The organism is Streptococcus sp. oral taxon 056 str. F0418 (genome assembly GCF_000220065.1).
GTDB lineage: Bacteria > Bacillota > Bacilli > Lactobacillales > Streptococcaceae > Streptococcus.
On sequence record NZ_AFQU01000001.1, the window covers coordinates 1,779,045 to 1,836,138 of the forward strand.

The 57,094-nt window shown below is 40.9% G+C and carries 51 protein-coding genes, 9 tRNA genes, 3 rRNA genes and 7 pseudogenes (2 of these 70 only partly in view); 63 read left to right on the forward strand and 7 right to left on the reverse strand.

What is annotated here, in order from left to right; all coding sequences use genetic code 11:
• From HMPREF9182_RS08815 to HMPREF9182_RS08955, 31 genes and pseudogenes are all read left to right on the forward strand, one after another.
• Positions 1-183: the 3' end of an ABC transporter permease gene (locus HMPREF9182_RS08815; protein ID WP_009754212.1), read on the forward strand. It extends 684 nt beyond the left edge of the window; only the last 183 of its 867 coding nucleotides appear in the window; its start codon lies off the left edge, out of view; it ends in the stop codon at positions 181-183.
• A 27-nt stretch (positions 184-210) separates the two neighbouring features.
• Positions 211-666: a LytTR family DNA-binding domain-containing protein gene (locus HMPREF9182_RS08820; protein WP_009443534.1), complete on the forward strand. Its 456-nt coding sequence runs from the start codon at positions 211-213 to the stop codon at positions 664-666.
• A gap of 10 nt (positions 667-676) precedes the next feature.
• Positions 677-1,093, forward strand: coding sequence for a DUF3021 domain-containing protein (locus HMPREF9182_RS08825; protein WP_009754523.1), 417 nt, complete (start codon positions 677-679; stop codon positions 1,091-1,093).
• 103 nt (positions 1,094-1,196) lie between these two features.
• Positions 1,197-1,763 carry a TetR/AcrR family transcriptional regulator gene (locus HMPREF9182_RS08830; protein ID WP_009754617.1) on the forward strand — a complete coding sequence of 189 codons (567 nt, stop codon included), beginning with the start codon at positions 1,197-1,199 and terminating at the stop codon, positions 1,761-1,763.
• A 180-nt stretch (positions 1,764-1,943) separates the two neighbouring features.
• Positions 1,944-2,294 (forward strand): hypothetical protein, encoded by a 351-nt coding sequence (locus tag HMPREF9182_RS08835; protein ID WP_037602853.1) that lies wholly within the window; start codon positions 1,944-1,946, stop codon positions 2,292-2,294.
• Positions 2,295-2,303: 9 nt separating this feature from the next.
• Entirely contained in the window at positions 2,304-2,651 is a 348-nt protein-coding gene (locus tag HMPREF9182_RS08840) for a class Ib ribonucleoside-diphosphate reductase assembly flavoprotein NrdI (RefSeq protein WP_009754899.1), read from the forward strand.
• 292 nt (positions 2,652-2,943) lie between these two features.
• Positions 2,944-3,072 (forward strand): hypothetical protein, encoded by a 129-nt coding sequence (locus HMPREF9182_RS11005; protein WP_009443878.1) that lies wholly within the window; start codon positions 2,944-2,946, stop codon positions 3,070-3,072.
• A gap of 12 nt (positions 3,073-3,084) precedes the next feature.
• Positions 3,085-3,861: an ABC transporter ATP-binding protein gene (locus tag HMPREF9182_RS08845; RefSeq protein WP_009443642.1), complete on the forward strand. Its 777-nt coding sequence runs from the start codon at positions 3,085-3,087 to the stop codon at positions 3,859-3,861.
• Positions 3,845-5,833 (forward strand): ABC transporter permease, encoded by a 1,989-nt coding sequence (locus HMPREF9182_RS08850; RefSeq protein ID WP_009754883.1) that lies wholly within the window; start codon positions 3,845-3,847, stop codon positions 5,831-5,833. Before HMPREF9182_RS08845 ends, HMPREF9182_RS08850 begins: the two co-directional genes overlap by 17 nt.
• Before the next feature lie 358 nt (positions 5,834-6,191).
• Entirely contained in the window at positions 6,192-6,521 is a 330-nt protein-coding gene (locus HMPREF9182_RS08855) for a PadR family transcriptional regulator (protein WP_009443604.1), read from the forward strand.
• Positions 6,511-7,332: a hypothetical protein gene (locus tag HMPREF9182_RS08860; protein ID WP_009754623.1), complete on the forward strand. Its 822-nt coding sequence runs from the start codon at positions 6,511-6,513 to the stop codon at positions 7,330-7,332. Before HMPREF9182_RS08855 ends, HMPREF9182_RS08860 begins: the two co-directional genes overlap by 11 nt.
• Positions 7,333-7,396: 64 nt before the next feature.
• Complete coding sequence (locus HMPREF9182_RS08865) at positions 7,397-8,791, forward strand: APC family permease (RefSeq protein ID WP_009443384.1); 1,395 nt, start codon at positions 7,397-7,399, stop codon at positions 8,789-8,791.
• Positions 8,792-8,891: 100 nt separating this feature from the next.
• A complete protein-coding gene (locus tag HMPREF9182_RS11010; protein ID WP_009754409.1) occupies positions 8,892-9,224 on the forward strand; it encodes a hypothetical protein in 333 nt (110 codons plus the stop codon).
• Complete coding sequence (locus tag HMPREF9182_RS08875) at positions 9,221-9,856, forward strand: S41 family peptidase (RefSeq protein WP_009443156.1); 636 nt, start codon at positions 9,221-9,223, stop codon at positions 9,854-9,856. The genes HMPREF9182_RS11010 and HMPREF9182_RS08875 overlap by 4 nt, the downstream gene beginning before the upstream one ends.
• Positions 9,857-9,914: 58 nt before the next feature.
• Entirely contained in the window at positions 9,915-10,340 is a 426-nt protein-coding gene (locus HMPREF9182_RS08880; protein ID WP_009443903.1) for a GNAT family N-acetyltransferase, read from the forward strand.
• A 10-nt stretch (positions 10,341-10,350) separates the two neighbouring features.
• Positions 10,351-10,809 (forward strand): GNAT family N-acetyltransferase, encoded by a 459-nt coding sequence (locus HMPREF9182_RS08885; RefSeq protein WP_009443922.1) that lies wholly within the window; start codon positions 10,351-10,353, stop codon positions 10,807-10,809.
• Positions 10,810-10,901: 92 nt separating this feature from the next.
• On the forward strand, positions 10,902-11,138 hold the full coding sequence (locus tag HMPREF9182_RS08890; protein WP_009754726.1) for a DUF2829 domain-containing protein: 237 nt from the start codon (positions 10,902-10,904) through the stop codon (positions 11,136-11,138).
• Positions 11,131-11,829 carry a 3-oxoacyl-ACP reductase gene (locus HMPREF9182_RS08895; protein WP_037602854.1) on the forward strand — a complete coding sequence of 233 codons (699 nt, stop codon included), beginning with the start codon at positions 11,131-11,133 and terminating at the stop codon, positions 11,827-11,829. Before HMPREF9182_RS08890 ends, HMPREF9182_RS08895 begins: the two co-directional genes overlap by 8 nt.
• Before the next feature lie 19 nt (positions 11,830-11,848).
• Positions 11,849-12,595: a GNAT family N-acetyltransferase gene (locus tag HMPREF9182_RS08900; protein WP_009443740.1), complete on the forward strand. Its 747-nt coding sequence runs from the start codon at positions 11,849-11,851 to the stop codon at positions 12,593-12,595.
• A 4-nt stretch (positions 12,596-12,599) separates the two neighbouring features.
• Positions 12,600-13,043, forward strand: a complete 444-nt coding sequence (locus HMPREF9182_RS08905; RefSeq protein WP_009754695.1) for an ASCH domain-containing protein — start codon at positions 12,600-12,602, stop codon at positions 13,041-13,043.
• Positions 13,044-13,139: 96 nt separating this feature from the next.
• Complete coding sequence (locus HMPREF9182_RS08910; RefSeq protein WP_009443660.1) at positions 13,140-13,766, forward strand: PadR family transcriptional regulator; 627 nt, start codon at positions 13,140-13,142, stop codon at positions 13,764-13,766.
• A 1-nt stretch (position 13,767) separates the two neighbouring features.
• Complete coding sequence (locus HMPREF9182_RS09650; protein WP_009755010.1) at positions 13,768-14,349, forward strand: GNAT family N-acetyltransferase; 582 nt, start codon at positions 13,768-13,770, stop codon at positions 14,347-14,349.
• 341 nt (positions 14,350-14,690) lie between these two features.
• Entirely contained in the window at positions 14,691-16,070 is a 1,380-nt protein-coding gene (gene glmU, locus HMPREF9182_RS08920; protein ID WP_009443985.1) for a bifunctional UDP-N-acetylglucosamine diphosphorylase/glucosamine-1-phosphate N-acetyltransferase GlmU, read from the forward strand.
• An 8-nt stretch (positions 16,071-16,078) separates the two neighbouring features.
• Positions 16,079-16,630, forward strand: a complete 552-nt coding sequence (locus HMPREF9182_RS08925; RefSeq protein ID WP_009754266.1) for an NUDIX hydrolase — start codon at positions 16,079-16,081, stop codon at positions 16,628-16,630.
• A gap of 11 nt (positions 16,631-16,641) precedes the next feature.
• Entirely contained in the window at positions 16,642-16,950 is a 309-nt protein-coding gene (gene macP, locus HMPREF9182_RS08930) for a cell wall synthase accessory phosphoprotein MacP (protein ID WP_009443246.1), read from the forward strand.
• A 52-nt stretch (positions 16,951-17,002) separates the two neighbouring features.
• Complete coding sequence (locus HMPREF9182_RS08935; protein ID WP_037603142.1) at positions 17,003-17,695, forward strand: 5'-methylthioadenosine/adenosylhomocysteine nucleosidase; 693 nt, start codon at positions 17,003-17,005, stop codon at positions 17,693-17,695.
• A gap of 96 nt (positions 17,696-17,791) precedes the next feature.
• Positions 17,792-19,336 (forward strand): ABC-F family ATP-binding cassette domain-containing protein, encoded by a 1,545-nt coding sequence (locus HMPREF9182_RS08940; RefSeq protein ID WP_009443515.1) that lies wholly within the window; start codon positions 17,792-17,794, stop codon positions 19,334-19,336.
• A 265-nt stretch (positions 19,337-19,601) separates the two neighbouring features.
• Positions 19,602-20,279 (forward strand): annotated as a pseudogene (locus tag HMPREF9182_RS11095) (Sgo0707 family adhesin); the annotation flags it as partial.
• A 3-nt stretch (positions 20,280-20,282) separates the two neighbouring features.
• Positions 20,283-21,518 carry an Sgo0707 family adhesin gene (locus HMPREF9182_RS11100; RefSeq protein ID WP_369665120.1) on the forward strand — a complete coding sequence of 412 codons (1,236 nt, stop codon included), beginning with the start codon at positions 20,283-20,285 and terminating at the stop codon, positions 21,516-21,518.
• Between the two features lie 109 nt (positions 21,519-21,627).
• Positions 21,628-23,082, forward strand: a complete 1,455-nt coding sequence (locus HMPREF9182_RS08950) for an isopeptide-forming domain-containing fimbrial protein (RefSeq protein ID WP_009754919.1) — start codon at positions 21,628-21,630, stop codon at positions 23,080-23,082.
• A gap of 68 nt (positions 23,083-23,150) precedes the next feature.
• Positions 23,151-24,052 (forward strand): annotated as a pseudogene (locus HMPREF9182_RS08955) (class C sortase).
• 152 nt (positions 24,053-24,204) lie between these two features.
• Here the strand turns inward: HMPREF9182_RS08955 and HMPREF9182_RS08960 are convergent.
• The gene (locus tag HMPREF9182_RS08960; protein ID WP_009443510.1) at positions 24,205-25,005 is read right to left on the reverse strand and encodes a peptidylprolyl isomerase; all 801 of its coding nucleotides are present in this window, start codon (positions 25,003-25,005) and stop codon (positions 24,205-24,207) included.
• A gap of 27 nt (positions 25,006-25,032) precedes the next feature.
• Complete coding sequence (locus HMPREF9182_RS08965; protein ID WP_009754552.1) at positions 25,033-25,473, reverse strand: NUDIX domain-containing protein; 441 nt, start codon at positions 25,471-25,473, stop codon at positions 25,033-25,035.
• Between the two features lie 603 nt (positions 25,474-26,076).
• On the opposite strand from HMPREF9182_RS08965, the gene HMPREF9182_RS08970 reads away from it, so the two are divergent.
• The 4 genes from HMPREF9182_RS08970 to HMPREF9182_RS08985 all read left to right on the forward strand — a co-directional run bounded on the left by HMPREF9182_RS08970 (position 26,077) and on the right by HMPREF9182_RS08985 (position 31,628).
• Positions 26,077-26,280, forward strand: a complete 204-nt coding sequence (locus HMPREF9182_RS08970; protein ID WP_009443665.1) for a PspC domain-containing protein — start codon at positions 26,077-26,079, stop codon at positions 26,278-26,280.
• Positions 26,281-26,394: 114 nt separating this feature from the next.
• Positions 26,395-28,692 carry a DNA translocase FtsK gene (locus HMPREF9182_RS08975; protein ID WP_009754674.1) on the forward strand — a complete coding sequence of 766 codons (2,298 nt, stop codon included), beginning with the start codon at positions 26,395-26,397 and terminating at the stop codon, positions 28,690-28,692.
• A 105-nt stretch (positions 28,693-28,797) separates the two neighbouring features.
• Positions 28,798-29,184, forward strand: coding sequence for an SMU1112c/YaeR family gloxylase I-like metalloprotein (gene gloA2, locus HMPREF9182_RS08980; RefSeq protein WP_009443185.1), 387 nt, complete (start codon positions 28,798-28,800; stop codon positions 29,182-29,184).
• A gap of 107 nt (positions 29,185-29,291) precedes the next feature.
• Entirely contained in the window at positions 29,292-31,628 is a 2,337-nt protein-coding gene (locus HMPREF9182_RS08985; protein WP_009754644.1) for an HAD-IC family P-type ATPase, read from the forward strand.
• Between the two features lie 85 nt (positions 31,629-31,713).
• On the opposite strand, the gene HMPREF9182_RS08990 is transcribed toward HMPREF9182_RS08985, so the two are convergent.
• The gene (locus HMPREF9182_RS08990; protein ID WP_037602860.1) at positions 31,714-32,067 is read right to left on the reverse strand and encodes a DUF3397 domain-containing protein; all 354 of its coding nucleotides are present in this window, start codon (positions 32,065-32,067) and stop codon (positions 31,714-31,716) included.
• 160 nt (positions 32,068-32,227) lie between these two features.
• Here HMPREF9182_RS08990 and rplK point away from each other — a divergent pair, with 160 nt between their 5' ends.
• From rplK to recR, 7 genes are all read left to right on the forward strand, one after another.
• Positions 32,228-32,653: a 50S ribosomal protein L11 gene (rplK, locus tag HMPREF9182_RS08995; protein WP_008809395.1), complete on the forward strand. Its 426-nt coding sequence runs from the start codon at positions 32,228-32,230 to the stop codon at positions 32,651-32,653.
• 97 nt (positions 32,654-32,750) lie between these two features.
• On the forward strand, positions 32,751-33,440 hold the full coding sequence (gene rplA, locus HMPREF9182_RS09000) for a 50S ribosomal protein L1 (RefSeq protein WP_009754685.1): 690 nt from the start codon (positions 32,751-32,753) through the stop codon (positions 33,438-33,440).
• A 290-nt stretch (positions 33,441-33,730) separates the two neighbouring features.
• Entirely contained in the window at positions 33,731-34,456 is a 726-nt protein-coding gene (gene pyrH / locus HMPREF9182_RS09005; protein ID WP_009754279.1) for a UMP kinase, read from the forward strand.
• Between the two features lie 18 nt (positions 34,457-34,474).
• Complete coding sequence (gene frr / locus HMPREF9182_RS09010; protein ID WP_009443261.1) at positions 34,475-35,032, forward strand: ribosome recycling factor; 558 nt, start codon at positions 34,475-34,477, stop codon at positions 35,030-35,032.
• A 186-nt stretch (positions 35,033-35,218) separates the two neighbouring features.
• Positions 35,219-36,073, forward strand: coding sequence for an RNA-binding virulence regulatory protein CvfB (gene cvfB / locus HMPREF9182_RS09015; RefSeq protein WP_009443866.1), 855 nt, complete (start codon positions 35,219-35,221; stop codon positions 36,071-36,073).
• Between the two features lie 243 nt (positions 36,074-36,316).
• A complete protein-coding gene (gene pbp2b / locus HMPREF9182_RS09020; RefSeq protein ID WP_037602863.1) occupies positions 36,317-38,383 on the forward strand; it encodes a penicillin-binding protein PBP2B in 2,067 nt (688 codons plus the stop codon).
• A 10-nt stretch (positions 38,384-38,393) separates the two neighbouring features.
• Positions 38,394-38,990, forward strand: a complete 597-nt coding sequence (gene recR / locus HMPREF9182_RS09025) for a recombination mediator RecR (RefSeq protein WP_009443574.1) — start codon at positions 38,394-38,396, stop codon at positions 38,988-38,990.
• A 424-nt stretch (positions 38,991-39,414) separates the two neighbouring features.
• Here recR and HMPREF9182_RS11190 read toward each other — a convergent pair.
• Both HMPREF9182_RS11190 and HMPREF9182_RS09660 read right to left on the reverse strand, forming a co-directional pair.
• A pseudogene (locus HMPREF9182_RS11190) lies at positions 39,415-39,685 on the reverse strand (IS30 family transposase); the annotation flags it as partial.
• Positions 39,686-40,229: 544 nt separating this feature from the next.
• A pseudogene (locus tag HMPREF9182_RS09660) lies at positions 40,230-40,478 on the reverse strand (transposase family protein); the annotation flags it as partial.
• Positions 40,479-40,749: 271 nt separating this feature from the next.
• Here HMPREF9182_RS09660 and HMPREF9182_RS09040 point away from each other — a divergent pair.
• The 13 genes from HMPREF9182_RS09040 to HMPREF9182_RS09105 all read left to right on the forward strand — a co-directional run bounded on the left by HMPREF9182_RS09040 (position 40,750) and on the right by HMPREF9182_RS09105 (position 47,233).
• A complete protein-coding gene (locus HMPREF9182_RS09040; RefSeq protein WP_009443860.1) occupies positions 40,750-41,232 on the forward strand; it encodes a sigma-70 family RNA polymerase sigma factor in 483 nt (160 codons plus the stop codon).
• Between the two features lie 278 nt (positions 41,233-41,510).
• Positions 41,511-43,057 (forward strand): 16S ribosomal RNA (locus HMPREF9182_RS09045).
• A gap of 53 nt (positions 43,058-43,110) precedes the next feature.
• Positions 43,111-43,183, forward strand: a tRNA-Ala gene (locus tag HMPREF9182_RS09050).
• A gap of 120 nt (positions 43,184-43,303) precedes the next feature.
• Positions 43,304-46,202: ribosomal RNA gene (locus HMPREF9182_RS09055) — 23S ribosomal RNA — on the forward strand.
• Positions 46,203-46,281: 79 nt separating this feature from the next.
• Positions 46,282-46,397: ribosomal RNA gene (gene rrf, locus HMPREF9182_RS09060) — 5S ribosomal RNA — on the forward strand.
• Together the 16S, 23S and 5S rRNA genes with 9 tRNA genes alongside form the textbook arrangement of a ribosomal RNA operon.
• Before the next feature lie 32 nt (positions 46,398-46,429).
• Positions 46,430-46,502: transfer RNA gene (locus tag HMPREF9182_RS09065), tRNA-Val, on the forward strand.
• A 4-nt stretch (positions 46,503-46,506) separates the two neighbouring features.
• A tRNA-Asp gene (locus HMPREF9182_RS09070) sits at positions 46,507-46,579 on the forward strand.
• A gap of 34 nt (positions 46,580-46,613) precedes the next feature.
• Positions 46,614-46,686, forward strand: a tRNA-Lys gene (locus HMPREF9182_RS09075).
• 5 nt (positions 46,687-46,691) lie between these two features.
• Positions 46,692-46,773 (forward strand) — tRNA-Leu (locus HMPREF9182_RS09080).
• A 9-nt stretch (positions 46,774-46,782) separates the two neighbouring features.
• Positions 46,783-46,855, forward strand: a tRNA-Thr gene (locus HMPREF9182_RS09085).
• Positions 46,856-46,955: 100 nt separating this feature from the next.
• Positions 46,956-47,042: transfer RNA gene (locus HMPREF9182_RS09095), tRNA-Leu, on the forward strand.
• A 16-nt stretch (positions 47,043-47,058) separates the two neighbouring features.
• A tRNA-Arg gene (locus HMPREF9182_RS09100) sits at positions 47,059-47,132 on the forward strand.
• 28 nt (positions 47,133-47,160) lie between these two features.
• A tRNA-Pro gene (locus HMPREF9182_RS09105) sits at positions 47,161-47,233 on the forward strand.
• A gap of 40 nt (positions 47,234-47,273) precedes the next feature.
• Here the strand turns inward: HMPREF9182_RS09105 and HMPREF9182_RS10130 are convergent.
• Positions 47,274-48,578: pseudogene (locus tag HMPREF9182_RS10130) on the reverse strand (transposase).
• A 286-nt stretch (positions 48,579-48,864) separates the two neighbouring features.
• On the opposite strand from HMPREF9182_RS10130, the pseudogene tnpA reads away from it, so the two are divergent.
• The 5 genes and pseudogenes from tnpA (at position 48,865) to HMPREF9182_RS09140 (ending at position 53,399) form a co-directional block, all read left to right on the forward strand.
• Positions 48,865-49,327: pseudogene (gene tnpA / locus HMPREF9182_RS09120) on the forward strand (IS200/IS605 family transposase).
• A 230-nt stretch (positions 49,328-49,557) separates the two neighbouring features.
• On the forward strand, positions 49,558-50,604 hold the full coding sequence (locus HMPREF9182_RS09125; protein WP_009754484.1) for a D-alanine--D-alanine ligase: 1,047 nt from the start codon (positions 49,558-49,560) through the stop codon (positions 50,602-50,604).
• Between the two features lie 75 nt (positions 50,605-50,679).
• Positions 50,680-52,050, forward strand: a complete 1,371-nt coding sequence (locus HMPREF9182_RS09130; protein WP_009754491.1) for a UDP-N-acetylmuramoyl-tripeptide--D-alanyl-D-alanine ligase — start codon at positions 50,680-50,682, stop codon at positions 52,048-52,050.
• Positions 52,040-52,650, forward strand: a pseudogene (locus HMPREF9182_RS09135) (NUDIX hydrolase N-terminal domain-containing protein). Before HMPREF9182_RS09130 ends, HMPREF9182_RS09135 begins: the two are co-directional and overlap by 11 nt.
• Before the next feature lie 38 nt (positions 52,651-52,688).
• Positions 52,689-53,399: a YwaF family protein gene (locus HMPREF9182_RS09140; protein WP_037602869.1), complete on the forward strand. Its 711-nt coding sequence runs from the start codon at positions 52,689-52,691 to the stop codon at positions 53,397-53,399.
• A gap of 85 nt (positions 53,400-53,484) precedes the next feature.
• On the opposite strand, the gene HMPREF9182_RS09145 is transcribed toward HMPREF9182_RS09140, so the two are convergent.
• Positions 53,485-54,348 (reverse strand): metallophosphoesterase, encoded by an 864-nt coding sequence (locus tag HMPREF9182_RS09145; RefSeq protein WP_009754202.1) that lies wholly within the window; start codon positions 54,346-54,348, stop codon positions 53,485-53,487.
• Between the two features lie 289 nt (positions 54,349-54,637).
• On the opposite strand from HMPREF9182_RS09145, the gene prfB reads away from it, so the two are divergent.
• The 3 genes from prfB to ftsX all read left to right on the forward strand — a co-directional run.
• A protein-coding gene (gene prfB / locus HMPREF9182_RS09150; protein WP_128080255.1) for a peptide chain release factor 2 occupies positions 54,638-55,733 on the forward strand; the annotation gives its coding sequence in 2 pieces (ribosomal slippage) (positions 54,638-54,709 and positions 54,711-55,733; 1,095 coding nt in all).
• A 22-nt stretch (positions 55,734-55,755) separates the two neighbouring features.
• Positions 55,756-56,448, forward strand: a complete 693-nt coding sequence (gene ftsE / locus HMPREF9182_RS09155; protein WP_009443944.1) for a cell division ATP-binding protein FtsE — start codon at positions 55,756-55,758, stop codon at positions 56,446-56,448.
• Positions 56,441-57,094, forward strand: partial view of a permease-like cell division protein FtsX gene (gene ftsX, locus HMPREF9182_RS09160; protein WP_037602872.1) — the 5' portion only. 273 nt of this gene lie beyond the right edge of the window; the window shows 654 of its 927 coding nt (coding positions 1-654); the start codon lies at positions 56,441-56,443; its stop codon lies beyond the right edge, outside the window. The genes ftsE and ftsX overlap by 8 nt, the downstream gene beginning before the upstream one ends.

Sequence of the window (57,094 nt, forward strand, 5' to 3'; positions counted from 1 at the left end):
TTTAGAGGAAATTCTCTTGCTCAAGAACAATTTGAGAAGTCTATGGGTGTTCGTTTAGAATGGCAGGAACTCTTGACAAGGCAAGAAACTTACTATATAGTGGGAGTGATTATAGTAGTTGTTGCTATCCTATGGTTTTTACAAAACATGACTAGCCATCGCAAATTGAATGTAAAAGCTTAGTATCAATGAACAAAAGGAGCCATCACTTTGCAGACCAAATTCGAACCAGTTCCAGGTATTTCTGCCAATGATCCGTTGGTTATTATTCAAGCAGAACAGTTAGAAGCAGAAGCTAAGGATATTCTTGATTATTTACATCAATACAAATCTCTCCCAAGTGGAGTCCTCCCTATCAAGTCAGATGATAAACTCATTATGTTGAAGACAGACGATATTATCCTAGCAGATATTAATCAGACGACTCTGATGGTCTATAGTACAGATGGTATCTATACAACGACAGAGACATTGACTCGTTTTCAACAACGTCTCAATAGTCGGAATTTTATTCAGGTGTCGCGACATGCGGTCATTAATATCGACCATTTAGAGTCTTTATCTGATAGTTTTTCGGGCAATATGACTGCCAAGCTGACTCATAAAATCAAAACAGATGTCAGTCGTCGCTATGTCAAATCGTTGATGGATTATCTAGGAATTTAGGAGGTAAGCTATGAACCTAAAAAAATGGTTGCACCACATATTGTCTGGTATCCGAACGGGTAGTACAGTCTATCTGATTGTCCTTGCCCTTTCTATTCAAAAATCAGCACCAACGATCGGAAATATTATTAGTGTCTTTTTTCTGAGTGGCTTAATTGGGATGCTTGGCCCACTATTTGATATTTTTGATGAACGTTTTGCTCATTCTACTTTATTACTGTTTCACTTTTTAGCAGTTACAGGTTTGGTTTGCGTTTTTATGCTATATAATTCCTGGGGCATTTTACTTATCAAATGGCAATTTTGGCTGAATTTTATCTTAATTTATCTTTTTGTCTGGTTGTTTATCTATCTAGATACAAATGTAAAAACTAAAAAGATTAACAAAGTTTTGGACAAGCGTCGCTTAAAAAAGAATCTGAAATAATATCAGGTTCTTTTTTCTTGACAAATGATTTATAAATGATAAAATATGAATGAATATAAAATAATATTCACTCATTTATTCTTGATAGAAAGAGGAATTCTTGATGGATAAAAAATCGGCTTTATTGACAGCTGCTAGAGAAGTCTTTGCAGAAAAAGGATACAAAAAGACGAATATCTCAGATATTACAAGCCGTGCTTTGATGGCGGTCGGATCTTTTTACAACTATTATCCTTCTAAGGAAGCTATTTTCCTAGATGTCTATGTGGCGGAAAACAGTCGCGTACGTGAGGCAATTATGCAGCGTGTGGATTGGCAGGGAGATCCTGAGGCAGTCGTTGAAGAGCTATTTGCCATGACTTTTGAGCTAGTTTCACCTAATAAAATCTTGGCTGAATGGAACAAACCAGGAATTTCTCAACTCTTGCGAGACTACTATTATCAAGATGCTGGCCAAGAAGTCAATGCTTTTCATCAGTTTCTGATAAAGACTTTCAGTCAGCGCTTGCAGGAAGAAGGTTTTTCAGAGGAGAAAATTACGGAGATTATGAAGGTCTATGATCTGATTTATTACATCGACATGCATGTAACAGATCAAGAATTTTCAGGCTATTTTGACAGCCTCGAAACTCTGGTAAAATATTTTGTTAGAGGAATTTTTTCAAAATAATAAAAGTTCCTTTTCTTGAAGATTGATATGAATGAATATATAAAACTATTCATTCATTCCAAAAAAGGAGGTGATTAACATGTCAGACACTTTAAAAATAGAAGGGAGATCAATCCGATTATACAAGGAAAAAGAAATTAATTTTCTAAAATGAATGAAGAATAGGAAGTGAGGAAAATAATGAGTAAACAAGGAGGACATAGCATGAGTGGGATGACAATTTTAGGCATCTGTATGATAGCGATAGGTATTTTGATTGTTGCCTATGGCGGAGTGACGGTCGGTTTTAATTTTAGTTTGGACTTTCAGAGCTTTTTATTGGGAGGGTTGATTGTTGCCTTTCTTGGAATGGCTTTGATTCCGCTTCTTCCGATTGCTTGTAAAGTAGGTGGCTTGGCTTTAGTAAGCTTGTTATCTATTGTCTATATTCATAGTATGCCAAATGATTTTGAGTTGATGATGAAGCTCGTTGCGGATGTAGCAATCTTAGGGTTTTCAGCTTGGATTATGCTGTTGTTTTTGAGAAAGTAGGAGAAAGATATGATTATTGTCTATGATTCTAATACAGGAGTTGGCAAACGGTTTGCAGAATCCCTAGGGTATCCGACTCAGTCTATCAAAGAGAAGTTGGATGCTCCTTGTATCTTGATTACCCGCAATGCAGGTGCTGGGAAAATACCGTGGTCGACCAAGAGTTTTATCAAGAAACACCAAGGTTTGATTAAAGGATTTGTCAATAATGGTGATTCTATCAAGCATGGAAAGACCTATTGTGGAGCCACACCTTTGATAATTGAAAAATACGGTTTAGTGCATATTCGCAATATTGACCAAGGTGGCAATGACGAGGATATTCAAGCGGTACAAGAGTTTTTAGAAAGCTGTTAGTGAAAAATATAGTGTAAAAATCTCGTTCAATTTTTGACGACTCATGATAACAGGAGGATGCTTCTTTTCTTCCTACTAAAAACGAAAGGAAGAAGTTGCTGTCGATTTGAATGCTTCAGTGAGGGCTTGCTCTAGCTACTATATGATAAAATAAAATCAAGGGTGTAAAAATCTCTTGATTTTTCTTATCTTACAAAACTGTAAGGTTAATCTTCAAAATGAAAGGTTATGTTATGGAAGTTGAGCTTTTAATTCGATAGAATAGATGTATCAAATGAAGGAAGTGATACAAATGAAATTATTCAAAATCTTAAAACATAAAGAAAAACAGATGTTTCATCCTAGTCGCAAAGAAATCGAATTGACAAAGTTTGGCTATGAAGTTAGTCAATCCGCTCAACAGCTATACGTAGGATTTTAAAAAGGAGAAAAGATGACACTACTAGATGTACAACATGTGAAAAAAGTTTATAAAACACGCTTCCAAGGCAATCAAGTCGAAGCGCTTAAAGATATCCATTTTACAGTGGATGAGGGCGACTATGTAGCCATCATGGGTGAGTCAGGCTCAGGAAAGTCGACACTCCTCAATATCTTGGCTATGCTAGATAAGCCAACAGAAGGGCAAGTTTACCTGAACGGAACCGATACAGCGACCATCAAAAATAGCCAAGCTTCAAGCTTTCGTCGTGAAAAGCTGGGCTTTGTCTTCCAGGATTTCAACTTGCTGGATACCTTGTCTGTAAAAGATAATATCCTCTTGCCATTGGTCTTGTCCCGTCGCCCCATCACAGAAATGATGAAAAAGTTGGTCGTGACATGTAACGATTTGGGGATTAATAGTCTGCAAGAGAAGTATCCATACGAGATTTCAGGAGGACAGAAGCAACGGGTAGCGGTTGCGCGTGCCATCACCACAGATCCAGAGATTTTGTTAGCGGATGAGCCAACAGGAGCGTTAGATTCTAAATCTTCCGCCGCTCTTTTAGATGTTTTTGATGACATCAATGACCGAGGACAAACCATTCTCATGGTGACCCACTCAACGTCAGCAGCAAGCAGAGCAAAGCGTGTACTCTTTATCAAGGATGGAATTCTTTATAATCAGATTTTCCGAGGAGATAAGACGGAACGCCAGATGTTCCAAGAGATTTCAGATACTTTGACCGTTATGGCAAGTGAGGTGGGTGACTATGTTCAAACTAACTAGTAAGCTAGCTCTTTCAAATCTTATTAAGAATCGCAGTCTTTATTATCCCTTTGCTTTAGCAACTTGCCTTTCTGTTGCTATATCTTATATCTTTTTCTCACTGACATTTAATCCTCATTTGTCTAAGATGGTAGGAGCAAGTGCCATTTACATGGTGCTCTCTTTAGGGGTGTTTGTTGTCAGTATTACAACGACCATCATTGTTTTTTATGCCAATAGCTTTGTCATGAAAAACCGTTCCAAAGAGCTGGGACTTTATGGAATGCTCGGTTTAAATAAGCGCCATTTATTTTTAATGGTAATCATTGAGCTACTAATTTTTGCTGTGGTCTCTACGGGTATAGGTGTGGGAATCGGTCTGTTGTTTGATCAGTTGATTTATGCCTTTTTGCTGAAATTAATGGGATTACAAGTCGTCCTAGTCTCGACTTTTCAGCCATTTGTTCTGATTTTAGTTGTTCTTTTGTATGTGTTTGTCTTTTTCTGTATGATGATCAGCAACGGTTTGCATCTTCGGAAATTTGATGCCCTCCAGATGGTTAAAGAAAAGAATAGTGGAGAGAAAAAAAGTCGTTTTCTGATTTTGCAAACTCTAGTTGGTTTGGCTTCGCTTATTTATGGTTATTATTTGGCTTTGGGAGTGACTAATCCTATGGCTGCTATATTGATCTTTTTTGTAGCAGTACTCTTTGTGATTTTGGGGACCTATTTACTCTTTAATGCTGGAGTGACAGTATTCTTACAACTTCTTAGAAAGAAAAAGAGTTACTATTACAAGCCAAATAATATGATTTCCGTGTCTAACTTGATTTTCCGCATGAAAAAAAATGCAGTTGGACTTGCAACCATTGCCATTTTATCAACGATGGTACTGGTGACATTGTCTGGAGGTGCCAATATTTTTGCTGGTGGGGATTATATGCAGAAAGCTATGTTTCCCCATGACATTAGCGCTCAAGGGAAAAATATTAATGCCGAGCAAATAGATCAAGTGATGACAGAGTTTGCTCAAGAGCAACAACTGCCTGTTACAAAGAAAGTAGTCTACGAGTACTATACTATGGGGATCAATAGCCGTGTAGAGAATCAGCTAGAGATCAATTCTCGTGAGAAAAAAATGATGACTCCAAATACCTATATTTTAGCTGTATCAGAGGAGGCTTATAAAAGTATGACGGGAAAATCCCTTCATCTTGAAGATGGGGAAGTAGCGGTATATCGACAAGGTGTGAAGTTGGACTTTGGACAGGATGTTCAAATCGCTGGTCAACGCTTAAAAGTCAAAGAAGAACTAAAAGAAGACTTTATATTTGGCCATCTACCAGATCAGATGAATATGATGATACCCGAAAAGATTTATATGGTCATGAAAAATCCTAGTCAGTTCTTTACTCCGTTGATGGAGAAATATGCTGTTAATGTCAATTATTACGGTGGGATGACTTTTGATATTCCGCAAGAAAAACAGGCTGACTTAAAGACAGTTTATCAAGAAAAACTATCCACTTTTAACACCACTTTAGCGGATGATCAAGCCGTGTATGGTTCGGTAACGGCATACGCTAAGCAAGAGATTAAGGGAATGCTTGGCGGTATGTTCTTCATTGGTATCTTCTTATCGATTGTCTTTATGCTGGGAACAGTTCTCATCATTTATTATAAGCAAATTTCAGAAGGTTATGAAGATCGAGAGCGCTTTGTTATTTTGCAAAAAGTTGGTTTAGATGAAAAGCAAGTTAAACAAACGATTCGTAAGCAAATTTTGATTGTTTTCTTCTTACCTTTGATCTGTGCTTTCATCCATTTGATCTTTGCCTATCATATGCTGAGTTTGATTCTATCTGCTTTAGGCGTACTTAATACAGTACTTATGTTGATGGTAACCTTGGGAGTTTGTGCGGTATTCTTTATCAGTTATATCGTGGTCTTTATGGTGACTTCACGTAGTTACCGCAAAATCATTTCAATGTAATATCTATAGGAGAAGTCGGATTTTCCGACTTCTTTTTTTATTTACTATTTTGCTTTACATACTAGTTAAAAAACGTTATAATGTAAGAAAGGTAGTTTGTATTACAAAGTAGTCGAGAGACTGATTTGCAAGTTAGGTAGTAGTATGCGGTATTGGACTCGATTGAAGAGCATGGAAAATAGTGCTTTTCGCTTGTACTTCTATCAGTTTGCTTACGCTCTTCTGTATTAGGGAATCGAGTTGAACCAAAAAGCCATGTAAAAAAGATAAACTTTCTTGTGTTTATCAGATACATGGTCGGTTTCCTATTTTTACTTTGTGTTTTATGGACTTTGTATCTTAGTAAAAGGAGGCGAAAATGGATCAAACGCAACTTTTAAAGGGAATTTTGGAAGGCTGTGTGTTGGAAATGATTTCTCAAAAAGAAGTTTATGGTTATGAATTGATACAACTATTAAAAGAAAAAGGTTTTTATATTGTGGCTGGAACGATGTATCCTTTGCTGCAGAAATTGGAAAAGAAATCTTATATTCAGAGTCAACTTAAGATTTCTCTTGATGGGCCAGATCGTAAATATTTCTCTATCACAGATGAAGGGAGGATTTACCTGAATGGTTTTTGGGATCAATGGGAAAGTATTGCGACAGCTGTTGAGCATATTAGAGGAGGTCAGCTAGATGAAAAATGAAGAAACACATATTCAAAAGCTCATTCAGAAGACAAATGTACTGGTTAAAAGTCTACAACCAGCTAATCAAGCCTATTTTGTTGATTTAATTACATATATGGCATTGTCCTCTGTTCTTCATGATGAGGGGGCTGTGCGTGAGCAGCTATACCAGATGGTGTTGGACTATGCGGATGCTGAGAATGATGGTGTATCTGCTTCCGAATTTTTTGGGCAGGATCCGCAAGCCATGGCAGATGAATTGATTCGAAATAGCCCTCGGATCAGCATGCGTCAAGTTTTGGACATCAGCATATCAGTTGGTTTGATGATGGCACTTTACCGCTTGTTAAGTAGTTTTGCAAATACGTCTTATCTGTCCATTGCTCCGATTGTCTATCTCGGTGATATTGTGTTAGGCTTAACTTTTATTTTGCTTATTTTTGGATTGTTGTCTAAGACTGTTTATGTAGAACGTAAGAAGTGGCAACCTTGGCTGGTTAGCTCGGCTCTGATTGGATTAGGGCTTTTGGGGAGGCATCTACTCTCATCTGTTTTCGGAAATGTCCTTGTCTTTTTAATTCCTCATCCTTTGGATGTCTTTGTTTTGGGCTTAGTTTGCACGATTGTCATTGTGATTGTTTGGAAAGATCAGTTGCTCAAAGCTATGATTTTTCCGATTCTTGCTTTTTTCCTCGTAGGGTTACTGAAGCGATTAACAGAGGCGATGCAAATAACAGATACCCTATGGACGATTGGCCTTCCGTTAATCATAATTGTTTCTTCCCTGTTACTATTTTTTATATATAGTTGGAAAAGGATGCGGGACTAATTTCCTATTTTGAAATGGTTTGAAGTATGGTATAATGAAGCAACTATTGTTTAAGGGGGTTGAAATGAATATTTTTCGTAAAAAAGATACCAGCAAAACAAGAACAGGAATGAAGCAACATCTGAAAATTGTAGACTTGATTTTACTCGGAATTGGTGCCATGGTAGGAACAGGAATCTTTACGATTACGGGGATTGGTGCGGCTAATTATGCTGGTCCGTCCTTGATTGTATCGATTGTGATTTCAGCTTTATGTGTGAGTATTTCAGCCCTTTTTTATGCTGAATTTGCTTCTCGTATTCCAGCTAATGGTGGAGCATATAGCTATATTTATGCTGTTTTTGGTGAGTTTCCTGCTTGGATAGCAGGTTGGCTGACAATTATGGAATTTATGACTGCTATTTCAAGCGTTGCCTCAGGTTGGGCCTCTTACCTTAAAGGCTTGTTAGGGGGATTTGGGATAGAAATGCCGGCTGCTTTAAATGGTACATTCAATCCTCAAGCTGGAACGTATATTGATTTATTGCCGATCTTAGTATTGGTATTTGTAACGGGGGTTGTTCTTCTGAATTCTAAGGCTGCTTTACGATTTAATTCAGCCTTAGTGGTTTTGAAATTCTCTGCTTTAGCTCTGTTCATTATTGTAGGTCTTTTCTTTATTAAGCCGGAGAATTGGTCTAACTTTGCTCCGTTTGGATTTGGAGAACTTTATGGAGGTAAAGTCGGTATCATGGCTGGTGCCTCACTCATGTTCTTTGCTTTTTTAGGATTCGAGTCTATTTCGATGGCAGTAGATGAAATCAAGGAGCCTCAAAAGAATGTTCCGCGAGGGATTGTGCTATCTTTGACTATTGTAACGATTCTCTATATTTTGGTGACTTTGGTCCTGACAGGGATCGTTCACTATACAAAACTCAATGTTTCAGACGCAGTGGCCTTTGCTTTACGTAGCGTAGGATTATCATGGGCCGCAAATTATGTATCGGTAGTGGCCATTTTGACCTTGATTACCGTCTGTATTTCGATGACATATGCTTTGTCACGCATGATTTACAGTATTGCACGTGATGGACTGTTGCCATTCTCTTTTAGACAGTTGACAACGACCAGCAGGGTACCAAAGAATGCAACGATTCTAGTAGGGATAGTTTCTGCTATTTGTGCAGGGATATTTCCTTTAGCGAGCATTGCTTCTTTCCTTAACATCTGTACATTGGCTTACTTGATTTTATTGGCTTTTGCGATTTTGAAATTGCGAAAAGATAAAGGAATGCCGAAACCAGATGAGTTTAAGACACCTTTTGTACCTGTATTGCCGATTTTGTCTGTTATTATTTGCCTATCCTTTATGACTCAATATACCCAAGAAACGTGGCTGGCTTTCGGCATTGCCTTGTTATTGGGGACGTTGATTTACTTTGGATACGGCTATCAGCATTCGGAAATTCATTCAGATTAGTCTTACAAAAATGTAAGAAATAGCGTGAAAATGTAAGACAGAGTTAAGGTAAGTGGCTCTGTCTTTTTGTATAATAAAACCTGAAAGGCAAGGTGCATGAATGAAAAAAGGATGTATAGGTTGTTTAGGAAGTTTAGTCATTTTATTGCTTGCTGGTTTTGGAGCATTGCTTTATTTTGGTCCAGCTTATGGTGTGAATATTTTTCCTCCTAGTCCACAGCAATACGCAGAAGCAGCCCTAAAGAAGATGGACTTTGGTTTGTATACGGGTCCTGATTGGCCCCAGCAAAAGAAGCAAGCTATGAGAGACCTTCAGTCTGCTAAAACATATCAGGATACCTATCTAACTTTGCAAAAAATGGCTGAGCTATCAGGTGGAAAGCACTCACATTTTTATAGTAGCAGTGAAATAAAAAAGAAAAACAAGCATTGACCAATCTCCCCGATATACAACTATCTGACGGTGTCTTGAAGATTAAACTACCAGCATTTATGGGTGATGATCGGACAAGAGAATCATATATTACGCGCTTGAGGGACGGACTTAATCAAACAGGGTATCAAGCTGTCATTCTTGACTTGCAGCAAAATAGTGGGGGAGATATTTATCCTATGCTAGCAGGTTTAGCTACACTTTTGCCAGATGATGATTTGTTTCAATTTATCTACAAGGATGGCAGTAAGGAGACGTTTAATCTAGCTCAAATCATAGCTCAAAAAGGTTTGTCTAAAATCGTAGCGAATCCTAAGAAATTAGCGATTAAGAAACGTGCAGTTCCCATAGCTATTTTGATTGATGGTCAGACTGCTAGTTCAGGAGAATTGACAGCTTTGGCTTTCAAGAATCTCCCAAATGTGAAGGTGTTTGGCCAAGCTACGGCAGGATATACATCGGGCAATATCCCTTATCCTCTGTATGATGGCGCTCTTTTACAGCTGACGACTTCCCGCATTCAAGACCGATCAGGAAAAATCTATGAAAACACTCCTATTGAACCAGATCAAGTAAGCTATCATCCGCTCGAAGATGCGCAAAATTGGCTAAAGGAAATGAGAAGAGAATAAGGCAACCGAAATGGTTGCTTTTTTGCTATAATGGATACAAAAGCTATTGAGGTGGCAAATGATTCGTGAAGTTAAACTAACAGATGCCTTAGCTATTCAGAGACTCAACGCTGAATGCTTGGGCTATGATTTTGGCAAAGAAGCAACAGAAATTCAACTTAAGCGTTTGCTAGAGAATGATCAGCATATTATTCTGGTAGCTGAAGAAGATGAACAGATTGTAGGCTACATCCATGCGGCCAGCTATGATTGCCTTTATTTTTCACCTTTACTTAATCTACTTGCTCTGGCGGTCTCTCCTGATTTTCAAGGAAAGGGACATGGCAGAGCACTTATGGAAGCCTTGCGCGAAAAGGGACAAGCAGCAGGTTACACAGGTATTCGGATTAACTCTGGTATTTCCCGCACGGAAGCCCATACATTCTACCGTAGACTTGGTTGCCATGAAAAGGCGGATCAAAAGCGATTTTATTGGGAATTTTGAAAGGAAGTCTATGAAAATTGAACCATTGAGTCAATCGCATGCTTTAGAGATTGCTAATGACTGGCATTATGAGGCGCCTTATGAATTTTATGATATGAAAAATGATCCTGAGGATTATGAAGAGATTATTTCCCTAGAAGCGCGTGGTAATCGTTATTATCAAGTGCTGAGAGAAGGGAAACTATATGGATTTTTTTGTATTGAAGCTAAAGGAGAAGGGACCCTTGAGCTAGGCTTGGGCCTTAAGCCAGAGCACTGTGGAAAAGGTCAAGGCGCTGCATTTTTACATAAGATTCTAGGCTTTATAGCAGAGAAATTCGCGCCTCAGGTTCTTTCTTTATCAGTGGCTGATTTCAATCACCGTGCCCAGCAGCTTTATCTCAACATGGGCTTTGAAGTGGTCAGACGCATTCCTCAAGAAAGTAATGGGAATATTTATCTTTTTGTAGAGATGAAAAAGAGTAGCTAAGTTTTAAAGTTTATCCCAAAAGCAACAGAGAAAAAAGATGACAGTCAGAAGTGAATGTTTATATAAATAGCAACAGAAACAAGGAGAAAACCATGACATTTGAAGAAATTTTACCAGGTCTCAAGACCAAGAAAAAATATGTGCGTACAGGCTGGGGTGGGGCAGAGAACTATGTTCAACTCTTTGACACGATTGAGCAAAATGGCGTAGCACTTGAAGTGACACCTTACTTCCTCATCAATGTTTCTGGCGAAGGAGAAGGGTTCTCTATGTGGAGTCCGACACCTTGTGATGTCCTAGCAAATGATTGGGTGGAAGTTCATGACTAAGACAGTTTTAGTGACCGGGGCCAGCTCTGGTATTGGACGAGCTCAAGCTAAGATCTTTTTGGAAAATGGTTACCGAGTCTATGGGGTGGATAAAGATGAAAATCCAGATTTTTTAGAGAATTCCCATTTTCTCCAGCTAGATTTGACGGGGGATTTGACACCACTTTTTACTAGCTTACCTGAGGTAGACATTCTCTGTAATACTGCGGGGATTTTAGATGACTATCGTCCACTACACAAGACTAGTGATGAAGCATGGGAGCAAGTACTTGCTCTTAATCTAACTGCCACCATGAAAATCACCCGTTTTTATCTAGAAAAAATGCTTGAGAAAAAATCGGGTATCATCATTAATATGTGCTCTATTGCCAGCTTTCTGGCTGGCGGAGGCGGTGCTGCTTATACCGCCTCCAAGCATGCTTTGGCTGGCCTAACCAAGCAGATAGCCCTGGACTATGCAAATAACAATATCCAAGTATTCGGTCTGGCTCCAGGGGCAGTAAAGACAGCTATGACAGCCATTGACTTTGAGCCAGGTGGCTTAGCTGATTGGGTCGCTGAGGAGACGCCTATCAAGCGCTGGCTGGATCCTCAGGAAGTGGCAGATGTTACCCTCTTTCTGGCTAGTGGTAAGGCTTCTGCTATGCAGGGTGAGATTATCAAAATCGACGGTGGTTGGAGTTTGAAATAAGTGAATGAGGAAGAAGACAATGAGAAAAGCTACAGCCCTTTTCCAATCCTGGTCTAAAAATATGGTTCGCTATGGCTTGTCTACTGGTTTAGGGAGGCTCTATTCTAATCAAGTGGAGACAGCTGCTCTCTACCAATTAGGAAACTTTCTTTTTCCAGCTGGTCAAGCAGATCGGGATTTATGGCAGGATTATACTAGTCAGTATGGCCTGGCTGAAAAGATTATCATTTCTGAGGATTTCAGCTGGCGAGAATTTTTAGACAGTCAGAGTGAGCTACAACCATTTACTCGCTATGCTTTTTCAGACAAGATAGACTTTGATGCAGAGGCTTTGGAGAAATGGCAGAGCAATTTACCGGCTGGTTTTCAGCTTTGTCCGATTGAGGAGGATAGCTACTTAGCTCTAGCTGAGGAGGTCTGGTCTCAGGATTTGCAGGGGGACTTTGTTGATTTTGCTCATTTTCAAGTAGCTGGTGGCTTTGGCTTTGTGCTCTACTTAGAAGAGGAAGTCGCCGCAGCAGTATCAACAGGTTTAGTCTATGAAAAGGCGATTGAGATTGAAATTGCTACTAAGCCGGTCTACCAAAGAAAGGGGTTGGCTAAGCTCTTAGGCGCTCAGATGATTTTAGAGGCGCAAAAACGATCACTTATTCCTCTCTGGGATGCGCATAATGTAGCTTCTATGAAGGTCGCAGAAAGCCTAGGTTACCGATTTCTAGGTGCCTATCCGGCTTATGAATTAAAAGAAACTTTTTGGAAAGGATAAGAATATGACGCCGAAAGAAATGTGGATGGCCTACAAGAAAATCAATCCAGAAATTAGCGATGAGTTTGACGCTTGGGCATTTGGGGTATCGGCAGATGACTTGGCTAACTTAGTAGTACGTGGTGAGAAGACAGCTACTGCTTCAGCTTATGAACTCTACAAGCTTGAAAATGAGCCTCTGCCACAGGCTGGAAGTTTTGATGTCATTTTAGACAGTCAGGATAGGGCAGTTTGTATTATCGAAATCACGAAAGTCTCTGTATTGCCTTTTAACCAGGTATCGTCAGACCATGCCTTCAAGGAAGGAGAAGGAGATAAATCCTTGTCCTACTGGAAGCGAGTCCATCAGGAGTTTTTTACGAAATGTTTGGCAGAAGCTGGTTTGGAATTTTCCTCTGAGACTGGTGTTGTTTTAGAAGAGTTTCGCAAGGTCTATCCACTGGATTGATGAGAGTCTATCATATTTGATAGACTTTTTATAATTTCTTGACAAACTTTAATAAAAATATTACTATTAGGTATATAAAGGTGACGGAGGTAACCAATGGACAAGCTTATTTTAGGTCTGCTTATGATAAAACATTTCACAGTTTATGAGATTCGCCAGATCATTCGCCAGAATTTCACTAGTATCTGTAGTGATAGTCTGGGCAGTATTCAGGCCGCTTTGAAAAAACTATCTCAGCAGGAAGCGGTGACTTTTTCAGAGTATGTTGAAAAAGGAAAAATGAAAAAAGAATTCTCTCTTACACCCGTTGGACGGCAGTTGCTTTTGGACTGGCTTAAAACTCCTATTGATATGGGCAAAACCAAAAATATGGATTTGGGGAAATTTCTATTTATGGGCTATCTTCCGCGGAAGCTACAACTGGATATGCTGGATTTAACCATTAAGGGTCTTGAGAAAGAACTCCGACAGTTGCAGGATATCAAAAACTCCATTCGACTTGCAGAGGAAGAAGCTGAGATTCAGATTTACTTGGAGCAAAATAGTCACTTAGTTGCCGGACTTTTGGAAGCAAGCCAAGCTAGTAATTTGGCAGAAAGTATTTCTCAGGTTGCTTATTTTGAGCTCAAGACCTTGGAATTTGGGATTGATTCCGCACGCTTCCAGTTAGATTGGTTTAAGAAGTTGCGTCAGCAACTAGCTGAAGAAAATAAGGAGGTTTAGTATGGTAACCATCAGAAAAGCGGTTGAAGCTGATCGACCAGCAGTTGCAAACAGTATTATCACTGCCTTTGACAATGATTTCTCTGCTTTCATTAAGCAATTCGGCCGAGAATTTGTACTTAACTTTATGGAGCAAGTTCTGCAAATGAAGTACTTTTACGTTGCTGAGCAAGCTGATCATATCATTGGTATCTTAGCCATTTCAGATGCGAATGGCCGAGCCACCAAGTTGGATCGACAGCAGTTGACTAAGAGTTTTGGTCGGTTCAAAACCTTTCTGCTTGGCCTAGGTTTCAGTGATTTTGAAAAGCTAATCAAAATCCCTGCGACTACTGGCTATATTGAGTATGTGGCGGTTGATGCTAGTCAGCGAGGTCAGGGATTGGCTCAGAAAATGCTAAAAGAAAGTATGAGGATAGCTGGTTTTAAAGACTATGTTCTGGATGTTAAGGATAGTAATGAAGTTGCCATCCGCTGCTATCAAAAGCTGGGTTTCCGAGAATTCACCAGAAAGAAGAAACCTTTTCTTAATCCTCTAAAAGATTTCAAAGAATTTATCTGGATGGAACGATTAGCCGATTGATCTTATCGTGAGATAGACTGTTTGGTTGGTTACAATATTGATTAGGAGTAGACAAGAAGCTCCTTTTGATAATTTAAGTCCATCTCACGTGTGTTTCAGCTCTTTTGAAAAGAAAAACTATTTTTTATATTGTACTGCACCTCAAAAGTTAGACACAAAAAATCTAACATTTGGGGTGTAGTTCATTCATATCTATACTGATTTTTTTAAAAGCCTGATTATTCTTAGGGAAAATTTGGTGAAGTCAAAGAATAGGCAACCTAGATGTCTTATTTTTAATTTTTAAAAAAATCTCTTTAGTGGTATAATAATAGTGACATTTTAGAGAAAAGAGTTCATTTATGACAAATTATGCCGTTATTTTAGCTGCGGGGAAAGGCACTCGCATGAAGTCAGATTTACCAAAGGTGTTACACAAGGTTGCAGGAATTTCCATGCTGGAACATGTTTTCCGAAGTGTCAATGCCATTAATCCAGAGAAGACCGTGACTGTTGTAGGCCACAAGGCGGAGTTAGTCGAGCAAGTTTTGGCAGGTCAGACAGACTTTGTCCGTCAGACCGAGCAGTTGGGAACGGGTCATGCCGTGATGATGGCAGAGCCTGTTTTGGAAAATCTGACAGGTCAGACGCTGGTCATTGCTGGCGATACTCCTCTGATTACAGGAGAAAGCCTGAAAAATCTGATTGACTTTCATATCAACCACAAGAACGTTGCGACCATTTTGACGGCAGAAGCAGACAATCCTTTTGGTTATGGTCGGATTGTGCGTAATCAACATGGCGAAGTGCTGAAAATTGTGGAGCAAAAAGATGCTTCGGACTTTGAGCAACAGATAAAGGAAATCAATACAGGAACCTATGTTTTTGATAACGCTAGTCTTTTTAAAGCCTTGAAAAACATCAATACCAACAATGCTCAAGGCGAATACTATATCACAGACGTGATTGGAATTTTCCGTGAAAATGGTGAAAAAGTCGGCGCTTATACGCTGAAAAACTTTGATGAAAGCTTGGGTGTTAATGACCGTGTGGCTTTAGCTACAGCTGAGGGTGTCATGCGTCGCCGGATTAACAAGCAACATATGGTGAACGGTGTCAGCTTTGTCAATCCAGATGCGACCTATATCGATGTGGATGTAGAAATTGCACCTGAAGTTCAGTTGGAGGCTAATGTCACTCTAAAGGGTCAGACCAAGATTGGGGCAGAGACTATTCTGACTAATGGTACTTATATCGTCGATTCGGAAATTGGTGAGCGTGCTGTCATCACAAACTCTATGATTGAAGAGTCGAGTGTAGCTGATGGGGTAACGGTCGGTCCTTACGCTCACATTCGTCCAGGTTCTAGTCTGGCTAAGGATGTCCATGTCGGAAATTTTGTAGAAGTTAAAGGATCGTCAATTGGCGAAAATACCAAGGCTGGTCATTTAACCTACATTGGAAACTCTGAAGTTGGTGCTAATGTCAACTTTGGTGCAGGGACCATCACTGTTAACTACGATGGTCAAAATAAATACAAGACAATCATCGGCGACAATGTCTTTGTAGGATCAAATTCGACTATTATTGCACCAGTTGAACTTGGAGATAATTCCCTAGTTGGTGCTGGATCAACGATTGATAAGGATGTGCCTGCAAATGCCATTGCCTTGGGACGTAGTCGCCAAATCAACAAGGAAGATTATGCTAAGCGTCTTCCCCATCACCCTCAAAATAAGTAGATTGTATTATGGAATTTGAAGAAAAAACTGTCAAACGGACAGAGATTTACCAAGGACCAATTTTTAAAGTGGTCCAGGATCAGGTAGAGCTACCAGAAGGAAAAGGGCAAGCTCAAAGAGATTTGATTTTTCATAACGGTGCGGTGGCTGTGATTGCCATCACTCCGGAAAAGAAGATGATTTTAGTTAAACAGTATCGTAAGGCAGTTGAAACGACTTCTTATGAGATTCCAGCGGGTAAGCTTGAAGCTGGTGAACATGCAGATCCCAAAGCAGCTGCCCTGCGAGAATTAGAAGAAGAGACAGGCTACACCGGTCAGCTAGAGCTCATCTATGATTTCTACACTGCCATCGGTTTTTGCAATGAGAAAATCAAGCTCTACAAGGCTAGTAATTTGACGAAAGTCGAAAATCCTCGCCCCCAAGACGAAGATGAGACATTGGAACTGTTTGAGGTCAGTCTAGAGGAGGCACATCAGTTGCTACAAACTGGTGATATTTGTGATGCCAAGACCATCATGGCTCTTCAATATTGGGAAATGCAGGAAAATCAAAGATAGGGGGAGAACCTATGGGAAGACCTTTGTTAACTGATGAAATGATTGAGCGGGCAAACCGTGGAGAGATTGTGACAGATATTCCTATTCTGGATGATGAGGAAACCAAGGTGTTGAAAATGGATCGAGATAGATTTGGCTATGCTACACCACAATCAGAGTCTAGTCAGGATACCTTGCAAATAGAAGTAGAACGAGAAGTTGTCAAAAGTCGTCGGATTGAAAATCAAAAACGAGGAGTTTTTCAATCAAAATTGAATAAAATTTTGTTTTGGATTATCTTGCTACTAGTCGCTTTGATTGCAGCCATAATCTGGTTATAAAAAGAGGTGGAAAGGCTTGGGCTTTTTCACTTTTTAGAAGGGATAGAAAATGATGAAAATTGGAATAATCGCAGCAATGCCTGAGGAATTAAAGAATTTACTAGAGCATTTAGAACATCCAGAAAAACACCTACACCTTGGTCATGTTTATCACACTGGCTCCATTGGTCATCATGAAGTGGTGCTAGTGGAGAGTGGAATTGGTAAGGTTATGTCTGCGATGAGTGTCGCTGTTTTGGTCAATGACTTTAAGGTAACAGCTGTGATCAATACAGGCTCAGCTGGAGCAGTAGCAGAAGGTCTGGCTGTCGGTGATGTGGTGGTTGCAGACCGTCTAGTATACCATGATGTAGATGTGACGGCCTTTGGCTATGATTATGGTCAGATGGCAAGACAACCCCTCTATTTTGAAGCTAGTCGTTATTTGGTATCTGAAATGAAGAAAATTTTGGAAAAGACCAATCAAAAAGCTAGAGTAGGGTTGATTGCGACAGGAGACAGCTTTATTGCTGGTCAAGATAAGATTGATCATATCAAGGAACATTTCCCAGATGTCTTAGCTGTTGAGATGGAAGGAGCAGCCATTGCCCAGGCTACTCACTCTATTGGCCTGCCCTTTATGGTTATTCGAGCAATGAGCGACACAGCTAGCCATGATGCTAATGTCACTTTTGATGAATTTATTATTGAAGCTGGTAAACGCTCGGCGGAAACCCTGATTCAGTTTTTAAAAGAGTTAATCTAGAGTAAGATCGACCTAGTCGGTCTTTTTCTATTCTTGCCAAAAAATCCCTTTTGATGGTATAATCAAGGAACTGCAATCAATGATAGAGGAGAAAAAATGAGTATCTTAGAAGTAAAAAATCTCAGCCACGGTTTTGGAGACCGGGCTATTTTTGAGGATGTATCTTTCCGTTTGCTTAAGGGGGAGCATATCGGACTGGTCGGTGCCAATGGTGAGGGAAAATCGACCTTTATGAGTATTGTAACAGGTAAAATGCTGCCGGACGAAGGCAAGGTTGAATGGTCTAAGTATGTGACGGCTGGCTATCTGGACCAACATGCTGTATTGGAGCAGGGCCAAACTGCCCGTGATGTCTTGCGCACGGCCTTTGACGAGCTTTTCAAGACAGAAAGTCGCATCAACGACATCTATATGAGCATGGCAGAGGATGGAGCGGATGTGGATGCCCTCATGGAAGAGGTGGGTGAGTTGCAGGATCGTTTGGAGAGTCGAGATTTCTATACTCTAGATGCCAAGATTGACGAGGTCGCACGTGCTCTGGGCGTCATGGACTATGGTATGGAAAGCGATGTGACTGAGCTATCTGGTGGACAGCGGACCAAAGTTCTCTTGGCAAAGCTTCTTTTAGAAAAACCAGATATCCTGCTCTTGGACGAACCAACCAACTATCTAGATGTTGAACACATTGATTGGCTCAAGCGCTATCTACAAAACTATGAAAATGCCTTTGTTCTGATCTCGCATGATATTCCTTTCCTGAATGACGTGATCAATATCGTCTATCATGTGGAAAATCAGCAACTGACCCGTTATTCTGGTGATTATTACCAGTTCTTAGAGGTCTATGAGATGAAAAAATCTCAGCTGGAAGCGGCCTACGAGAGACAACAGAAAGAAATTGCAGATCTCAAAGACTTTGTAGCTCGTAATAAAGCCCGAGTGGCAACTCGTAATATGGCTATGTCCCGTCAGAAAAAGCTGGATAAGATGGACATCATTGAGTTGCAAAGTGAAAAGCCAAAGCCTTCCTTTGACTTCAAGTCTGCCCGGACACCTGGCCGCTTTATCTTCCAAGCTAAGGATTTGCAGATTGGATATGATCGTCCGTTAACTCAACCCCTTAACCTGACTTTTGAGCGCAATCAGAAGGTAGCGATTATCGGGGCAAATGGGATTGGAAAAACAACCCTGCTCAAGAGTTTGCTAGGGATTATCCCGCCTATCGCAGGTCAAGTCGAGCGCGGGGACTATCTGGAGCTGGGCTATTTCGAGCAGGAAGTCGAAGGCGGTAATCGTCAGACACCTCTGGAAGCAGTCTGGAACGCTTTTCCGGCCTTTAATCAGGCAGAAGTCCGAGCAGCTTTGGCCAGATGTGGCTTAACTTCCAAACATATAGAGAGCCAGATCCAGGTCCTTTCAGGTGGAGAGCAGGCCAAGGTTCGCCTTTGCCTCCTTATGAACCGAGAAAATAATGTTTTGGTACTAGACGAGCCGACCAATCACCTAGATGTAGATGCCAAGGAAGAGCTGAAGCGAGCTTTGAAAGAATACAAGGGTAGCATCCTCATGGTCTGCCATGAGCCAGATTTCTATGAAGGTTGGATGGATCAGATTTGGGATTTTAATCAATTGACATCATGATGTTTTTTGTCTAATTTTTGCTAAAACATAAGAACTTATACAAGCAAACACCTTGACAAATAAGAAAAAAATGATAATTTTGTTAAATAGCAGTACTTTGCAATTTAAGAAATGAGAATGATAATGAAAGAAAAAGTGATCAAATTTTTTAAGTCATTTTTTGCTGGACTAACTTTCCTTTTTTAGTTTTTCTTCTCCTACAGCTTATGCAGTTACAGAACTAACTGAAAATACCGATTTATCAGCGCTAAATCTCTATCAGTTCACATTGACACAGGCTAATATGGAAGTATTAAGCCAGAGTGGAGTTGTTGAGCGGGATTATATTCCGGCTAGTGGAAGTTGGGCAGAAAGTACAGTATTCTCCTTAAGGGTAGATAAGAGTCAGAGCAGGCAAACCATAGATGCTCCTATTAAACTAAGGTTTAATAATGCAGGTGTTGTCAATGGTAAGGTCGTGGATGTTTATGTGACTTTTAACAGTATAGATGCCTATCGAGTTCAGCAAAATGCAGATTATTACAATCCCAATAAAACAGTTGTCCCATTCTTGACAATAGATGAAAACTGGGGAACAAAGTCTATTCAGATAATGGACTATATCTGGGCACCGCACCCAAACATCACAAAAGATATGTATGGAAGTTTTGCTTTAGATGCCAATGTAACAGCAGAACTAAAATACCAAGATGGTACACCGACAGATCTCAAAATGGTAATGTTGCCGTCAGATATTGATGTGGCTCTCAATGCTTTAGGACGGGAAGAAACATTTTCAATTTTTGACAATGATACGGCGTCAAGTAAGATTATAAAAAATCCTTCCTATGCGCTAACAAAAACAGTAACTGGAAATAAGACGACCTGGCATCCGACTAAAGAAACTGCTGGTTCTTGGAATGAACATAATATTTCTGGATTTGCGGTTCGTTCTGAGACCAACGCGATGCATTTTGAGTCTACGACAACGGCAGTCAGTGGAAGTCTTTTTGGATTTTATGCAGAGACTCCTAAGTCTCCAGTGAAACAAGTTTCGACGGATAAGGTACCTTCATTAGCTGGTCAAGCAGTTGATTATACGGCTAAATATACAATGCCAACTCCCGGTAAAGATATTATTGGTTCTGTATCATCAATGCAGATGATTGAAACATTTGATGATCGTCTGGATTTTCAAAGCTTGAGTGTTCGCTTTGATGGTCGAACCTTATCAGAAGGTGGCGACTATTCTGTGTCTCGTAATGGTCAGAAAGTGACGGTTACTATAGCTTCTAAGTATTTGACTGCTAGCAATGCTGGCAAAGAATATATAATTACTTATAAAACGAAGACAAATAGTAAGATTGTACAAAATAGAGCTGTAATTGAAAATCAAGTCACTCATTCAGTAGATAATATTTTACTTCCGTCAAATAAAGTTACAACAAATGTTTTATTTAAGAAGACGCATCAGTTTATAAGTGGAACACCAAATAAAAACTTGCCAACTGAAGTATTGAACTTACTTCCTCAAGAGCAAAATGGATTGGAAAATGGTACAAGAGTTACTCCAGAGTCGCCAAAAGGCAATAAGACAAAGGTCAGTGTGGCAGATGGAAATTGGACTTTCCAAAGTTACGATAAATCATCTGAAACAATCCAAGACAAAGATGCTCATTTTATTGGAATGTGGACATTCGAAGAATATGAAGCACCAGTGAAAGAAGTATTTAACAGCGATGGTATCAATATCGATAATCAAGAAGTTAAGCCTGGGGATGAGTTAACTTATAAGATTACCTATAAAAATACAACTGATAGCAATAAACAAGTTACGATCACGGATGTCATTCCAAATTATACTGAATACGTTAGAAATTCATCCAGCCATTCAATCGTTCAGAATAAGAGATGGCTTAAATGGACAGTAACTGTTCCAAAGGATAAAACAGTCACAATCCAATTCAAAGTTAAAGTCGATAGTAAAGTAGATGGTCAAGAGCTAAATAATACAGCAACTGTTACATTTGGTAGCACTGCTTTAAGTACCAACACTACAAAAAATAAAACCCCTTTTAAAAAGTATGTCCTACCAGAAACGGGTGGACAGGGGACGATTTATTATCTATTCGGAGGTGCTGTTTTGACAACTATTTCAGCTCTTTGGTTGATTCGCCGTTTTAAACAAACGATGACTTCATAAAATAGAGACCATTTAAAGGCGGTGATGATAGAGCGTTGTGATGAGACAAGCTTTCCTGTTTAAGGAAGGATAATTATAATTATTTCGTAAAAAATTAAAGGAGAATAAAATGAAAAAAATAAAACTTATGTTAACAGCCTTGCTGGCTTTGTTAATGACTTTTACAGGTATGCCAGTAGCCTCTGCGGCAACAACATATACCTTGAGCCTAACTGGTACAACAACTGGCCATACATACGAAGCCTATCAAATCTTCTCAGGGGATTTGAGTGGCGATACGCTTTCAAATATTCAATGGGGTTCAGGTGTTGATGCAACAGCAGCAACAGCGGCTCTTGGCGAAGCTGCGACTAAAGCAGAAGCTTTAAATGGTAAATCTAATGATGCTGCGGATGCAAAAGCCTTTGCTCAAGCAGTTTCAGCTTATCTTAAATCAACACCAACAAAAACAGTTCAAAGTGCATCTGGAACTACAACCTTTACTGGTTTGGAAGCTGGTTACTACTTGATTAAAGATAAGACTGCTTCACTTGCAGGAAAAGAAGGCGAATCTTATACTCGTTTCATCTTGCAAGTTGTAAAAGACACAACCGCTACTGTAAAAGCAAGCGTGCCAACTTTTGTCAAAGAAGTAAAAGATAATGCAACTGGCAATTACACATCTGCAACAGACTATTCAATTGGCGATAACGTACCTTTCCAACTCACAGCGACTCTTCCAAGCAACTATGATGCCTATTCTGAATATGAATTGACTTTTAACGATACTTTATCTTCAGGTTTGACATACAATAATGATGCTAGAGTATTTCTTGTGAATGGTGGCTCAGAAGTAAACGTATCATCTGCTTTTTCAGTTTCAATTACTGGAAATAAAGTAGTTGTAAGAGCGGCTAACTTAAAAGCAACTCTACCAAGTGCAACTGCTTCAAGTAAACTTGTGGTTCGCTATACAGCTAAATTAAATGATACAGCAGCGACAGGTACAGTAGGAAACCACAATACTGCTAGCATTACTTATTCAAATAATCCTAATACAACAGGTGGTAAGACAACAGGTGAAACTCCAAAGAGCAAAGCTACTGTCTTCACCTATGAATTAGTAGTAGATAAGGTAAATGAATCTCAGGCACCGCTACAAGGTGCAGGCTTCACTCTTTTCAAAAAGGTGAACGGAAGCTACACTGAAGTGAAAAAATTCACTGCTGGTACTGCAACGAAATTTACTTTCAGAGGTTTAGAAGCTGGCGATTACAAACTTGTGGAAAGCACTACACCAGCTGGCTACAATACCATGGCTGATATCGAATTTACCGTTTCTTCAACGATCAATACAGCAGGCGCAAATCCTACTTTGACAGCTTTATCTGCGACATCAGCAAAAGCTACATTTACAACAACCCTATCTAGTGGAACGATTGCAACTAAGATTATCAATAAAAAAGGATCTCTCTTGCCAAATACTGGTGGTATTGGAACAACTATCCTCTACATCATTGGTTCTTTCCTTGTTTTGGGAGCAATTGTCTTATTGTTTGCTCGTAAGAGAGTAAATACAAAATAAGTTCTACTAAAAGAAAGAGGTAGATGATGTCTATCTCTTTTCCTTTATAGTACGATAGCATTCTTTTTATGAAAAAACATTTTACCAATATTTTATTTGTTCTTTTATTAATCAGTGGTATAGGATTATTGCTCTATCCTACTGTGAGTGATCTTTGGAATTCTTATCATCAATCTCAAGCTATTTCAACTTATCAAAAACAAGTAGAAAAATTAGATACGACTGAGACAGAAAGTATGTTAGCTGCTGCTGAAGCCTATAATCAAGCTTTAGAGAAAGGAGTTGTACCGACTTATCATCTTACAGAAGAAGATAAAAAAAGTACAATCACCTTTTAGATGTCACATCAACTGGAATTATGGGGCATGTGGAGATTCCAAAATTAAGTACGAAACTCCCAATTTATCACGGTACAGATGAAGCTATTTTGCAGGTGGCTATCGGACATATTCCGGGAAGTTCTTTGCCAGTTGGTGGCCAAGGGACGCACTCTGTTATATCTGGCCATCGCGGATTGCCTTCAGCAAAGTTATTTACTGATATTGATCAATTAAAAAATGGGGATCATTTTAAGCTCCATGTTTTGGGAAGGACGATTACTTACCAAGTAGATCAAACTTTGACGGTAGAACCAGATGATGTCTCTTCTTTAACTATTGATCCAAATCAAGATTACTGTACTTTAGTGACTTGTACACCATATGGTGTCAATACACATCGACTCTTAGTTCGAGGCCACCGCGTTCCGAATGAAGAGGAACCAGCCAAATCTGAAAACAAAACGTCAGATTTTCTGCCGTGGCATTATATCATTCTACTTATCTGTTTTGTGTTCGTTTTATTTGTAATTCTATTGGTGTGGCTTCTTAGTCGTAGAAGACGTAAAAAAAGAGCAGAGCTAAGACGAAAAACAGGTCTACGCTCCGCTGGCTATCGCAGGAGAATCAAAAAAGGACGTCACGCTAAATAATAAACGAGCTTATCTTTCAACGTGAAGATCTATGTATGATATTCTTTTTGACGATGACAAAGAAGTAGAAAATTATACTCTTGATTATAAAAAAGAGAGTAAAGAAAGATTGACATGAATCAGTCAGTTCTTTCTTTACTCTCTTTTATATATTACTTTTTGAAAGAATAATCTTTTAAAATTTCGATTTTTTGAATTTTAATTTCTGATTTTGGTTTGTTATTTTCATCTGTCTCACTTGCAGCGATTTTATCAACGACTTCCATACCTTCAGTTACTTGACCAAAAACTGTATAACCGCCATCTAAGGAAGGATTTCCTCCTTTTTTGTAAGCATCAATGATTTGAGCAGGGTATCTTTTGCTAGACAGTTGATCTGAGCTGTCAGTCTGATTTTGATTGATATAAAATTGACTGCCGTTGGTATCTGCTCCAGAATTAGCCATTGCAAGAGCACCGCGTAGATTGTAAAGATATGCAGAAATTTCATTTTTGAAGCCATGACCTGCATCGATTGTTTTATCCTTGCCATTCCAAATGGATTCGCCACCAGTACCATTACCTTTAGGATCCCCCGTTTGGATCATGAAATTTTTGATAACACGGTGAAAGATAACTCCGCTATAGTAGCCTTCTTTGGCGTGTGTTAAGAAATTTTCAACTGCAAGTGGTGCATATTTTGGAAAAAGTTTTAAGGTAATATCACCAGCGGTAGTGGTGATCTTCACTTGAGCTTCATCTTTAGCAACCTCCGTTGAAAGCTGAGGGAAGTGTGCATTTTTGTTTGTCAAGGCCTCTTTCAATTCTGAGGCTTGTCTTTTAGCTTCAGCTTCGCTTGAGCTGGCTGCCAGACTAGAATCAACATAGTCATCCCCCCGCAAGCTCCGTTGAATATCAGTGCATCCTGCTAAAAATAAAATGACAGACAATCCTAACAATGCTAATTTCTTCATAACGTTCCTTTCTGAATTAAAAAGTACTCATATTTTACTATAATTCCCTTCCTTTTTCAAACCTTCCTGTATGAGGAATTCTAAGAGGAGATTTTTGAGTGTTACAGGTTGTAGGTTCAGCTGGTCTAGTTCATCGATCATGATCCATTCAGGCTGATAGTGATTATAGTGGTGGCTACGAAGGAGCTCCTCGCCTTGTATGGCTGGTGCAGGACGATCACTTATCGCAGTGAAGAAATAGACCTCCAACTTGTCAGTGTTTTGAAAGGAAAAAGCAGATTTCAGCATTTTCTCAGATAGAGTCCAGCCTAGTTCTTCTCGAATTTCCCTCTGAGCGGCTTGTAAAACGGTCTCATTGAGATTTACTCCGCCACCCGGAATGACAAAATATTCTTTGCCATTTTTCCAGCGATGAATGAGTAAAAGCTGTTTCATGTTGAGGTTGTAAAGAATAACTCCAGCGCGCATCATATCACTCCTTTTTTGAAGAGTATATCAAAAGAACAACTGTTTTACGAGCATTTGTCTTTTAATAAGTTGAGGGAGTTAGAAAGTTTCATCTTATTGGTCGAATGATTCTTTATGCAATATTACTAGGAGGTTTTGATGGCTTCTGGAATGTCTCAGTGTGCGAAAAAGTTATCTAGGTTACGAATGGGAGATACCTAGTAGCGATGGGATCAAATAAGAGTTTGAGAATACTTTTTTGTCTCATATTGTCATTAAGTCTCAAAAGGTTTGTTGGATTTGGTCATAGAAATCAATCCAAGCCTAGATTTGAGCTTTAGTGGAGTGCTGTTTTTATGGACTAAGAAGGAATGGAAATGTAAAAGGAAATATATGATAGTTTTTTCGATGTGAAAATAGGAAACTTGTATCATTTTTGGAAGACTTGATACATGCTCTTGAGAGTAGCAAATATGAGATAATAAGCAAAGGAAATCTTTTGGGAAGAATGATTGAATCAATCTTGATGATCATTCTAAGATATTGAAACTAGAAAGCATTTTAGTAACTGTTGAGCTAATGATTCAAATATGCTATAATGGATTGGTTGGAAAGGGGATTAGAATGTCAAAAAAATTAACAAGAGACACTAAAAATCAAAAACTTGCAGGTGTTTGTGCAGGTTTGGCTAAATACTTTAATGTGGATCCAACACTTGTGCGTGTATTGTGGATTATTTTAGGTTTGGCTGCTGGTTCAGGTGTTTTAGCCTATCTCATTTGTTGGTTTATTATGCCAGAAGAAGGGACAAGCCAAGACGAAAATTAATATTAAAAGACCGGCTAAGCCGGTTTTTGTTTTACTGTGAGATTTATCATAAAGTTAAAATGAAAAGTGACAAAGACTCTTTTTTATGTATAGTTTTATGATATAATAAAGGTTATGGCAAATAATAAACATTCAAAAAAAGGTCGGACAACACGTCGGCCGACAAAAGCAGAAGTAGAGAGACAAAAAGCAATCAAAAGGATGTTTGTGAGCTTTTTTATAGCCTTTGTTCTTCTATTTGCTGCCTTAAAATTAGGGATTTTTGGAATAACAATTTATAATTTGATTCGTTTACTAGTGGGTAGTCTAGCCTATGTAGCAATCGTAGTGGCTTTTCTCTATCTATTTTTCTTTAAATGGTTCAGTAAGCGTGAAGGCTTGATTTCGGGATTTGTAAGTATATTCTCAGGTCTTCTTTTGATCTATCAAGCTTATTTTGTTGATGTTTTATCTCTCAAGGGGCAAGTTCTGTCTCATACAATGACACGGATTGTAGCAGATTTGACTGCTTTTAAAACCAGCTCTTTTGCAGGTGGTGGCTTACTTGGCTCACTTTTACATTTACCAGTTTCATTTCTGTTTTCAAATATCGGTTCATACTTTATTGGGCTTTTGCTGATTTTTGTAGGACTTCTCCTTGCGAGTCCATGGACCGTTTACGATATTTCAGAAAATGTGGTAGCGAGTTTTCGTCATTTTCGTGAACGACGAGAAGAAAAGCGTCAGCAACGTTTTCTAGAGAAGGAAGAAAAGGCTGCTCAAGCTGCCATGCAAATGATTGAATTAGAGCAAAATGAAGCTGAGGTAGATGTTGCTAGTGATGAGATTTTAGTTGATGACGAGAAAGCTATTTCTCTTCCTGTAGAAGAGGATTATCAAGATTTAGGTGAGTATGATTTGGATGATGTCTTTGAATCGCAGGATTATCAAATGACAGATGAAAACGAAGCCGACGAAGATGTAGAAGTCGATTTCATAGCTAAAGAAAGTCTAGACTACAAACTTCCGACCATTAACCTCTTTGCACCTGACAAACCTAAAAACCAGTCCAAGGAAAAGCGCATTGTCCGAGACAATATCAAAATTTTGGAAGAGACCTTTGCTAGCTTTGGGATAAAGGCTACTGTTGAGAGAGCTGAAATAGGACCTTCCGTTACCAAGTACGAGGTTAAACCAGCTGTCGGTGTTCGGGTCAATCGGATTTCCAATCTGGCTGATGACCTGGCTCTAGCCCTAGCTGCTAAGGATGTGCGGATTGAAGCGCCGATTCCTGGGAAATCTCTTGTCGGAATTGAAGTACCCAACTCTGAAGTTGCGACTGTGACTTTCCGAGAACTCTGGGAGCAGTCTAAGACGGATGCTAGTAAGCTACTAGAAATCCCACTTGGTAAGGTGGTCAACGGATCTGTTCGCTCGTTTGACCTAGCTAAGATGCCCCATCTCTTGGTGGCTGGCTCTACTGGCTCTGGTAAATCTGTGGCCGTCAACGGTATTATTGCCAGCATTCTCATGAAGGCCAGACCCGATGAAGTCAAGTTTATGATGGTGGATCCTAAGATGGTAGAGTTGTCCGTTTATAATGACATTCCCCACTTGCTTATCCCTGTTGTGACCAATCCACGTAAGGCCAGTCGTGCATTGCAGAAGGTTGTAGACGAAATGGAAAATCGCTATGAACTCTTCTCCAAGGTTGGTACCCGTAACATTGCTGGTTACAATGCTAAGGTAGCCGAGTATAATGCCCAATCTGAGTACAAGCAAGTACCCCTACCTTTAATCGTCGTCATCGTGGATGAGCTGGCTGACCTCATGATGGTAGCCAGCAAGGAAGTGGAAGACGCCATTATTCGTCTGGGACAAAAGGCACGTGCGGCTGGGATTCACATGATTCTGGCTACCCAGCGGCCATCTGTAGATGTTATCTCCGGTCTGATTAAGGCCAATGTACCTTCTCGGATTGCCTTCGCAGTCTCCAGCGGGACAGATAGTCGGACCATTCTGGATGAAAATGGAGCAGAGAAGCTCTTGGGTCGTGGGGATATGCTCTTTAAGCCTATTGATGAAAACCATCCGGTTCGTTTGCAGGGCTCCTTTATCTCAGATGAAGATGTGGAGCGAATCGTAGCCTTTGTCAAGAATCAAGCTGAAGCTGATTATGACGATAGCTTTGATCCTGGTGAAGTATCTGAAAACGATATGGAGTCTGGCGGAGGTGATGATGAGGGAGATCCTCTCTTTGAAGAAGCCAAGGCTTTGGTCATCGAGACTCAGAAGGCCAGCGCTTCTATGATCCAGCGGCGACTCTCGGTCGGTTTTAACCGGGCTACTCGTCTTATGGAAGAGCTTGAAGCAGCAGGCGTTATCGGGCCAGCCGAGGGAACCAAGCCGAGAAAAGTTTTGCAGACTAATTGATCTTTAGTTTCATTAGTTTGTCAGTGAAAAAAACAGTTTTATAAATACAAATCTGCTAGCAATTAGCCGGCAGATTTTCTCTACATATAGAGGGAAGGAAATATAATGAAATTAGACACCGTTCACCATATTGCCATCATTGGCCATGATTATGCCAAGACTAAGGAGTTTTATGTGGATAAGCTGGGCTTTGACATGCTAGATGAGCACCATCGGCCAGACAAGCAGGACATTCTCTTTAACGTTCGCAAGGGAAATCTAACTCTGGAAATTTTTATCAAGAAAGAAGCTCCCAAGCGACCAGCCTTGCCGCGTCCTGAGCATACAGGTCTGCGGCATCTGGCCTTCCGAGTGACTGATGTAGAAGAATGCTTAGCGGAATTTGACCGTTTGAATATTCCTCATACCGAGCTACGCTATGACGACTTTGACGGTCGCAAAATGGCTTTCTTCTTTGATCCGGACGGCCTACCTTTAGAAATCCATGAATAGCCTTTTACAAAGGAAAGCTCAAATATTGCTATCTCAGCCTAAAGTCTGAAGAAAAATTGAGACACTTTTGTTACAATAAATAAAGCAAAATGGATAAGGAAAGCTCTATGAATCAGAAACAGCTTCAGGGTCTTAGTCAAGACCAAGTAGAAGAACGACGTCTAAAAGGTCTGACTAATCAGGTTGGTATTTCGACAGAAAGAACGACATGGCAGATTGTTTGTTCCAATATTTTTACCTATTTTAACTTCATTTTCCTTGTGCTAGCCATCCTCTTAGTAGTGGTTCAGTCATGGAATAATCTCTTGTTTGTTCCTATCGTTGTTATCAATTCTTTGATTGGTATTTTTCAAGAACTGCGAGCAAGAAAAGTACTTCGTAAGATGCAATTATTGCATACGATCTCAGCGACGGTGATTCGAGATGGTGAAGAGCACGTTATACCTGTTGAAGAGTTGGTGCAAGATGATATAGTCAAGTTTTCTACGGGGAATCAAATTTATGCTGATGGTCAGATTCTCTCAGGTAGTCTGAAGGCAAATGAATCCCAGCTGACTGGCGAGGCAGATGAGATTGAAAAAAATCCAGGAGATGAGGTCCTATCTGGTAGCTTCGTGGTTGCTGGTCAAGCTTATGCTCGACTGGACAAAGTAGGAGACCAGGCTTATATCAATCAGCTAGCTAAAGAAGCCAAAGAAATAAGCGGTGTAGAAGAATCCAAGATGGTTCATGCTGTCAATCGCCTAGTGCAGATTGTTGGAATATTGATTATTCCTTTAGGACTCTTACTTTTCTTTCGTAGTTTTGTCAGTAATCAAGAAACACTGCAAGTTAGTGTAACTTCGACAGTCGGTGCTATTGTGGGTATGATTCCAGAGGGACTTTATCTCTTGATGACACTTGCTCTAGTTTTAGGGGCTGTTCGCTTAGCCAAACAGCAAGTCCTTTTAAACAGTATGAAAGGGATTGAGACGCTGTCGCGTGTAGATGTGCTTTGTGTAGATAAGACAGGGACTATCACAGAAAATGAAATGGCCGTTAGCCAGTTGATTCCAGTAGCAGATCAGAAAGAGTTTGCTCTAGAAGCACTGAGTCAATATCTTGAGGCTAGTCAGGACTCTAATGATACGATTGAGACCTTGCGAGCTTATCCTGGGATTGAAAAAATTTGCCAAGCCTGGTCTATTAAGCGTCAGTATCCTTTTAGCTCTAAAAATAAATATGCGGCAGTGGCCTTTGATCAAGGAATCTTTGTCTTGGGGGCTCCTGAATATGTTCTTAGACAAGATTTAGAAAGTTACCAATCTTATGTTCAAGATGCAGCGGAGCAGGGAGCTCGCGTTCTAATCTTTGGTCGTTATCAAGGAAAGACTTTGGGAGAAGAGTTAGAAGCTGCTGTTGATCCACTTGTGGTTATTATCTTGGACAATCCTGTCCGAAAAAACGCTGCGGAGACCTTTGCTTATTTCAAAGAACAAGGGGTAACAGTCAAGGTCATCTCAGGAGATAATCCAATTACTGTCGCCGCAGTTGCAAAGAAAGCAGAAATTCCACATGCGGATAATTTTGTGGATGCTAGAACCTTGGATACAGATGAAAAAATTGTCCAAGCAGCTGAAATTTATACAGTATTTGGTCGGGTCAGTCCAGAGCAAAAGCAAAAATTGGTGCAGGCACTTCAAGGTCAGGGTCATAATGTAGCTATGACAGGCGACGGTGTCAATGATATCCTGGCTATGAAAAAGGCTGATTGTAGCATTGCGATGGAGTCTGGAAATGACGCCACCAAGCAGATAGCACAGGTGGTCTTGCTGGACTCAGATTTCTCACATATGCCCCACATCGTTGCGGAAGGAAGACGAGTGGTTAACAATATTCAACGTTCAGCCAGTCTTTTTCTAGTTAAAAATATATTTTCTATCTTACTAGCCTTGACATCAGCTATATTTGCCTTCACGTATCCTTTGCAAGCTTCACAGATGTCCTTGATCAGTGGATTTACCATCGGGATACCTGGATTCTTGCTGGCTTTGGAGCCTAATAAGGAACGGATTAGAGGTCGTTTTTTGGAGATTGTATTGAAAAACGCCTTGCCAGCTGCTATTGTAGATTATTTAGCAGTTTTAGTAGCGGTATATTGCGGTCACTGGTTGGGACTCTCTCATAGGGAAATCAGCACAAGCTCGATTGTCTTACTTGCTGTTGTGGGCTTTATTATCATATATAAACTTATCAAACCTCTAAATCGTACTAAATTAGCCATTATCTTGCTTAGTATTGTAGGAATGAGTCTTGCAGCAGTATTTCTTCCAACTATCTTTAATCTAGCTAGTCTTTCGATAAAGGCCATAGCGATGACAGTCCTTTTATCAATGGTGTTAGAGAGACTGATATGGCTCTTCCAGCTATTGATAAGTGAAGCTTTCAAAATAGTACATAAATAAAAAAGAAGTCGTGACTGTACGACATCACAAAAGTTAGACGCTAAAAAGCGAACTTTTGGAGTCAGTGCAGATTGATGACTTCTTTTTATTTTGCTAAGAATAATCCAATGACCATTGCTAAGTATAAAAAGGTTGTTAATATAAAGGCAGATCGCCAAAAGAATTTCAAAAATTTTGGATAGTAAAAGCTTCGCTTGGCCTTAAGAAAATAAACCGTGATGCTGATAGCCAAAATGGCTAAAGCTAGTACTAATTGCGGTAGCATGCTGTGATAGTACGCTTGGTCAGAAATAAGATAAAATTCAAAAAAGAACATCGGAAACGCTAGATCAGCAAAATTTAGCCCAAACCGTTTTAACCGAAGAGTTTTCATTAAAATAATGGAAAGAGCGATGGTTAAAAAAATAAATAAAACAGAAGCGATTCTCAATAACATCATAGGTCTATTTTATCACAAAAAAGTAAAAAAGAAGGGGATTTTTCTTGCATTTTCAATTCTTTAGTGTATAATAGAAGGGTATGCAATAAGCATGCTTGTGGGAGGTAATGCTCAAGATTTTGGGTAAATTCTACCGCCTAACCACAAAGGAGGATTTAAAATGGCTAAAAAAGTCGAAAAACTTGTAAAATTGCAAATCCCTGCTGGTAAAGCTACTCCAGCTCCACCAGTTGGTCCTGCGCTTGGTCAAGCCGGTATCAACATCATGGGATTCACTAAAGAGTTCAACGCTCGTACAGCTGATCAAGCTGGTATGATCATTCCAGTTGTTATCTCAGTATACGAAGACAAATCATTTACTTTCGTTACTAAGACTCCACCAGCTGCTGTTCTTTTGAAAAAAGCTGCAGGTGTTGAAAAAGGTTCAGGTACACCTAACAAAACGAAAGTGGCAACTGTTACTCGTGCGCAAGTACAACAAATTGCTGAAACTAAGATGCCAGATTTGAACGCTGCAAACATTGAGTCTGCAATGCGTATGATCGAAGGTACTGCTCGTTCTATGGGATTCACTGTTACTGACTAATTTTAAGAATCCTATTTGCCCGCAATACACTTGATCATGAGACGAGTGACGTGGGAGATGAAAATCGATATGACCACATTACAAGGAGAAAGATAAAATGGCTAAAAAAAGCAAACAACTTCGTGCTGCTCTTGAAAAAATCGACAGCACAAAAGCATACAGCGTAGAAGAAGCTGTAGCTCTTGCAAAAGAAACTAACTTTGCAAAATTTGACGCAACTGTAGAAGTTGCTTACAACTTGAATATTGACGTTAAAAAAGCTGACCAACAAATCCGTGGTGCAATGGTATTACCACATGGTACTGGTAAGACAGCTCGCGTTCTTGTTTTTGCACGTGGTGCGAAAGCAGAAGAAGCAAAAGCTGCTGGTGCAGACTTCGTTGGTGAAGATGACCTTGTTGCTAAGATCAACGATGGTTGGTTGGACTTCGATGTCGTTATCGCTACACCTGATATGATGGCTCTTGTTGGACGTCTTGGACGTGTCCTTGGACCTCGTAACTTAATGCCAAACCCTAAGACTGGTACAGTAACTATGGATGTTGTTAAAGCAGTTGAAGAGTCTAAAGGTGGTAAAATTACTTACCGTGCAGACCGTGCTGGTATCGTACAAGCTATCATTGGTAAAGTTTCGTTCGATGCTGATAAATTGGCTGAAAACTTTAAAGCTTTCAACGAAGTTATCCAAAAAGCAAAACCTGCTACAGCTAAAGGAACTTACGTAACTAGCTTGACAATCACAACTACTCAAGGACCTGGTATCAAGGTTGACGTAAACTCACTTTAATAGATGAAAGAGGCTGGGACAAAAGTCCTAGCCTCTCAATTGTCTTTGGATTGTCGAGCAAGACGCAGTGGTTGAGTGGGCTCTACCACGGCTTTTACAGCCCTACTCAACTGTGCGGAGGTGGGACGACGAAATCGAATTCTAACGAATTACCGATTTCTGTCCCACTCTCTTTTTTTGAATAATTTGCTTGCTCTGCTATTTTACAAAAAAGAAAAATTTGGAAGATTTAACTAGGTAAAAATCGTAAAATATGGTAAAATAGTACAGATAAAATAAGGAGAGTGAAAATGGTAGAACCCAAGTATAAACGTATTCTAATCAAGTTGTCTGGTGAAGCTCTGGCTGGTGAAAAAGGTGTTGGAATCAATATTCAAACCGTTCAAAAAATGGCCCAAGAAATCAAAGAAGTGCATGATTTAGGAATTGAAATTGCTCTTGTTATTGGAGGAGGGAATCTCTGGCGTGGAGAACCTGCTGCAGAAGCTGGTATGGATCGTGTGCAAGCTGACTATACAGGTATGCTGGGAACTGTCATGAATGCATTGGTAATGGCAGACTCTTTACAGAAAGTTGGAGTAGATACACGGGTGCAGACAGCTATTGCAATGCAGCAAGTAGCAGAACCTTATATTCGTGGCCGTGCTCTTCGCCATTTGCAGAAAGGTCGCATTGTCATCTTTGGAGCAGGTATCGGCTCACCTTATTTTTCAACAGATACGACAGCTGCACTTCGTGCTGCAGAAATTGAAGCAGATGCCATTTTGATGGCTAAGAATGGTGTAGATGGGGTCTACAATGCAGATCCTAAGAAGGACAAGACAGCTGTTAAGTTTGACGAATTGACTCACCGTGATGTTATTAACAGAGGGCTTCGTATCATGGATTCGACTGCTTCAACTCTTTCAATGGATAATGACATTGATTTAGTTGTCTTTAATATGAATGAATCAGGAAATATTAAACGTGTTGTCTTTGGTGAACCAATCGGAACAACTGTATCAAATAATTTATAAAAGGGAGATAAACATACTATGGTAAATGCAATCGTAGAAAAAGCAAAAGAAAGAATGACTCAATCACATCAAAGCTTGGCACGTGAATTTGGAAGTGTGCGTGCAGGTCGAGCGAATGCGAGCCTTTTGGATCGTATAAGTGTAGAATATTATGGTGTTGATACACCACTGAACCAAATCGCTTCCATCACAATTCCAGAAGCACGTGTGCTTTTGGTTACACCATTTGATAAATCTTCATTGAAAGATATTGAACGTGCAATCAATGCGTCAGATCTTGGAATTACACCAGCTAGTGATGGTTCTGTTATTCGCTTAGTCATTCCTGCTTTAACAGAGGAAACACGTCGAGATTTAGCAAAAGAAGTGAAGAAGATTGGTGAAAATGCTAAAATCGCTATTCGTAATATTCGCCGTGACGCCATGGATGAAGCGAAAAAGCAAGAAAAAGCAAAAGAAATCACTGAAGATGAGCTAAAAGGTCTTGAAAAAGATATCCAAAAAGTAACGGATGACGCTGTGAAGCATATTGATGAAATGACAGCGCATAAGGAAAAAGAATTATTGGAAGTTTAAGAATCTTAAGCAATATGTTGCTTACTAGTGGCTGTTCTGTTTAGATATTGTAAGATAAACTAGATGGCTGATAAAAAGTGAGTTAAAGAATTATAAAATTGACTACTCAGTTAGCTTGGGCTGACTGAGTTGTTTTCACATTAAAAGCCTTGCCCAAAGGAAGTCGCAAGGTAGAAATAGGAAAGTATGAATAAAAATCTTGCAAATTATATTGTGGGCATTGTTATAGATGAAAATGATCGTTTTTACTTTGTTCAGAAAGATGGACAAACATATGCTCTAGCAAAAGAGGAAGGGAAACATAAGTTGGGTCAGTCGGTCAAAGGCTTTGCTTATAGTGATATGAAGCAAAAGCTCCGCCTGACGACTCTAGATGTAACAGCAACTCAAGAAAGTTTCGGCTGGGGGACAGTAACGGAAGTTCGTAAGGATTTGGGTGTGTTTGTTGATACGGGACTCCCTGATAAGGAAGTTGTTGTGTCTTTAGATATTTTACCTGACTTGAAAGAGTTATGGCCTAAAAAGGGTGATAAGCTCTATATCCGCTTGAGTGTGGATAAAAAAGATCGTATTTGGGGGCAACTTGCCTATCAAGAGGATTTTCAGCGCTTAGCACGTCCTGCTTATAATAATATGCAAAACCAAAACTGGCCAGCGATTGTTTATCGCCTTAAGCTTTCGGGGACTTTCGTTTATTTACCAGAAAATAATATGTTGGGCTTTATTCACCCTAGTGAACGTTATGCCGAGCCTCGTTTGGGTCAAGTGCTAGATGCACGAGTGATTGGTTTTCGAGAAGTTGACCGAACTCTCAATCTCTCTTTGAAGCCTCGCTCTTTTGAAATGCTAGAAAATGATGCCCAGATGATTTTAGCTTATCTAGAAGGGAATGGAGGATTTATGACTTTAAATGATAAATCTTCTCCGGATGATATTAAAGCGATATTTGGTATCTCTAAAGGACAATTTAAAAAGGCTTTAGGTGGTCTTATGAAGGCTGGCAAGGTGAAGCAAGACCAATTTGGCACCGAGTTGCTATAGAAGAAAAAACATAGATTCTTTATGAGGTTGGGACAAAAGTCCTAGCCTCTCAATTGTCTTTGGATTGTCGAGCAAGACGCAGTGGTTGAGCGGGCTCTACTACGCTGATTTCATCAGCTTTTACAGCCCAACTCAACTGTGCGGAGGTGGGACGACGAAATCGAATTCTAACGAATTACCGATTTCTGTCCCACTCTCATTTTTTGTCTTTTTATGGTAAAATAAGAAGTGACTTTTACTAGAATGAGAGAGAAGATGTCTAAGAAAGAAAGAAGATTTGATAGCCATTCTATTCCACGGCGCTTAAATATGCTGTTTGCTTTAGTTATTATACTATTTGTGACTTTGATTGCTCGCTTAGCCTATATGCAGGTTCTACACCAAGGATTTTATACGAAAAAGCTAGCAACAGCAAGTAAGACCAAGATTACACTGAGTTCTGTTCGAGGCCAAATCTACGATGCATCTGGCAAGCCCTTGGTTGAAAATGAAATAAAGCAAGTTGTATCTTTTACACGTAGCAATAAAATGACTGCTGCTAGCATTAAAGAGATAGCAAATAAATTGCTTGATTTTGTTGATGTGACGGATGTAGAGGTTACTAAGCGCCAGATAGCTGATTATTACTTGGCAGATAGCGAGACATATCAAGAAGTAGTTGCTAAGTTACCAAAGAAGAAAAAGTTGGATGCAGATGGCAATCGACTATCTGAGGCAAAAATCTATAATAATGCAGTTGATAGTGTCGATGTGGCAAGCCTTGATTATAGTGAGCAGGAAAAAAAAGCGATTGCTTTGTTTAGCCAGATGAATGAGGTAGCCAACTTTGAGACGGGAAATATTCGTACGGATGATTTGTCAACAGAGCAAGTGGCCTTGATTGCCTCAAGCAGCAAGGAATTGCCAGGGATTAGTATTGCAACAGCTTGGGAGCGCAAGGTCTTAGATACGCCGCTTGCTTCTATCATTGGTAACGTCTCTACTGAAAAAGCTGGTATTCTTGCTGAAGAAGTGGACGACTATCTGAAAAAGGGCTATTCTTTAAAAGATAGAGTTGGAACCAGCTACTTAGAAAAGCAATATGAGTCTGTTTTGCAGGGTGAACGGACAGTCAAGGAAATCCATCTCGATAAGAATGGGGATATGGAAAGTATTGACACTATCAAGGAAGGGAGCAAAGGGAAAAATCTTAAACTGACAGTAGACTTGGCTTTTCAAACTGGCGTTGAGAATATTTTGAAAAACTATTTTACAGCAGAGTTAGCAGCAGGAAATGCTACCTATTCGGAAGGAACTTATGCTATTGCTATGAATCCTGAAACAGGAGCAATTTTAGCTATGGCAGGACTCAAACATGATGTAAAGACGGGGGCGCTTAGCTCAAACTCTCTGGGAACTGTTACAGATATTGTTGTCCCTGGTTCTGTCGTCAAGGGAGCAACGTTGACTTCTGGTTGGGCTAATGGTGCTATCTCTGGGAATCAAACTCTGACAGACCAGCCGATTGTTTTTGGTCAGGATACAACGGCTATTACTTCATGGTTTACACACTTTGGAAATCGTGATATTACAGCATTAGAAGCTTTAGAATACTCTTCAAATACTTATATGGTACAGCTAGCGCTCAAGATGATGGGAATGACCTATACGCCAAATATGACCGTGAATTTGAAAAATCTAGACTCCTCTATGGAGAAGTTGCGAGCAACCTTTGCAGAATATGGTCTGGGAACAAAGACGGGGATTGATTTGCCGACGGAGTCTCAAGGATACATTCCTAAAGATTTTACATTTGCTAACTACCTAACCAATGCTTTTGGTCAGTTTGATAACTACACTCCATTACAATTAGCTCAGTATGCTGCTACAGTAGCCAACAATGGCAAGCGCATTGCTCCACATTTGGTTGAGGGTATATATGGAAATGACAAGAACGGCGATTTGGGCGACTTGATTGAAAAGAAGGAAAGTAAAGAGTTAAACCAAGTGACTATTTCTTCAGAAAATATGAACCTGATTAAGGAAGGTTTTTATCAGGTAGTTCATGGGAACAATGCCTTCACGACAGGACAGACGATTGCACAAGGAGAGGCAGTCCCTATCAGTGCTAAGACTGGTACAGCAGAAACTTTTGTTAATAACGGTCAGCAGGCTATTAATACCAATGTGGTAGCCTACGCACCAAGCAATAATCCTAAAATAGCTGTTGCTGTCGTATTTCCTCATAATACAAACTTATCCTCTACCGTTAGTCACAGTATGACCCGTGATATTATTAATCTTTATAATCAATTACACCCAATGAATTAGAAAGGATTTTATGCTTTATCCTACTCCTATTGCCAAGTTGATTGACAGTTTTTCAAAGCTACCTGGTATTGGTATAAAAACAGCCACTCGCCTAGCTTTTTATACGATTGGTATGAGTGATGATGATGTCAATGAATTTGCTAAAAATCTGCTTGCAGCTAAGCGAGAGCTCAGTTATTGTTCTATTTGTGGCAATCTTACAGATGAAGATCCCTGTGCCATTTGTGGTGATTCATCACGTGATCAGACAACAATACTAATTGTTGAAGATAGCCGCGATGTTTCTGCTATGGAGAATATCCAGGAATACCGAGGACTTTATCATGTCCTGCATGGTCTTATCTCTCCTATGAACGGAGTCGGACCCGACGATATTAATCTCAAAAGTTTGATTACTCGTCTGATGGATAGTGAGGTGACTGAGGTTATCATTGCAACCAATGCAACTGCTGATGGTGAAGCGACTTCTATGTATATCTCGCGTGTCTTAAAGCCAGCAGGGATCAAAGTTACCCGCTTAGCACGTGGTTTGGCAGTCGGATCTGATATCGAGTATGCAGATGAAGTCACTCTTATTCGTGCGATTGAGAATCGAACAGAATTATAATGTTTTATAAAAAGGGAAGCCAGTTGGATGGATTTCATAGAAGTGGATGATGAATATCTGATTCTATGAAGGAAAGTAACTGGCTTTTTTTGTTTACCATGATCTGTTGCTTGTACGAGGTTTTTTTATACTAATATAGTTCTGATGGGATTGAAATAATTGTTTAAGTAATCAAGTAATTGTTGGATTAATTGAGTAAGTGTGCTTTTATAAATATTTTATGGTTTGGATTTGTACACTTGAGTGTGAGCAGTACTCCGCTTTTTGAATCAGAAGTGCTTTTCATAAGTGAATAAAGATTTGAAATAGCAAAAAAACACTTGTTCTATACTTAGTAGAAAAACAATTAAAAATTAGAAAGAAAATGATTCCCACTTGTCAAGTTGGGTGCAACAAAGTATCCATCTGAGTAAGTCAGTAGTTCTTATGCTGTTTGAACTAGCTCAAACAGTTTTTTATCAGATTGATAGTTGTGCATTCTCCTTAGTCTATTATTGATGGCTTGAGTATTCTTCTTGAATTAGTTCATATAGTGATATACCTTTAGGCACAAACTCTTTAAGCAAGCCGTTAAAGTTCTCATTTGTTCCACGCTCGTGGCATGATCAAGCATGTGCAAAATAGGAATCTACACCCTCTAGTTCACTTAATAACCCATTACCAGCTATTATAGATTTGATAAGATAGCTTTCTATATAGTTTAAACCAGCCTGATTAACGTATTCAGCTTTCTTTTCGGGAAGTTTGATAGTCAAGATATATCTGGCTTGTCGTTCAATCCAAATCATAATAGAAGATTCACCAGCAGTCTTCAAACCAAGAACGGAGTCAATCACCCAGTATTCAAAGGTTGAACGGTCGTTGATGGTGTCAAATCACTTTTCAACGGAAGTTTCGAGACGCTTCTTAGTCCTTTTGCGAATATAAACGAGTTTTGGCAGATCAATAGGTTTGATGTCCAATAAGCCTTGGTGAATACAGTTGTAAAGAGTTTTGGTGCATGGAATGATTTCTTCGGGGTGCCCAAGTTTGTATAACACATGAACAAAAGTATCTACACTATGGATTCTAGTTTTAACCTTCGTCGCTAATCCTCGCAATTTCAGCTGGCTTCAACCCTTCTGAGAGATAAGGTTCAATTTTCTTGTACGCCACTTTAGAAAGGCGATGATAGGGCTGTTTTGTGGTAGAATAGTTAGTGGACATGTTCATCTTTCCTTATTTGAGCAATGATAGAAGATAGCACTTAAAACAACGCTTTTTAAGGAGAATTCGGGCAGACATGCCAGTTGTTTCAAGGTAAGGGATTTTAGACGTTTTTTGAAAGTTATATTCCTTCATTTGACTTCCGCAAGCAGGACAAGATGGAGTTGCATAATCTAGTTTAGAGATGATTTCTTTATGAATTCCAGCATCTACATAATTCAGAAGGTTGATGTTCTTGAATTTCATTCCGAGTAAGTTTGTGATAAAATTTAATTGTTCCATAAGATTCTTTACTAATGATGGCTTGGTCGCTATTCATTATAGTTCTTATGGGACTTTTTTCTACAACAAAATAGGCTCCATAATTCCTATGGTGGTTTTACCCACTACAGAAATTATAGAGCCTAATTCTTCATATCAGCTAAAAGGTTATTTTCCTCAAGCACATGATAGTTCGTTTGAGCAACAGGATAGTAAGTTAGAGGGACAAAGAGAAGGTAAGATGATAAATTAGAGGAGGGTTTTACCCCAGAAGAAAACAAGGAGGAAGGACATGGACTTTCAAGAATTATATAGAAACGTACAAGGCATAGTCAGGAGGTGTTATAAAGACTACTATTTACATTTATGGGAATACAGCGACTGGGAACAAGAAGGGATGATGGCCTTGTATGAGTTGGTAAAGTCACGCCCGGAACTATTGCAGGACAAGACGATGTTATACCGCTGTTTTAAGACCAAGTTTCGGAACAGAATCCACGACAAGATACGCCGCCAGGAGAGTCAGAAGCGGAAATTGGACAAGGCACCATATGAAGAAGTGAGTGAGATAGGGCACAAGTTAAGGATGAAGGAGATGTACCTAGATGAGCTAGTAGCTTTTCGCAGTGCCATGGCAGAGTACAGAAGCGGACTCGGTCCAGAAGAATACAAACAATACGAGCGTCTAATGGCTGATGAAAGATTCAAAGGACGCAAAGCCATGCTTCGTGATTTATCAGAACATCTACGAGATTTCAATCCACGATTAGACTAATAGGAAGGGGGAGGCAATGACTCTCCTTTCTATTTATAAAAGTTAGAAGTGCAGAATCGACAGTCAAAAAGAAAAAAGTAAAAAAGATAAGAAAAGTAGTTGACAGTTTAGTTAGTAGATGATATACTAAGATAGTTGTCTCGCCAGAGGCAGTAAAGACCTTTGAAAACTGAACAAGACGAACCAATGTGCAGGCGACTGTCAAGAGAGACAGTCCGTCAAACATAAAAAAGCAATAAATCTGTCAGTGACAGAATGAGCAAGAAGACAAACGAACATTAAATGAGAGTTTGATCCTGGCTCAGGACGAACGCTGGCGGCGTGCCTAATACATGCAAGTAGAACGCTGAAGGAGGAGCTTGCTCTTCTGGAAGAGTTGCGAACGGGTGAGTAACGCGTAGGTAACCTGCCTGGTAGCGGGGGATAACTATTGGAAACGATAGCTAATACCGCATAAGATTGAAAATCGCATGATAATTGATTAAAAGATGCAATTGCATCACTACCAGATGGACCTGCGTTGTATTAGCTAGTAGGTGAGGTAACGGCTCACCTAGGCGACGATACATAGCCGACCTGAGAGGGTGATCGGCCACACTGGGACTGAGACACGGCCCAGACTCCTACGGGAGGCAGCAGTAGGGAATCTTCGGCAATGGGGGCAACCCTGACCGAGCAACGCCGCGTGAGTGAAGAAGGTTTTCGGATCGTAAAGCTCTGTTGTAAGAGAAGAACGAGTGTGAGAGTGGAAAGTTCACACTGTGACGGTATCTTACCAGAAAGGGACGGCTAACTACGTGCCAGCAGCCGCGGTAATACGTAGGTCCCGAGCGTTGTCCGGATTTATTGGGCGTAAAGCGAGCGCAGGCGGTTAGATAAGTCTGAAGTTAAAGGCTGTGGCTTAACCATAGTACGCTTTGGAAACTGTTTAACTTGAGTGCAGAAGGGGAGAGTGGAATTCCATGTGTAGCGGTGAAATGCGTAGATATATGGAGGAACACCGGTGGCGAAAGCGGCTCTCTGGTCTGTAACTGACGCTGAGGCTCGAAAGCGTGGGGAGCGAACAGGATTAGATACCCTGGTAGTCCACGCCGTAAACGATGAGTGCTAGGTGTTAGGCCCTTTCCGGGGCTTAGTGCCGGAGCTAACGCATTAAGCACTCCGCCTGGGGAGTACGACCGCAAGGTTGAAACTCAAAGGAATTGACGGGGGCCCGCACAAGCGGTGGAGCATGTGGTTTAATTCGAAGCAACGCGAAGAACCTTACCAGGTCTTGACATCCCGATGCCCGCTCTAGAGATAGAGTTTTACTTCGGTACATCGGTGACAGGTGGTGCATGGTTGTCGTCAGCTCGTGTCGTGAGATGTTGGGTTAAGTCCCGCAACGAGCGCAACCCCTATTGTTAGTTGCCATCATTAAGTTGGGCACTCTAGCGAGACTGCCGGTAATAAACCGGAGGAAGGTGGGGATGACGTCAAATCATCATGCCCCTTATGACCTGGGCTACACACGTGCTACAATGGCTGGTACAACGAGTCGCAAGTCGGTGACGACAAGCTAATCTCTTAAAGCCAGTCTCAGTTCGGATTGTAGGCTGCAACTCGCCTACATGAAGTCGGAATCGCTAGTAATCGCGGATCAGCACGCCGCGGTGAATACGTTCCCGGGCCTTGTACACACCGCCCGTCACACCACGAGAGTTTGTAACACCCGAAGTCGGTGAGGTAACCTTTTAGGAGCCAGCCGCCTAAGGTGGGATAGATGATTGGGGTGAAGTCGTAACAAGGTAGCCGTATCGGAAGGTGCGGCTGGATCACCTCCTTTCTAAGGAAAAACGGAATGCACATTGAGTCTTGTTTAGTTTTGAGAGATCTTGTGGGGCCTTAGCTCAGCTGGGAGAGCGCCTGCTTTGCACGCAGGAGGTCAGCGGTTCGATCCCGCTAGGCTCCATTGGAACGGAAGTTCCAAGACTAGTCCATTGAAAATTGAATAACTATATCAAATAGTAACAAGAAATAAACCGAAACGCTGTGAATATTAATGAGTTTAAGACTGAAAGGTCAAGAATAAGGTTAAGTTAGTAAGGGCGCACGGTGGATGCCTTGGCACTAGGAGCCGAAGAAGGACGTGACAAACGACGAAATGCCTCGGGGAGCTGTAAGTAAGCGACGATCCGTGGATGTCCGAATGGGGGAACCCAACAGGTTGATGCCTGTTACCCATATCTGTTAAGGATATGAGGAGGAAGACGCAGTGAACTGAAACATCTAAGTAGCTGCAGGAAGAGAAAGCAAAAGCGATTGCCTTAGTAGCGGCGAGCGAAGAGGCAGGAGGGCAAACCGAAGAGTTTACTCTTCGGGGTTGTAGGACTGCAATATGGACTCAGAGTTTATAGAAGAATGACTTGGGAAAGTCAGCCAAAGAGAGTAAGAGCCTCGTATTTTAAATAGACTCTGTACCTAGCAGTATCCTGAGTACGGCGGGACACGAGAAATCCCGTCGGAATCTGGGAGGACCATCTCCCAACCCTAAATACTCCCTAGTGACCGATAGTGAACCAGTACCGTGAGGGAAAGGTGAAAAGCACCCCGGGAGGGGAGTGAAATAGAACCTGAAACCGTGTGCCTACAACAAGTTCGAGCCCGTTAATGGGTGAGAGCGTGCCTTTTGTAGAATGAACCGGCGAGTTACGTTATGATGCGAGGTTAAGTTGAAGAGACGGAGCCATAGGGAAACCGAGTCTGAATAGGGCGAAATAGTATCATGACGTAGACCCGAAACCATGTGACCTACCCATGAGCAGGTTGAAGGTGCGGTAAAACGCACTGGAGGACCGAACCAGGGCACGTTGAAAAGTGCTTGGATGACTTGTGGGTAGCGGAGAAATTCCAAACGAACTTGGAGATAGCTGGTTCTCTCCGAAATAGCTTTAGGGCTAGCGTCGACATAAAGATTCTTGGAGGTAGAGCACTGTTTGGGTGAGGGGTCCATCCCGGATTACCAATCTCAGATAAACTCCGAATGCCAACGAATTATGGTCGGCAGTCAGACTGCGAGTGCTAAGATCCGTAGTCGAAAGGGAAACAGCCCAGACCACCAGCTAAGGTCCCAAAATAATTGTTAAGTGGAAAAGGATGTGGGGTTGCACAGACAACTAGGATGTTAGCTTAGAAGCAGCTATTCATTCAAAGAGTGCGTAATAGCTCACTAGTCGAGTGACCCTGCGCCGAAAATGTACCGGGGCTAAAACAATTTACCGAAGCTGTGGATCCCTTAGGGGATGGTAGGAGAGCGTTCTATGCGTGGCGAAGGTGTACCGTGAGGAGCGCTGGAACGCATAGAAGTGAGAATGCCGGTATGAGTAGCGAAAGACAGGTGAGAATCCTGTCCACCGTAAGACTAAGGTTTCCAGGGGAAGGCTCGTCCGCCCTGGGTTAGTCGGGACCTAAGGAGAGACCGAAGGGTGTATCCGATGGCCAACAGGTTGATATTCCTGTACTAGAGTATGAAGTGATGGAGGGACGCAGTAGGCTAACTAAAGCAGACGACTGGAAGAGTCTGTCTAAGCAGTGAGGCGTGGTATGAGTCAAATGCTTATACCTATAACGTTGAGCTGTGATGGGGAGCGAAGATTAGTAGCGAAGTTAGTGATGTCACACTGCCAAGAAAAGCTTCTAGCGATGTATCATACTCTACCCGTACCGCAAACCGACACAGGTAGTCGAGGCGAGTAGCCTCAGGTGAGCGAGAGAACTCTCGTTAAGGAACTCGGCAAAATGACCCCGTAACTTCGGGAGAAGGGGTGCTGACTTTAGTCAGCCGCAGTGAATAGGCCCAAGCAACTGTTTATCAAAAACACAGCTCTCTGCTAAATCGTAAGATGATGTATAGGGGGTGACGCCTGCCCGGTGCTGGAAGGTTAAGAGGAGTGCTTAGCGGTAACGCGAAGGTATGAATTGAAGCCCCAGTAAACGGCGGCCGTAACTATAACGGTCCTAAGGTAGCGAAATTCCTTGTCGGGTAAGTTCCGACCCGCACGAAAGGCGTAATGATTTGGGCACTGTCTCAACGAGAGACTCGGTGAAATTTTAGTACCTGTGAAGATGCAGGTTACCCGCGACAGGACGGAAAGACCCCATGGAGCTTTACTGCAGTTTGATATTGAGTTTCTGTGCCACATGTACAGGATAGGTAGGAGCCTACGAGATCGGGACGCCAGTTTCGATGGAGGCGTTGTTGGGATACTACCCTTGTGTTATGGCCACTCTAACCCGGTAGGTTTATCATCTACGGAGACAGTGTCTGACGGGCAGTTTGACTGGGGCGGTCGCCTCCTAAAAGGTAACGGAGGCGCCCAAAGGTTCCCTCAGACTGGTTGGAAATCAGTCGCAGAGTGTAAAGGTATAAGGGAGCTTGACTGCGAGAGCAACAACTCGAGCAGGGACGAAAGTCGGGCTTAGTGATCCGGTGGTTCCGCATGGAAGGGCCATCGCTCAACGGATAAAAGCTACCCTGGGGATAACAGGCTTATCTCCCCCAAGAGTTCACATCGACGGGGAGGTTTGGCACCTCGATGTCGGCTCGTCGCATCCTGGGGCTGTAGTCGGTCCCAAGGGTTGGGCTGTTCGCCCATTAAAGCGGCACGCGAGCTGGGTCAGAACGTCGTGAGACAGTTCGGTCCCTATCCGTCGCGGGCGTAGGAAATTTGAGAGGATCTGCTCCTAGTACGAGAGGACCAGAGTGGACTTACCGCTGGTGTACCAGTTGTCTCGCCAGAGGCATCGCTGGGTAGCTATGTAGGGAAGGGATAAACGCTGAAAGCATCTAAGTGTGAAACCCACCTCAAGATGAGATTTCCCATAACGCAAGTTAGTAAGAGCCCTGAGAGAAGATCAGGTTGATAGGTTAGGAGTGGAAGTGTGGCGACACATGGAGCGGACTAATACTAATAGCTCGAGGACTTATCCAATTTTCATTGAGTGCAGCGTTCAATAAGTCTTGTTAGAAATGAATAGTTATTCAATTTTGAGTAGATTAGATACTCATAGTTAAGTGACGATAGCCTAGGAGATACACCTGTACCCATGCCGAACACAGAAGTTAAGCCCTAGAACGCCGGAAGTAGTTGGGGGTTGCCCCCTGTGAGATATGGTAGTTGCTTAGCAAGGATAGGAAGTTAGGATTAACTTCCTTTTTGGGAGTTTAGCTCAGCTGGGAGAGCATCTGCCTTACAAGCAGAGGGTCAGCGGTTCGATCCCGTTAACTCCCATAAAGGTCCCGTAGTGTAGCGGTTATCACGTCGCCCTGTCACGGCGAAGATCGCGGGTTCATTCCCGGTCGGGACCGTTGAGATTGGAGAAGGATAGCAATTTCAACATAAGACTCGTTAGCTCAGATGGTAGAGCATTTGACTTTTAATCAAAGGGTCACTGGTTCGAGCCCAGTACGGGTCATAAGCGCGGGTTTGGCGGAATTGGCAGACGCACCAGATTTAGGATCTGGCGCTTAACGGCGTGGGGGTTCAAGTCCCTTAACCCGCATAAAAATAGGCCGGCTTAGCTCAGTTGGTAGAGCATCTGATTTGTAATCAGAGGGTCGCGTGTTCAAGTCATGTAGCCGGCATTAGAGAGAAGAAGAGCATGAATGCGAACGTAGTTCAGTGGTAGAACATCACCGTGCCAAGGGGGGGGTCGTACGTTTCAATCCCGTCGTTCGCTTAGAGGCCGGGGTGGTCGGAACTGGCAGACGCACAGGACTTAAAATCCTGCGATTGGTAACAATCGTACCGGTTCGATTCCGGTCCTCGGCATAATAGAATAAATAGAGCACCCTTAGCTCAACTGGATAGAGTACCTGACTACGAATCAGGCGGTTAGAGGTTCGACTCCTCTAGGGTGCATATAGTGATAGGATGTATTCGATCACGACGGGAAGTAGCTCAGCTGGTAGAGTACTTGGTTTGGGACCAAGGTGTCGCAGGTTCGAATCCTGTCTTCCCGACTTTTAGGCTCATTGTCAACTGTGGTGGTTTGATGAAAAGTTATAACCTGGAGAGGACCAACTTGGTTCTCTCCTTTTTGATGTTCAAAGCGATGAGGATTCTAGTTTTAAAGTTTTCAAAGTTCCGGAAGCCAAAAGCATTGCGCTTGATGACCTTAATGAGGTTATTAGTCGCCTCTAGTTTCGCGTTTGAGTAGGGCAGTTAGTGCGTTCATGATCTTGTCCTTATCTTTCAAAAAGGTCTTAAAAACAGTTTGAAAAATAGGATTTACACAAAAAATCGTTTCTTCAATCAGTTCAAAGAAACGGTTTGTTTGTTTCTCTTGGAAATGAAACAGTAATAGTTGATAGAGTTCATAGTGCTCTCTAAGTTCTTGAGAGTATGCAAGGAGCTTTTCGAAAATCTCATTATTGGTCAAGTGTAAGCGAAAAGTAGGGCGGTAAAAACGTTTATCACTGAGTTTACGGCTATCCTTTTGAATGAGTCTCCAGTAACGTTTTAGTGCCTTATATTCGTGCGATTTACGATCAAAATGATTCATGATTTGGATGCGAAGACGATTCATAGCTCGACTGAGATGTTGGACAATGTGAAAGCGGTCGAGAACGATTTTAGCGTTAGGGAGTGAAACAGTCTGGGGGACTGTTTCAGCCTGAGCCTAGAAATTCGAAAGCGAAGTTTTCTGGCAATATCGTAGTAGGTGCTAAACATATCTATGGTAATGACTTTCACGCAACTTCTCACCTGTCTAGAATAACGAAGGAAATGATTGCGAATAGTCACTTGAGTCCGCCCATCTAGGATAGCTACGATCTTTCTGGAATCAAAATCCTGTGCAATGAAGCTCATTTTACCTTTCTTGAAGCTGTATTCATCCCAAGACATGTGAGTTGGAAGGAAAGATAAATCTGTTTCGAATTTGAATTCTTTCAATTTACGAATGACTGTCGAAGTAGAGACAGCTAGACTTTCTGCGATAGCCGTCATAGGGACTTTCTCAATTAACTTTTGAGTGATTTTCTGGTTGACGATAGTTGCGATTTGGTGATTCTTTTTGACTAAGGAAGTCTCTGCGACAGCCACTTTCCCACAGACTTTACAACGGAAACGACGTTTTCTCAATCGCATGAGTGTCTTATATCCCGCGCATTCTAGATAGGGGATTTTAGATTCTTTTTGGAAGTCATATTTAGTCATTTGCCCTAGGCAATGTGGACAGTTAGGGGCAGGATAATCCAGTTTAGCGATGATTTTTTTATGTGTTCTAGAATCTAGAACATCCAAGATTATGATGTTCTTGTCTTTTATTCCGAGTAAGTTTGTGATAAAATTTAATTGTTCCATAAGATTCTTTCTAATGATGGTTTGGTCACTTTTCATTATAGGTCTTATGGGACTTTTTTTCTACAACAAAATAGGCTTCATAATTTTTACAGTGGTTTTACCCACTACAGAAATTATAGAGCCCGTTTTCTTTATTATTCGTGACTTTCAGTCTGTCTCGCTCCGTAAGGTGCGAAACAAATAAACCACCCGCTATGCGGGTGCGCATCGAAGGTTATACCAAAAAAACTCCAAACGCGATACAATAAAGGTGTTCAAGCCGATTGTAAAGCGAAAGGAGAAAAATATGGCGCAAAATGCACATAGTTTATCACACACAAAGTGGATGTGTTCTACCACATTGTGTTTACACCTAAGTATAGGTGAATCTTATCTATAATCAATATCGAAATAGTTTGGGTAAAATCTTCCACCGATTATGTAGTTATCAAGATGTTGAAATTATCGAGGGTCACTTGATGCCGGATCATGTACATATGTTGGTGAGTATTCCGCCAAGAATCAGCGTTGCAAGTTTCATGGGTTATTTAAAAGGTAAAAGTGCACTTATGATGTTTGATAAACACGCCAATCTCAAGTATAAATTTGGGAACCGACATTTCTGGGCGGAAGGTTATTACGTGAGTACAGTAGGACTTAATGAAGCCACAATTAAGAAATATATCCAAGATCAGGAAAAGCATGATATAGCGTTGGATAAATTGAGTGTAAAAGAATATGAGGATCCCTTTAGGGATAGTGGTAAGTAATGCAAATACCTCTTTGAGAGGTTTGTGACGAGTCAAGAGCAATGAGGGTTGAACAAAGTGAAAGCCAGCGTCTTTAGGCGCTGGCTGGTGATATGGGCTTATAGCCCTGGGAAAAACCACCCGTCTAACGGGTGGTTGTGATTCAAAAAAACTCTGAATTGTGGTATACTAAAATGGACTAGTAGAGAGTTAATCTCAACCATAAAATCTGTAATGTTAGGATAAATAAGATGTCAAAGAAAAGTTTAATTTTATTGTATGGTGGTCGCAGTGCAGAGCGAGAAGTTTCGGTTTTATCAGCTGAGAGCGTCATGCGGGCTGTCAATTATGATAGATTCTTGGTGAAGACATACTTCATCACTAAGGATGGAGATTTTATCCAAACTCAGAAATTTGAAGCAAAACCAGCAGCTGATGAAAAGTTGATGACCAATGCCACAGTGGACATGTCTCGAAAGATTAAACCTAGCGATATTTACGAAGAAGGGGCGGTAGTTTTTCCGGTCCTGCATGGTCCTATGGGTGAAGATGGCTCTATCCAAGGCTTCCTAGAAGTGCTCAAAATGCCTTATGTCGGCTGTAATATTTTATCTTCTAGTCTGGCTATGGATAAGATCACGACTAAGCGAGTGCTAGAATCGGCAGGCATTGCTCAAGTCCCTTATGTAGCGCTGGTTGATGGAGAGGATCTAGAGCAAAAAATCCAAGAAATCGAAGAGAAACTGACCTATCCAGTTTTTACTAAACCTTCTAATATGGGCTCCAGTGTCGGCATTTCTAAATCGGAGAACCAAGCAGAACTGCGTGCTTCTCTAGATCTGGCATTCAAATACGACAGCCGGGTACTGGTTGAGCAAGGCGTGACGGCTCGCGAGATTGAGGTTGGGCTTTTAGGAAATGTCGACGTCAAGAGTACTCTGCCTGGAGAAGTGGTCAAGGACGTAGCTTTCTATGACTATGAAGCCAAATACATTGATAATAAAATTACCATGGATATTCCGGCTAATATTCCAGAAGAAGTGGTGGGCCTGATGCGTCAAAATGCTGAGGTGGCTTTCCGAGCTTTGGGGGGGCTGGGACTGTCCCGCTGTGACTTTTTCTATACAGAAGATGGTCAGGTCTTTCTTAATGAGCTTAATACCATGCCAGGTTTTACCCAGTGGTCTATGTATCCACTACTCTGGGAAAATATGGGGCTGGCCTATCCTGATTTGATTGAGAAGTTAGTCGGTCTAGCTGAAGAGGCATTTGCTAAGAGAGAGGCGCATCTTCTCTAAAATATGATATAATAGAGGGGTTGAAAATTTTCGGTCCTTTCTTTTTGCGAGCAAACCGAAAAACGAGGAAGAAGTATGAAATTAGATTTATATGAAATTGCAGAAGTCCTATCTGCGAAAAATGATGTGACTCAGTTTGAAAACGTCGTGCTAAGAAATGCTGAGTTTGACAGCCGCTTGATTGAGTCGGGTGACCTTTTTGTGCCGCTTAAGGGTGCGCGTGATGGCCATGACTTTATCGCAACAGCCTTTGCTCAGGGTGCTGCTGCCACCTTATCTGAGCATCCAGTGGCAGAGGGGGCTTATATCTTGGTTGATGATGTCCTGACAGCCTTTCAGCGCTTGGCCCAATATTATCTGGAAAAGATGCAGGTGGATGTGCTGGCGGTGACAGGCTCCAACGGTAAAACGACGACTAAGGATATGCTGGCTCAGCTACTAGCAACCAGCTACAAGACCTATAAGACACAAGGTAATTACAATAACGAAATCGGTCTGCCTTACACGGTTCTTCACATGCCTGAGGACACAGAGAAACTTGTCTTAGAAATGGGGCAGGACCACTTGGGCGATATCCATCTCCTGTCTGAACTTGCCAAACCTAAGACAGGCATTGTAACTCTGGTTGGAGAAGCCCATCTGGAATTTTTCGGCAGCCGAGCTGAAATTGCCCAAGGCAAGATGCAGATTGCGGACGGTTTGAGAAAAGATGGTCTCTTGATTGTTCTGGCGGATAAGATTGTCAATGAATTTCTGCCAGCAGACTGCAAACTGGTTCGCTTTGGTCCTGATGCGGATATCTTCCTGACGCGTCTGGAAGAGCGCAAGGACAGCTTGAGTTTTGAATGCAACTTTTTAGAGCATAGGATTGACCTGCCTGTGACCGGTAAGTACAATGCGACCAACGCCATGATTGCGGCCTATGCAGCTCTGCAGGAGGGTATATCTGAGACGGCTATTGCTCAAGCCTTTTCTGAGCTAGAGCTGACCCGCAATCGAACAGAATGGAAGAAAGCTGCTAATGGCGCAGATATCCTATCGGATGTCTACAATGCCAATCCAACAGCCATGCGATTGATTCTTGAGACTTTCTCGACCATTCCGGCTAATCCAGGCGGACGAAAAATGGCGGTGCTGGCGGATATGAAAGAGCTGGGAGCTGACTCTAAGTCCATGCATGGCTCGATGATTACTAGCCTCAATCCAGAAATTGTGACCGACCTTTTCCTTTATGGACAAGACATGGAAGCTCTCTTTGACTATGCCAAGGAAATCTACCCGCCAGGAAGAGTGCATTACTTTATCAAAAATGACGAGAAAGACCAGTTTGAACAGATGACCAAAGCTGTCAGAGAGAAGCTGACCCCTGCCGACCAAATCCTTCTCAAAGGCAGCAATTCCATGAATCTGGCTAAGCTGGTAGAGGACTTGGAAGATGGAAACTAAAGAAGCTGCAAAAACCATTCAACGTCTCCTTTCTATTACAGAGACTGGACTGGCATTTAGTCGTGATGAATTTGATCGAGAGCGTTACTTAGAACTCCGTCAGCTTTTGGGACACCTCTGGCTGATTGGTCAGATTTGGATGGAAAAGAATTGGCAGAGCTGTTGCGCCCAACGGATTTTTATGCCACTCCCTTGATTGATGTCCGAGCTGTACTGGTTCGAGACGAAAAAGTCTGTTTAGTCAAGGGTAAAAATGAGAAAACTTGGGCTTTACCTGGCGGCTTTTGTGAAGTCGGCCTATCTCCTAAGGAAAATATCGTCAAGGAAGTCCAAGAAGAAACGGGATTTAATGTTTCAGTTTCTCGTCTGCTTGCAATTTTTGATACTAATAAATTTCAATTTCAGAGTAAGCAATATGCTAAATTGGTCTTCGAGTGTCAGATAGAGGCTGGAGATTTTCAGCCTAATACAGAAATAGAAGAGCTAGCTTTCTTTGATATCCAATCTTTACCAGAATTATCTTCTAAGCGGACGACAAAAGAACAGTTGGAAATCCTTTGGGAGATTTATCAAGGAGATAGAGAACAGTATTTAGATTAGTTGAAAATGTGCTTCAACACTTTATTAATGATTAGGAGATGAAAATGGGAGATTTTTTTACAAGTCAAAAAACAGAACCGCCCGTATTGACACCCCTAGGATTTGTGCTCATGCTACTTGCTTTATGTATTGTGATCTATAGCGCAAGTAGATTTTACAAACAAAAAAGCTTTCAAAGAATTTTTCAGGGAATGCAGATTGTCCAACTGGTTCTTTTATATGGTTGGTACATGGTCATTCAGGCTCCCTTGACGGAGAGTTTGCCTTTCTATCATTGCCGGATTGCTATGTTTGCAGTCCTGCTCTTGCCAAGGAAAACGTCTTATAAACAATACTTTGCCTTATTAGGCGTATTTGGTCCGATTTGTGCCTTGCTTCATCCAATTTTTGATCCTTACCCGCTTTTGCATATTACCATGTTTTCTTATTTAGTTGGTCATTTAGCCCTTTTGGGAAACTCTCTTGTGTATTTGATAAATGAGTATGATTATAAAATTTTATCCAATCGTCGGATTATTGAAATAACCTTTGGCATGAATGCGGTCATCTTTCTTGTGAATCAACTAACGGGTGGGGACTATGGATTTCTAAAAAATCCGCCTTTAGTTGGTGACTACGGTAAGTTAGGAAACTTTCTATTAGTATCCTTGGTATTGATTGTAGCTTTGTGCGTTCTTTCCCTTTTTTTTGACGAATTATTTAAAAGAAATTTTTTCAAAAAAAGTATTGTTAAAAGAAGGTATGATTGATAGGGAGTTAAAAGACTTTGCGTTTTGATTTTATACTATATGGAATAGTAAAAGCAGCTTTTTAAGGGCTGCTTTCTGTTTGTTTTTATGATTTGGTATCAAGAATGATAAGGGCATCTCGCAGTTCATCTGCCAGGTGTTTTTTCTTATAGTTAAGAAATTCTTCTAAATTTTTCACAGTGTTATAACGCTTGTGCAGACGATACATCTGTGCAATCTTGTACTGAGGAAAGGTATTGAAAAAGTTTTGAGTCAGTTTCCATTCGCGGATGTAGCCTAAGGGGCGCATGTGGTAGCTAACACCATCGATGGCTTGGCTTTGGCGACGATGGTGAAGATGACCGAAAACAACATCTGTCACTTCATATTTGACAAAGAGTTGGTGGAAAGCTTGGCTTCCCAGGAAGGCGTTGAAGCGTTGGAAATAAGGATGATCATACAGAAAGTCTTTGTGGGGGACAAAATGCAAAGCAACAATAATGGGACCATTCAAAGAAGCCAGTAATTTTTCTAACTTTTGAAGGATGTGAGCTGTAATGCTAGAATCATCCAGATGACGCTCCAATCTGCGATCAAACCAAAAATTTGTCTTGGTTCTCAAATGTTCTTCCTTGCTTTTTTCTGGAACAAAGCTGTAGTCATACCAACCAGAAAAACTAACGAGCTTGGTCTGGCCAAATTGCTGAACCTGAAAATCATAACCAGAAATCTCTTGTTCAGAAAGTCCCAGCATATCGTGGTTTCCGAGATTAAAAGAGATAGGAAGTTCTTGCCTTAAGTCCTCAATAAAAGGCAAACTAATTTTGGCTAAGTCATTAGATAAATCTCCTGCAATATGAAGATGGTCAATTCTTGCTTTTTTTAAAACGTCCTTAAGTGTTTGTCGTTCAAAGTGCCCAAATTGATTGGAGTCCAGATGAAGGTCACTCATAAATCCAATTCTTGTCATGGTTCTAGTCTAGCATAAATCGGCTTACTTGAACATATATAAAGTGAATCAGTAGGATGGAGCTTATTTTAGGGTCAAGGGAAAGCAGTTAAGGTAATGGGCAAAGTAAGGACGTTTTCGTGTCGCATTATTTACATTTCTAACAATTCGGTAACATAGAGATTCCTAGCTTGCTATTTGCTAAAAAGTATCATACACTAGAGTCTACACTGGCTGAATTTTGTTTTAAAAATTAGTCAAAGGGTGCATAAATATGGTATAATGAAATGATATGTGAAAAGAGGTATTTATGGACATTTCAGAAATTCGTCAAAAGATTGACGCAAATCGTGAAAAATTAGCTTCTTTCAGGGGGTCTCTTTGACTTAGAAGGTCTGGAAGAAGAAATTGCCATTTTAGAAAATAAAATGACAGAACCTGATTTTTGGGATGATAATATTGCAGCTCAAAAGACTTCTCAGGAACTTAATGAACTGAAGCAAACTTATGAAAATTTCCATCAAATGACGGATCTTTTTGATGAATCGGAGATTTTACTTGATTTTCTGGCTGAGGATGAGTCAGTTCAGGAGGAGTTAGAAGAAAAGCTGGCAGAACTCGAAAAAATGATGACCAGCTATGAGATGACCCTACTTTTGTCTGAACCCTATGATAATAATAATGCCATCCTTGAAATACACCCAGGATCAGGTGGAACAGAAGCTCAAGACTGGGGCGATATGTTGCTTCGGATGTATACCCGTTTTGGCAATGCCAAGGGTTTCAAGGTAGAGGTTTTGGATTATCAGGCTGGAGACGAGGCTGGTATCAAATCAGTAACTTTATCCTTTGAAGGGCCACATGCTTATGGTCTGCTCAAGTCAGAAATGGGTGTCCACCGTTTGGTGCGGATTTCGCCCTTTGACTCGGCCAAACGTCGTCATACTTCATTCACTTCGGTAGAAGTCATGCCAGAGTTGGATGATACGATTGAGATAGAAGTTCGAGACGATGACATCAAGATGGATACTTTCCGCTCAGGAGGAGCTGGTGGACAAAATGTCAATAAGGTTTCCACTGGTGTGCGGCTGACGCATATTCCTACTGGAATCGTGGTGCAGTCTACTGTTGATCGGACCCAGTACGGGAATCGAGATCGAGCAATGAAAATGCTACAAGCGAAGCTTTACCAACTTGAACAAGAGAAAAAAGCAGCTGAAGTAGATTCATTAAAAGGAGATAAAAAAGAAATTTCATGGGGAAGCCAAATCCGTTCTTATGTCTTTACACCATATACGATGGTTAAAGACCATCGAACTAGCTATGAAGTAGCTCAAGTTGATAAAGTGATGGATGGAGATTTAGATGGTTTTATAGACGCTTACTTAAAATGGCGTCTCAACTAAAAGAAGGGAATTTTAGTCATACATGTCTATTATTGAAATGAGAGATGTTGTCAAAAAGTATGACAACGGGACCACTGCTTTACGTGGTGTGACAGTCCAAGTAGAACCTGGAGAGTTTGCCTATATTGTAGGACCTTCTGGTGCGGGTAAATCAACATTTATTCGTTTGCTTTATCGTGAAGTAGCTCTCGATAAAGGGACGTTAAAAGTAGCTGGCTTTGACCTTGGTCGGATAAAAAAACGTGATGTACCGATGCTACGTCGTAAATTGGGAGTGGTTTTCCAAGATTATAAACTGCTTCCAAAGAAAACCGTTTATGAAAATATTGCTTACGCAATGGAAGTAATTGGCGAACGCAGAAGCCACATAAAAAAACGAGTGATGGAAGTCTTGGACTTGGTTGGATTGAAGCATAAAGTCCGTGCCTTTCCAAATGAGCTTTCTGGTGGTGAGCAACAACGTATCGCAATTGCGCGTGCTATTGTCAATAATCCTAAGGTTTTGATTGCTGACGAGCCAACTGGGAACTTGGATCCAGATAATTCTTGGGAAATTATGAATTTGCTAGAGCGGATCAATCTTCAGGGGACGACAGTGTTGATGGCAACCCACAATAGCCAGATTGTAAATACTCTGCGTCACCGCGTTATTGCGATTGAAAATGGCCGTGTGGTACGTGATGAAGCGGAAGGAGAATACGGATACGATGATTAGTAGATTTTTTCGTCATTTACTAGAGTCGCTAAAGAGTTTAAAGCGAAATGGGTGGATGACAGTTGCAGCAGTTAGTACGGTGATGATTACCCTAAGTTTAGTGGCAATTTTTGTCTCAGTCATCTTTAATACGACAAAGCTAGCTAATGATTTGAAAAACAATGTCCGCGTTATGGTCTATGTTCGTAAAGATATTGAAGACAATAGTTTGACTGTTGTAAAAGAAGGACAAACAGTTAATAACGAAAATTATCACAAAGTTTATGATGCTTTAAACAAGATTGATCATGTCAATAAAATAACATTTTCAAGTAAAGAAGAGCAATATAAGCAATTAACAGACACAATGGGAAGTGATTGGAAAATCTTCGAAGGAGATGCCAACCCACTTTATGATGCTTATATTGTTGAGACAACAGATCCTAAGTACGTCTCTGATGTGAAAGAAGATGCCCAGAAAATTGAAGGTGTGTCTGATGTGCAAGATGGTGGTGCTAATACCAAGAAGATTTTTGCTTTAGCAGATTTTATTCAGACTTGGGGATTTGTTCTAGCGGGAATGTTGATTTTCATTGCAGTATTCCTGATTTCAAATACGATTCGGATTACGATCATTTCGCGTAGTCGTGAAATTCAAATTATGCGC

Coding starts and splice junctions, on each gene's coding strand:
- HMPREF9182_RS08825 (WP_009754523.1), top strand. CDS start 677: ATGAACCTAAAAAAATGGTTGCACCACATATTGTCTGGTATCCGAACG.
- HMPREF9182_RS08830 (WP_009754617.1), top strand. CDS start 1,197: ATGGATAAAAAATCGGCTTTATTGACAGCTGCTAGAGAAGTCTTTGCA.
- HMPREF9182_RS08835 (WP_037602853.1), top strand. CDS start 1,944: ATGAGTAAACAAGGAGGACATAGCATGAGTGGGATGACAATTTTAGGC.
- HMPREF9182_RS08840 (WP_009754899.1), top strand. CDS start 2,304: ATGATTATTGTCTATGATTCTAATACAGGAGTTGGCAAACGGTTTGCA.
- HMPREF9182_RS11005 (WP_009443878.1), top strand. CDS start 2,944: ATGAAATTATTCAAAATCTTAAAACATAAAGAAAAACAGATGTTTCAT.
- HMPREF9182_RS08845 (WP_009443642.1), top strand. CDS start 3,085: ATGACACTACTAGATGTACAACATGTGAAAAAAGTTTATAAAACACGC.
- HMPREF9182_RS08850 (WP_009754883.1), top strand. CDS start 3,845: ATGTTCAAACTAACTAGTAAGCTAGCTCTTTCAAATCTTATTAAGAAT.
- HMPREF9182_RS08855 (WP_009443604.1), top strand. CDS start 6,192: ATGGATCAAACGCAACTTTTAAAGGGAATTTTGGAAGGCTGTGTGTTG.
- HMPREF9182_RS08860 (WP_009754623.1), top strand. CDS start 6,511: ATGAAAAATGAAGAAACACATATTCAAAAGCTCATTCAGAAGACAAAT.
- HMPREF9182_RS08865 (WP_009443384.1), top strand. CDS start 7,397: ATGAATATTTTTCGTAAAAAAGATACCAGCAAAACAAGAACAGGAATG.
- HMPREF9182_RS11010 (WP_009754409.1), top strand. CDS start 8,892: ATGAAAAAAGGATGTATAGGTTGTTTAGGAAGTTTAGTCATTTTATTG.
- HMPREF9182_RS08880 (WP_009443903.1), top strand. CDS start 9,915: ATGATTCGTGAAGTTAAACTAACAGATGCCTTAGCTATTCAGAGACTC.
- HMPREF9182_RS08885 (WP_009443922.1), top strand. CDS start 10,351: ATGAAAATTGAACCATTGAGTCAATCGCATGCTTTAGAGATTGCTAAT.
- HMPREF9182_RS08890 (WP_009754726.1), top strand. CDS start 10,902: ATGACATTTGAAGAAATTTTACCAGGTCTCAAGACCAAGAAAAAATAT.
- HMPREF9182_RS08895 (WP_037602854.1), top strand. CDS start 11,131: ATGACTAAGACAGTTTTAGTGACCGGGGCCAGCTCTGGTATTGGACGA.
- HMPREF9182_RS08900 (WP_009443740.1), top strand. CDS start 11,849: ATGAGAAAAGCTACAGCCCTTTTCCAATCCTGGTCTAAAAATATGGTT.
- HMPREF9182_RS08905 (WP_009754695.1), top strand. CDS start 12,600: ATGACGCCGAAAGAAATGTGGATGGCCTACAAGAAAATCAATCCAGAA.
- HMPREF9182_RS08910 (WP_009443660.1), top strand. CDS start 13,140: ATGGACAAGCTTATTTTAGGTCTGCTTATGATAAAACATTTCACAGTT.
- HMPREF9182_RS09650 (WP_009755010.1), top strand. CDS start 13,768: ATGGTAACCATCAGAAAAGCGGTTGAAGCTGATCGACCAGCAGTTGCA.
- glmU (WP_009443985.1), top strand. CDS start 14,691: ATGACAAATTATGCCGTTATTTTAGCTGCGGGGAAAGGCACTCGCATG.
- HMPREF9182_RS08925 (WP_009754266.1), top strand. CDS start 16,079: ATGGAATTTGAAGAAAAAACTGTCAAACGGACAGAGATTTACCAAGGA.
- macP (WP_009443246.1), top strand. CDS start 16,642: ATGGGAAGACCTTTGTTAACTGATGAAATGATTGAGCGGGCAAACCGT.
- HMPREF9182_RS08935 (WP_037603142.1), top strand. CDS start 17,003: ATGAAAATTGGAATAATCGCAGCAATGCCTGAGGAATTAAAGAATTTA.
- HMPREF9182_RS08940 (WP_009443515.1), top strand. CDS start 17,792: ATGAGTATCTTAGAAGTAAAAAATCTCAGCCACGGTTTTGGAGACCGG.
- HMPREF9182_RS11100 (WP_369665120.1), top strand. CDS start 20,283: ATGCATTTTGAGTCTACGACAACGGCAGTCAGTGGAAGTCTTTTTGGA.
- HMPREF9182_RS08950 (WP_009754919.1), top strand. CDS start 21,628: ATGAAAAAAATAAAACTTATGTTAACAGCCTTGCTGGCTTTGTTAATG.
- HMPREF9182_RS08960 (WP_009443510.1), bottom strand. CDS start 25,005: ATGAAGAAATTAGCATTGTTAGGATTGTCTGTCATTTTATTTTTAGCA.
- HMPREF9182_RS08965 (WP_009754552.1), bottom strand. CDS start 25,473: ATGCGCGCTGGAGTTATTCTTTACAACCTCAACATGAAACAGCTTTTA.
- HMPREF9182_RS08970 (WP_009443665.1), top strand. CDS start 26,077: ATGTCAAAAAAATTAACAAGAGACACTAAAAATCAAAAACTTGCAGGT.
- HMPREF9182_RS08975 (WP_009754674.1), top strand. CDS start 26,395: ATGGCAAATAATAAACATTCAAAAAAAGGTCGGACAACACGTCGGCCG.
- gloA2 (WP_009443185.1), top strand. CDS start 28,798: ATGAAATTAGACACCGTTCACCATATTGCCATCATTGGCCATGATTAT.
- HMPREF9182_RS08985 (WP_009754644.1), top strand. CDS start 29,292: ATGAATCAGAAACAGCTTCAGGGTCTTAGTCAAGACCAAGTAGAAGAA.
- HMPREF9182_RS08990 (WP_037602860.1), bottom strand. CDS start 32,067: ATGATGTTATTGAGAATCGCTTCTGTTTTATTTATTTTTTTAACCATC.
- rplK (WP_008809395.1), top strand. CDS start 32,228: ATGGCTAAAAAAGTCGAAAAACTTGTAAAATTGCAAATCCCTGCTGGT.
- rplA (WP_009754685.1), top strand. CDS start 32,751: ATGGCTAAAAAAAGCAAACAACTTCGTGCTGCTCTTGAAAAAATCGAC.
- pyrH (WP_009754279.1), top strand. CDS start 33,731: ATGGTAGAACCCAAGTATAAACGTATTCTAATCAAGTTGTCTGGTGAA.
- frr (WP_009443261.1), top strand. CDS start 34,475: ATGGTAAATGCAATCGTAGAAAAAGCAAAAGAAAGAATGACTCAATCA.
- cvfB (WP_009443866.1), top strand. CDS start 35,219: ATGAATAAAAATCTTGCAAATTATATTGTGGGCATTGTTATAGATGAA.
- pbp2b (WP_037602863.1), top strand. CDS start 36,317: ATGAGAGAGAAGATGTCTAAGAAAGAAAGAAGATTTGATAGCCATTCT.
- recR (WP_009443574.1), top strand. CDS start 38,394: ATGCTTTATCCTACTCCTATTGCCAAGTTGATTGACAGTTTTTCAAAG.
- HMPREF9182_RS09040 (WP_009443860.1), top strand. CDS start 40,750: ATGGACTTTCAAGAATTATATAGAAACGTACAAGGCATAGTCAGGAGG.
- HMPREF9182_RS09125 (WP_009754484.1), top strand. CDS start 49,558: ATGTCAAAGAAAAGTTTAATTTTATTGTATGGTGGTCGCAGTGCAGAG.
- HMPREF9182_RS09130 (WP_009754491.1), top strand. CDS start 50,680: ATGAAATTAGATTTATATGAAATTGCAGAAGTCCTATCTGCGAAAAAT.
- HMPREF9182_RS09140 (WP_037602869.1), top strand. CDS start 52,689: ATGAAAATGGGAGATTTTTTTACAAGTCAAAAAACAGAACCGCCCGTA.
- HMPREF9182_RS09145 (WP_009754202.1), bottom strand. CDS start 54,348: ATGACAAGAATTGGATTTATGAGTGACCTTCATCTGGACTCCAATCAA.
- ftsE (WP_009443944.1), top strand. CDS start 55,756: ATGTCTATTATTGAAATGAGAGATGTTGTCAAAAAGTATGACAACGGG.